The organism is Blautia wexlerae (genome assembly GCF_013300825.1).
Classification (GTDB): Bacteria; Bacillota; Clostridia; order Lachnospirales; family Lachnospiraceae; genus Blautia_A; species Blautia_A wexlerae_B.
This window is the reverse complement of the sequence record NZ_JAAIMY010000018.1, coordinates 1-57,671: the sequence shown is the minus strand read 5'-3', so window position 1 is coordinate 57,671 and position 57,671 is coordinate 1. Positions and strand designations below refer to the sequence as shown.

The window sequence follows — 57,671 nt, the reverse complement described above, 5'->3', positions numbered from 1 at the left end:
CAGGGCAACACCTACACCGATCGTGACAAGTGGAGTGACCAGAATATCAATTTTGGTTTCCTTAGATACTGCTTTTCCAATTTCGGAAGCGAAGATGGCTACAAATAATACAGCCAGCGGTCCGCCTGCACCGCCTAATGCGTTAGATGCAAAGCCAACAGTGATCAGTGAAAACAACACCAACGGCGGACAATGTAGCGCATAGCCGATGGCAACAGCCATGGCAGGACCACTCATTGCAGATGCCAGAGAGCCTACTGTATACTGGGTGTCGTTTACAGTTGCCACAGCAGTGGTCAGAAATGAAATATGAAACTGTGTTCCAAGTGTGTTGATGATCGTGCCGATCAGCAGGGAACAGAAAAGACCCTGCGCCATGGCACCAAGGGCATTGATTCCATAACGTTTTATGGAGATCTCGATGTCTTTGCGTCTGAGAAATGCTTTAAACTTTTCCATAGATTACTTTCTCCTGTTTTTATTATGTATAGAAGGGTGTATATACACCTATATACGTTTTTCTCATTATAGTCACATTCACGGAGTAAATCAAGTAGTTTTGTAACTGTTCACACACCACTATCCCGCGAGGTGTTTTGGCATGAATATGCCAAAATCACAAGACATACAAGCCAAAATTCCATTGCCGCAGGCAATCTGGAATGAATTTTGGCTACGTTACTGTGAACGGAGTGAACAGTAACGTAGTTTTAAAATATTGGGAAACAATTTACAGAAAGAATATTGTAAAGTATTTTACTGTCTGGTATGATAAAAAAAGTTAATTTTACGGAGGAAAAGAGATGAGTGAATGGATCAGAAAAATAAACTGGAAGTATGTGATCGTAATGCTGATTGGAAATGTGATCCTTGGTATGGGAATTGCAATATTTAAACTTTCCGGTCTTGGAAATGACCCTTTCAGCGGAATGGTCATGGCATTGTCTGACAGAATAGGAATTGATTATCCAATCTTTCTGATCATTGTCAACATGATCATATTTGTGGTGGAGATTATTTTCGGAAGAAAGATGATCGGTCTGGGAACATTTGTGAATGCCTTGCTTTTGGGATATGTTGTTTCCTTTTTTTATAATATTATTTTATGTATCGAACCGACTCAGATGCTTCAGAGAATTTTGACTGTCTGTGTGGGGGTCGTTGTAACAAGTCTGGGAGTATCCATGTACCAGTTATCCAGACAGGGTGTAGCTCCATATGACAGTATCTCGCTGATCATGACAGAAAGATGTCCAAAGATTTCTTATTTCTGGCATAGAATTTCCAATGATGCTTTATGTGCACTAATCTGCTGGCTGGCAGGAGGAATTGTAGGACTGGGAACACTGGTCAGTGCCTTTGGACTGGGACCGGTAGTTCAGTTTTTTGATACATACTTTACATCGAAATTACTGAAGAAGTTGGGAGAATGATCAGGAACATTGATAAACATTCCCATACTTTAATCGAATTACGGCAAACCTCTCGAATGCATTATTTACGAGGATTGCTATAGGTAAGCAGCGAAGCGGATTGTGAATATCCGCCTGACGTGGTGAAAATGTGAATGTGCGTTTTACATCAGGCTGACATTGAAATTCAACAGGATGTCAGCCTGACTGTGGATTATCTGCATATATGACATGCCTCACACGCAGACTGAGTGACAGCACATCCTCCCATTGCGGTTTCACGCAGTTCGGCAGGGATTTTTTTGCCGACTGTAAACATTGTCTGTATCATTTCATCCAGGGAGATAAGCTGTGGGATACCTGCGAGAGCCATCTCTGCGGCGATGAGTGCGTTAGCTACACCGGCGGCATTTCGGTTCTGACAGGGATATTCCACCAGACCACCTACCGGATCACATACCAGGCCCAGCATATTCATAAGTACAGTAGATGCTGCGAATGTACATTCTTTTGGGGTGCCACCCATCAGCTCTACAGCAGCAGAGGCAGCCATGGCAGAAGCAACGCCAACCTCAGCCTGACATCCGCCCACAGCACCTGCAACTGTGGCATTTCTCATTGCCAGATATCCGATGGCACTTGCATTAAATAATACCTGAATAATTTCTTCGTCAGAAAAATCATAATGTTCCTGCATTGCCAGCAGCAATCCCGGTACGATTCCGGCAGAACCGGCAGTAGGAGAGGCTACGATCAGTCCCATGGATGCGTTGGTTTCCAGAGTTGCCATGGCATAGGTGACCGCCTTTTGAAGCAGCTCACCGCAGAGCCCTCTTTTCTCCTGAGCGTGTAGACTCAGCTTTCTGGCTTCTCCGCCGATCAGACCGCCCATAGATTTTATCGGCTGTCTGATTGGCGAGAAAGCAGCATCTTTCATAATCTCCAGTACCCGTGTCATTTTTTTATTTACAATTTCAGAGGTTGTTTCGCCAAACTCAATCTCACGGATACGCATAATCTCTGAGACAGGAAGATTTTTTTCTTCACAGAGAGCTAAGAGTTCATTTGCATTTTTAAATTCCATGATAAAAATCCCCCTTTCTTTACATCTGTACAATCATAACTTCATGAATATTTGGGTTCTCACGGATTGCAGGAACGATATTCTCAGGAAGTTTACCGTCAGATTCTACGATTGTATAAGCAATATCCCCCTTGCCTTCACGGAACAGACGCATAAATGCAATATTGATATTACGGTCACTCAGGCATTTGGTAATATAGGCTACAACGCCGGGAGTGTCCTGGTGAATCACGATCACTGCGCTGTATTCGCCTGTAAAGTCTACCTGTACGTGATTGATTTTCACAATGCGGACCTTGCCGCCTCCAAGGGATTCGCCGCGGACGGTCATTTTCTGGCCTTTTTCATTTTCCATGCAGATATCTACGGTGTTCGGATGAATATCTGTTTCCTGCTCATTTGGAGTGAAGGAGAATTTCAGATCTTTTTCATGAGCAATATCAAAAGAATTTCGGATGCGCATATCATCGGTAGAGAATCCCATAATACCGCCCAGCAGAGCTCGGTCAGTACCGTGACCATGGTAAGTTTTTGCAAAGGAGCCGTACAGGATAAAGTCGGCTCTCTTTAACGGACCTTCAATCATTTTCTGGGCAAGATAGGAAATACGCGCCGCACCTGCGGTATGTGAACTGGAAGGGCCGATCATGTTAGGCCCCATTACATCAAAAGCACTGATAAATGACATATGAAATATTCTCCTGTAGATATAAAATATTGATGATTGTTATAGTATGTGCAAATTACTGAATATATTGTAACATCTGTCTGTAAAAGAAGCAAATGTATCGTTACTGTTTACCGGTAATATTCCGCGAAGTGTGTTGCTGGGAACGGCGTTAACAGTAATAATCTATCATTTCGTTAATATTAACAAAAATTAATGTAAAAAATACTAAAACAGGGTTGCTTTTTGTCCGGGTGGCGGTTACAATAACAGTGCATTTGGGAAGTGCTTCCGAAATGTGCAGAATATCTGAATTAAAAATATAAAAAAGGCAGGTGGAACAGAATGGATAATTGCGATTCTCATGGGCGAAGTAGTAGCACAGGATCTGAATTAAAAAGAGTATATGAGTATAGCAGCCGTTTTTGTTCTGCTGTAGTCATATATTTTCAGGATTTTCCATGTATGCATATAAAATAGAAGTTTTTTACTGTCTGTGATCTGACAGTTTCTGTATGTGGAAGATCGGATGTCTTTTTCATTTCTTATCCTGTATTTATGAAATTCCCCCGAATCATGCAATTACATATTGAGCAGTAATGATCCGGCGAAGATGCCGGACAGTTACGGACAGCGGATGAATAGCAGGTTATGGTTTGATACCCTGCGGTTTATTGTGCTGGAAAAAGCATGGAAGAAATGGCAGTAAAATGTAATAAATAACAGACTGCTTTCTTTTGGTGTGCTTTTATGCAAAAAAACGGAGGATGAAAGAATGGAGAAAAGAGTACAGGATTATTCCAAAGAAATTCTGAAGATCATCCGCAGCAACACCTCTCCGGCCGTTATGGGAGGAAGGCTGCAGGATTATCATGAGAATGATCTGGCAGATGTAATGCCGAAACTGACTGTACAGGAGCGGTGCAAGCTGTACCGTATCCTGGATACAGATATGCTCTCTGATATTTTTGAATATACAGATGAGGAGAATGCAGCAGAGTATCTGAATGAAATGGATGTGAAAAAAGCAGCAGCCATTTTATCCAAAATGGAGACAGATGCTCTTGCAGATGTATTAAATAAAGTTGAAAAAACAAAGAAAAAAATACTGATCGATCTGCTTGAACCTGAGGTTCGACGTGATGTGGAGATGATCGCATCCTTTGATGAGGATGAGATCGGAAGCCGCATGACAACAAATTATATTGTGATCACAGATAAACTGACAGTTAAGCAGGCAATGAGCAGTCTGATCGAACAGGCTGCAAAAAATGACAATATCTCCACTATTTTTGTAGTGACAGAGCAGCAGAAATTTTATGGGGCCATTAATCTGAAAGAACTGATCATTGCCAGACGGGATGATCTGCTTGAGAATCTGGTGGTGACTTCCTATCCATATGTATATGCGGAAGAGAATATTGATGACTGTATCGAAGAACTGAAAGATTATTCTGAGGATTCTATTCCGGTTCTTGACAACGATAATCAGCTTCTGGGTGTCATCACATCTGCCAGTATCATTGACCTGGTTGATGATGAGATGGGTGATGACTATGCGAAGCTGGCCGGTCTGACAGCAGAAGAGGATTTAAAGGAGCCACTGAAAGAAAGTATGAAGAAACGTCTGCCCTGGCTGATCATTCTTCTGGGACTTGGCATGGTAGTTTCCTCAGTGGTAGGAATTTTTGAGAAGGTGGTGACTGCACTTCCAATCATTATGTGCTTCCAGTCTTTGATCCTTGATATGGCAGGTAATGTGGGTACCCAGTCTCTGGCTGTGACGATTCGTGTGCTGATGGATGAATCTCTGACAGGTAAGCAGAAACTGGAACTTGTGTGGAAGGAAATGAGAATTGGTCTGTGTAATGGCGGACTTCTTGGAATTCTGTCTTTTGTGCTGATTGGATTGTATATTTATCTGTTTAAAGGAAAAACACTTTTGTTTTCCTATGCAGTATCCGGATGTATCGGTGTGGCACTGTTGCTGGCTATGTTGATCTCCAGTGCAGTAGGCACCTGTATTCCATTGTTCTTTAAGAAGATCAATATTGACCCGGCAGTAGCATCAGGTCCGCTGATCACAACAGTGAATGACCTTGTTGCAGTAATTACCTATTATGGCCTGAGCTGGCTGTTCTTATTAAAAATGCTGAATCTTGCAGGCTGAATTTCAGATAATAAAAACAGGTCCTGTATCTTTGATTATAAGATATTGGATCTGTTTTTGTATGGAGTTATTATAGTTGGTCGTTATCCCGTAAAATACGGACCTGTCTTAATATTTCAGAGGATTAATTATGACAAATGTAATGTATGTCGTTTGCAATCTGGAATAAATTCTGTGAAATAAGGAAAATAGCAGTTGACATTATTCCGGGGATATGCAAATAATATATTGCAATTAGTGTTTACCTGATCTGACGATTGAAAGAGGCAAGTCGTTATTTGGATTTACAAAGCATATAAATGTTACTGAGAACGGAGTAAACAGTAACAAATAAACATCGGTGCAGGAAATATTAATGGTAAACAGTAATAAGAGATTGAAAATATAATATATATAATGTATCTGTGAATCAACTTGTTGGCACACCAGGCAACACAGATACAGTATCGGCAAAACAGTCGAAAGGCTGCGGCGCAAAGCTAAAGGGCCTGTAAAATGGCAGCCAGTTGCATTTATACAGAGAGTAATGTCTTGTTGTATTGTAGCGGGCATTATTCTCTTTTATTTTAAAGAAAGGTTGAGAATATCATGTCAGAGCATAGGTGTATGCTTAACAAAATGAATAAGATTGAAATATATGTCGCAAATGAAGATACGGATATTAATCCTTCAGTTCAGGAAGCTATTGAATATGTACTGAAACAGAATGATCCGGTGGGAACAGTCGCCGGTTATTACGATGAGAAGCTGACAATCTGGAGTGTAAGTAACTATTTTCTGCAGCTTTTGGGGTGGGATGACCTTGATGAATTTATGAAAGCATCAGATGGTTCTATGCTCAGTGTGGTCTGTAATGAGCAAAAGCATATATTTTCACCGGAAAGACTTCATGATTTACAGGGTTCTCACATCTTGTATCTGACAGACAGTAAAGGTTTATCAATATCGGTAAGGATTGTGAAGGCAGATGCCAGGGATAATAAAGGACGGCCAATCTGGGTATTATCTGTCAGATCTGATCACTTTACCCGGAATCAGGAAGCAAGGGAAGCTGCTTTTCACCGGGCTTTTACAGATATGAATCTGTGTGAATATTATGTGGATCTTCAGGAAAATACATTTGAATCTATGAAAGTAAAGGGCTCGCTTCAGGAAATTTTCAACAAAAGCCGGACATGGGATGAACTGATACAGATGTTTCTTGATAATTATGTCTGTCCTGAGAGTAAAGAGGCGGTTGCGCAGATTTACAACCGGGAATATATTATGAAGGAACTCAGAAAAATTACGGGGGAATTCAGTCAGGAATGCAAAGCAGTGTTTGACGGAGAGCAGCGTATTATCCGGAATGTAGTGATGGAGGGGGATACAGATGAGAACGGAGAGGTCAGACACGCCATGATTTTTCTTCGTGATGTGACGGATTCGAAAAATGCGGAAAAAGAATGCAGAGCGATGTTAAAGCAGAACATCGCCATGGACCAGCTTATTCAGGGAGTAACCAGGATTGTAGAGCGTTTTGCAGTTTGTGATCTGGACAGCGGGATATACGAATATTATGAGATGAACAATGAGTCTTATTATAATCCTACAGGTGATTACAGGGAGCTTCTTCAGCGTATGTCCGGAGAGTATGTGGTACTTACGGAAAAGATAAATATACAGATGGATGATCTGCTTTCACCGGAACATCTGAGAAAAGTTATTATGTCTGAGGATGATCTGTGTACCTTTGAATATTGTACTCTTGACAGATCTTCTTATAAAGTAATGTCAGTGATACCTGTGGAATGGAAAGGCAGTATACTGTCCAAAGTAATGCTGATCGCTCAGGATATCGGGCAGAAGCATGAACTTGAGAAGCTGGCAAATACGGATGCACTGACAGGACTTTATAATGAACGTTATCTTTCTGAAAGATTAAAAAGAAATGGAAAGTTACGCAAAAAATTTGCCATGTTCTATCTGGATCTGGACAGGTTTAAGCCTGTTAATGACACTTATGGACATGACATGGGGGACAGATTGCTGAAGGCGGTTTCCCGGAGATTGTGTAAATGTATCAGGAAGACAGACTATGCTTTCCGCATCGGTGGAGATGAGTTTTCCCTGATCATTGAGGAGGGCAATATTAATGATGAATTCTGTGAGATGATGGTCAGAAGAATAAAAAGTGCCATTGACCGGCCTTTTGATATAGAGGGGCGCCTGCTGAGCGTAGATACAAGCTGTGGCTATGCCATTTATCCGGAACACAGCCAGAAGATCGATGAAATCCGAATTATGGCAGATCACAGAATGTATGAAGATAAAACTCAAAACAGAAAATGTGGAAGGGTATATAACCAGGATTCAGAGAGAACTCCATATTGCTGACAGTCAGACAGACATTCCTGTATCTGCTGCGATTGGCTATGCATGGACTTCTGAAAAAGAAAAGAATCTGGAAAAACTGCTTCATGAGGCTGATGAAGCAATGTATGAAAATAAAAAGGAACTGAAGAAAGAGAGATAAAATCTTTATGGATTTAAAACAATTACAGTATTTCGTAGTATGTGCGCAGACTGGTTCATTCAGTGATGCTGCGAAAAATCTGTATTCTACACAGCCCAGTGTCAGCAAGGTAATCAAGGGACTGGAAGATACGCTGGGAATGCAGCTTTTTGAACGGCTGCCAAGAGGAATCAGACTGACAGTACAGGGACACAAGATTTATGAATATGCGTCGAAAATTATAAATGAAGTAAATGTTCTGGAAAATATGGCTTCCAGCGGAATGACAAAATGGATCCGGATATCTTTAAATCCCAGCTCCTGGTTTGCCAATCAATTTGTAGACTTTTATAATGAAACCTATGAAAAAAAATATCATTTCCAGGTAACAACAGCAGGTGTACAAAGCGTAATGGAAAGAGTCCGGGATTATATGGATGATATTGGTTTTGTATATATCCTCAGTCAGCAGAAGGAAAATTTCCTATATGAACTGTCAAAAAACAAAATGCGTTTCGAACCCATCTATGAAACAGATGTAATGCTGTATCCGGGAGGGCTGACAGAACTTTACAATTCCGGCAAAGAGAGGGCAGAACTGGAAGACCTGGAGGGCATCCGTTTTATACAGAATTATCAGGATGAATTTTTTGACATCGGTGCTGTAAAAGAAGATGCATTCCAATGGAAGGACATTGACATTTCCGTGCTGACCAACAGTGATTATATTATGGAAAAAATGCTGAAGAACAGTAAGGTGGCAAATATAAGCGGAAGTTACCTGTCAGAAAACAAAGAAGGAACTACACCGGGAATCCCTCTGGATCTTGGAGACAGTAAAGTGATTTTTGGTTTTATACTCCACAAAGGAGAAGAAATGGATGAGAGTGTGGCAGAGCTTGTGGAGTTTTTAAAGAGCAGACTGCCGAAGCATTAAATGATTATAGGTATTCCAAAAACAAAGATAGATATTCAAATTAAGAATAGCTTATAACCCCCAGGGTGGGTTGTGGGCTATTTTTGCTTTTGTTAAACTGAATGATGGCAAATTAGGAGTACAATTTTGAAAAATTATAAAATGGAGATAATCAAATGAGAAAATATGCATTCAGACGACTGCTCCAGTTGATTCCCATTTTGTTTGCGATTACTTTTCTCTCCTATGGCATGATGCGGATTGCGGGAAGTGATGTAGTAACACAAAAAATGGAAAATACAGGACAGATCCTGTCAGAAGATAAGTTAAATGCAGCCAGAGAACAGCTGGGACTGGACAAACCATTTCTGACCCAGTATTTTGTGTGGCTTGGAAAACTGCTTCATGGAGATATGGGAAACAGCTATGTATCCAGTCTTCCGGTTTTTGACACGTTCATATCAAAGCTTCCGGCAACCCTGCTTCTTACAGTGACCTCTATTTTGCTGACTATCATTATATCGATCCCTCTGGGAATCCTGTCAGCAGTGAAACAGAATACGATCATGGATTATCTGATCCGTTTATGCAGCTTTATAGGAAACAGTCTTCCTAATTTTTTTGTATCATTGCTGTTGATGTATTTTCTTGCCATCAGGCTACGGATTTTTCCTGTTATAGCCAAAGAAGTAAGCTTGAAGAGTGTGGCAATGCCGGCAATCACTCTGGCGATCGCCATGTCAGCCAAGTATCTGCGACAGGTCCGTGCAACTGTGTTGGATGAATTAAGCAAAGACTATGTGGCAGGAGCGAAAGCAAGAGGAGTAAAATTTTCTGTCACTCTTTGGAAAAGTATTATGAAGGCTTCGTTGGTAACTATCATTACCTTGCTGATGCTGTCAGTGGGAAATCTGCTGGGAGGAACTGCGATCGTAGAATCCATCTTTATGTGGGATGGAGTTGGAAAGATGGCAGTAGATGCCATCTCCATGCGTGATTATCCTATTATTCAGGCATATGTTATGTGGATGGCGATCATCTATGTTGTGGTAAATCTGCTTACAGATCTGTCATACCGGTTCCTGGATCCGAGAATCCGTCTGGGAGGTGTGAAACAATGAGTGAAAAGCAGAATAAAAATGTGACAGTGCGTGTACAGAAGATTAAGAAAAACCATATAAAACAAAAGCTGGCCTTTTTTCTTATTCTGGCAATAGGGCTTGTGGTACTTGCTGTTTTTTCAGAGCATCTCTGTCCATATGACCCTTATGCACAGGATCTGGCAAGTGCGCTTCAGCCTCCAAGTCTTCAGCATCCTATGGGAACAGATACATATGGAAGGGATATGCTGTCCAGAGTTATAAGTGGCGCAAGAGCCAGTATTTTCTCTACCTTTATTCTGGTTGCGGTGATTTCTGTGCTGGGAACAGCTGTGGGTGTATGCTGCGGATATTTTGGCGGAGCTGCAGATGCTGTTATGATGAGGATTTCAGATGTATGTCTTGCTTTCCCCGGGCTTGTATTTGCCATGGCGATTGCAGCTATTCTTGGGGGAGGCATTCAGAATGCTGTTATAGCACTGGCAGTAGTAAGCTGGCCGAAATATTCACGTATTGCCAGAGGGCAGACTCTGGCATTAAAAGAGGAACCCTATATTCATGCTGCCATACTGGCAGGTGACAGCTCAGGTCAGATTATGCTCAGACATATTCTTCCAAATATGCTGGGCCCTGTTCTGGTAACAGCCATGCTTGATATCGGTACCATGATGATGGAACTTGCAGGTCTGTCATTTCTTGGACTGGGAGCACAGATTCCCATGGCTGAATGGGGAAGTATGATGAGCAGCGGACGAAGTATGATCCAAACATATCCATGGGTAGTATTATCACCTGGAATTGCAATTTTTATATCTGTGGCAATTTTCAATCTGTTAGGTGATACAGTTCGTGACTATCTGGATCCTAAGAACAGCCGTTCATGATAAGTAATATGAAAACAAACGAGGAGGAAAGAAAATGAGAGCAAAGAAATTTCTGGCAATGGCAATTGCCCTGGGGCTGGCGGTAGGAGCGACAGCTATGCCAACACTGGCAGCAGAAAAAAAGACATTGGTATTTGGTGATACCACCTTTAATGCGGAAAATGAAGAGGCAGATATTAATCCACAAAATACATATGCAGGATGGGCGTGTATCCGTTATGGAGTAGGGGAAACTCTTTTCCGTTATTCCGATACCATGGAGATAGAGCCATGGATCGCAAAAGAGTATGAAAATATTGACGAGCTGACCTGGAAGATCACACTGAATGATGGAGTTGTGTTCTCCAATGGACGTGCCTGTGACGGAGAGGCAGTAAAGGAAAGCCTGGAGGCTCTGGTTGCCAATCATGAGCGTGCAGCAGGAGATCTCTGCATTGATACTATCGAGGCTGACGGAAATACTGTTACCATAAAGACTACAGAACCGAAGCCTGCACTGATCAATTATCTCAGTGATCCTTATGGATGCATTATTGATATGCAGGCAGGTGTCAGTGATGATGGGATTGTGATCGGTACAGGTCCTTATGTGGCAACTGAACTGGTGACAGATGATCATGTTAATCTTGTAAAGAATGAAAACTACTGGAACGGAGATGTAAATGTGGATGAGATCACTGTCCGCACAATCTCTGACGGTGATACACTGGCAATGGCTCTTCAGGCAGGGGAGATCAATGCTGCCTACGGTATGGCATATGCAAGCTATCCCTTATTTGAAAATGATGATTTTACATTTACCAGTACAGCTACAAGCCGTGCATTCTATGCATGGATGAACTTTGAAAGTCCTGTAACATCTGACCCTGCAGTGCGCAAAGCAATTGCCATGGGTATTGATAAGGACAGCTTTGTGTCTGTGCTTCTGAATGGATATGGATATCCTGCAGTGGGTGCTTTCCCGGATACTTTCTCTTTTGGCGGACAGAATCTGACAACAGAGAGCTATGATCCTGATGGGGCAAAGAAGGTTCTGGAGGAAGCTGGATGGGTGGATTCCGATGGTGACGGTATCCGTGAAAAAGACGGACAGAAACTGGAAATCCGCTGGCTTACTTATCCCAGCCGTCAGGAGCTTCCGCTTCTTGCAGAGTCTGCACAGGCAACTTTGAAAGAAATCGGCATGGATGTTCAGATAAATTGTACCTCTGATAATAATACTATCCGTAAAGACCCTACATTATGGGATGTATATGCAAGTGCCATGGTAACTGCACCTACAGGAGATCCGGAGTATTTCTTCACTTCCTGTACACTGGATGAATCTGCAAGCAATAACGGACACTATCACAGTGATCAACTGGAAGATCTGGAAAAACAGATGAAGCAAGAATTTGATGCAGACAAGCGTTCAGATCTGGCGATTCAGATGCAGCAGACAATCCTGGATGATAATGCCTATGTATTCTGTTCTCACCTGAGAATGAGTATGATCATGCAGTCTAATGTAACAGGACTGACTGCACATCCATGTGACTATTATGAACTGACTGCAGATCTGGATATCAACTAAACTGTAACAATAAATGAAGAACATTTGAACGATGATATTTCAGGGGCAAAAACTATTTTGCCCCTGATTTGGTAAGGATTAACAAGGATGGTTTACAGATGGATAGAAAAATACTGACCTACGATTCCGTAGAGATATCATTTGGCGGGAAAGCGGTGGTTCATAATGTGAGCTTCTCCCTTGAACATGGAGAAATACTTGGTCTTGTGGGGGAATCAGGCAGTGGAAAAAGCACTCTGATCAAAGCTGCAATGGGACTTCTGGGATCGGATGGTCTTGTGACAAGAGGAGATATCCGATATATGGATCAGAATATCCTGGATATACCGGAGAAAGAAAAAAGAAAGATCAGAGGTGCAAAAATCGGAATGATCTTTCAGGACGCAGGTGCCTCTCTGTGTCCGATCCGCACCATTGGAGAGCAAATTTACGAAAGTATGTGTGCGCATACAAAGATAACAAGAAGTGAGGCCAAAATCAGGGCAATGGATCTGTTTGACAAACTGAATTTTAAGGATAGCCAGCGCGTGTGGGACAGTTATCCATTTGAACTGTCTGGCGGAATGAATCAGAGAGCAGGTATTGCAATCGCCATGCTTATGAATCCGCCTATCTTATTTGCAGATGAGCCGACCAGTGCTCTGGATGTGTCTGTACAGCGTCAGGTTGTAAAGGAAATGCTTAAGTTAAGAGAGTTGTTTGGAACTGCAATCGTGATCGTGACACATGATATCGGAGTAGTCCGGGCAATGGCAGATACTGTGTTGGTTTTGAAAAATGGCAAAACAGTAGAATATGGCACAGCAGACCGTGTACTGGATCATCCCCGGGATCCTTATACCAGGAAATTGCTGGAGGCTGTACCAAAGCTGCAAAGGAAGGTCAGAGTATGAGCATACTTTTAGAGGCAGAACATTTAACAAAAATATTTACCCAGAGAGGAAAAAATCCTTTTAAAGCAGTAAATGATGTAAGCTTTACACTAAAAAAAGGAGAAACGCTGGGAATCGTAGGAGAATCCGGCAGTGGGAAAAGTACAATAGCAAAGCTGCTCACCCGGCTGACTGATATCACAGAGGGTACATTGAAATTTGAAGGAAAAGATATTACAAGACTGAAACAAAGTCAGCTGAAAGAGGTATATGGAGATATACAGATGGTTTTTCAGAATCCGGTGGGTTCTTTTGATCCCAGAAGGACACTGGGTGACGGAATTGGTGAGAGTCTTAGAAACCGTGGAATGAAAAAGGCTGATGTGGAGAAAAGAGTAGCAGAATTGCTTGAGCAGTGCGGCCTTGAGAAGGAATATGCAAAAAGATATCCTCATGAGGTAAGTGGCGGACAGTGTCAGCGGGCTGCGATCGCAAGAGCCCTGGCAGTGGAACCAAAAGTTCTGATCTGTGATGAGGCAACCAGTGCTCTGGATGTAACCATACAGAAACAGATCATGGAGCTTCTGAAAGACCTGAAAGAGAAGAAGGGGCTGTCTTTTATCTTTATCTGCCATAATCTGGCTCTTGTCCAGATGTTCTGCGACAGGGTCCTGGTACTGTATGAGGGAAAAGTAGTGGAAAGCGGAATTCCCGATGATATCATTAATGAACCAAAGGAAGAATATACGCGAAGACTGGTGGATGCGGTACTTTCGTGAATGTGATTTTTTTTGGAAGTGCGATAGTGGTATGAAAAATACAGGCAAAACTATGCCGGATAAGAATATATAGATATCCCCTTGGGTGGGTTGTTGACGCTTTAATGTGGTGCTACAATACAGTTGTTTGTAAGGTGCGCGCCAGATAAAAATAATATTTTCACAGGAAAGGAAGTATATTTATGCATATACCTGAAAATTATTTAAGCCCGTCAACATGTGCTGTAATGACAGCAGCCATGCTTCCGGTGTGGGGATATTCTATTCATAAAATAAAAACAGAGATACCGAAATCAAAGATGCCGCTTCTTGGTATTGGGGCAGCCTTTTCATTTCTGGGAATGATGTTTAATGTTCCGCTTCCGGGCGGTACAACAGGACATGCAGTAGGGGGAACTCTTATTGCCATACTGACAGGAAGTCCTGCAGCCGGGTGCATAGCGGTTTCTATTGCTCTGCTGATACAGGCACTTCTTTTTGGAGATGGCGGAATCCTTGCATTTGGGGCAAACTGTTTTAATATGGCATTTATATTGCCATATCTGGGCTTTTTCCTGTATAAACTTCTTTTGAAGAAAACAGGTATGCGCAAACTTAGCGCGGCAATTGGTTCATATATAGGTATTAATGCTGCGGCCTTTTGTGCAGCTGTTGAATTTGGTATTCAGCCACTGCTGTTCAAAAATGCAGAAGGCCAGGCTCTTTATTGTCCGTATCCGCTAAGTGTATCAATACCTGCAATGATGATCGGACATATTACATTATTTGGTCTCGCAGAGATTATTCTGACAGTAGTGGTACTTACCTTTGTTGAAAAAGTTACACCAAAAGCATTGGATGCTGTTCCGGATAAGACAGCATTTAAACCACTGTATATACTGATGGCTGTTCTCATCGTACTGACTCCTCTGGGACTTCTGGCAACCGGTACTGCCTGGGGTGAATGGGGTGCTGATGAAATCGCTGGTCTGGTAAGTGGCGGAAGCCAGCTTGGATACACTCCGTCAGGAATGACCAATGGATTTGAACTGTCAACTTTGTTTCCTGATTATTCTATGTCCGGGTTACCTGAGTGGACAGGATATATTCTTTCGGCTATTGTAGGCGTGGCACTTCTGGTGATCATTTTTAAGATTATTTCTTCCATGATGAAAGAGAAAGTTGATTTTAAAAAGAAGGCTGCATAACAGATGAATGATCATAAAAAAGAAGAAACTATGCTTCCAGACTGGATGTGTTCCGGAGAAACTTATGTTCCGTCTAAAGATAAAGAAGCATTTTTAACAAAAAGTACGAAATCAGTTTTATCTGTGCTTGCAAAAATGCGGTTTTATGAAGGGAAGGATGGCAAATTTTCTGCCACTCCTTCTCTGAAACTGTTTTATACACTTCTATATATTGTTCTTACTGCATGTTCGGGAAATTATCTGTTTACTCTGATCATGTGTGCAGCAGTGACAGTCAGACTGGCGTTTTTTTCGGCAAAAGCTATCCGTCAGATCCTGAGAGGAACAGCAGGTGCGGTTCTGTTTTCTATATTGATCCTTCTCCCATCTGTATTTATGGGAACTCCTCAGACTTTAATGAATATTACTTCAAGAGTATATGTATCTGTAACTCTGGTTGGTATTTTGTCATCAGGGACATCCTGGAATAAACTGACAGGAAGTATGAGAACTTTTCGGCTGCCATCCATATTTATTTTTACGCTGGATATTACTTTGAAATATATTTCGGTGCTTGGAGAGATATGTGCAGCTATTCTTACGTCTGTCCGGTTAAGGTCAGTGGGAAAGAATCCTCAGAAAGAAAAAGCTTTGTCAGGTGTGTTGGGAATCTCATTTCTGAAATCTGGTGAAATGGCAGAAGAAATGCATGCAGCAATGTGTTGTCGTGGATTTACAGGAGAGTATAAGAAAAAGCAGAAATACACGTTATGTGCAGCGGATATTTTCAGCACTTTTATTATGGCTGGATGTATTGTATTGTTCTGGTATCTGAACAGAAAGATATGATAATTGACAGGAAAAGACAGAAGAGGGCAGTTATGATCAGACTTGAGAATGTATGTTTTGCATATGAAAAAGAGATTGCTCTGAGATATGTGGATCTTCACGTAAACAGAGGAGATTCTATAGTTATCCAGGGACCTAACGGATGTGGAAAATCAACACTGATTAAACTATTGAATGGAATTATTTTTCCATCGGAAGGAAAATATTTTTATCAGGGACATGAAATTAATGAAAAAGCGTTAAAAAACAGCCAGTTTGCAAAATGGTTTCATCAGCAGATGGGATATGTGTTTCAGAATGCAGATACCCAGCTTTTTTGTGGAAGTGTGGAAGAGGAGATTGCATTTGGACCGGTCCAGATGGGGCTTTCGGAAGAGGAGATTAAAAAAAGAACAGAAGACTGCCTGCACTTATTTGGATTGGAAAAACTAAGAGAGAGACCACCCTATCATCTGAGTGGAGGGGAGAAAAGAAAGGTTTCACTGGCATGTATTCTTTCGTTGAATCCTGAGGTTCTGATTTTGGATGAACCTCTTGCAGGACTTGATGAAAAAACACAGGATATGCTGGTGGAGTTTTTGCAGAGTTTTCATAATGCAGGAAAAACGTTGATTACGATCACACATAACAGACAGCTGGCTGAAACTATTGGTACAAGATTTGCCTGTATGAATGAAGAACATGAATTGAAGATGCTATCATAATATTGATAATTATCTTTTCGTTAAAAAAAGTACTTCCTGCGGACGAAGTATTTTTTTTAATGAGTTTTTAGATGCGCATTGCGCGGAGGTCTGTGCACCTTTATTTGTTGTTTGACACAAATCTTTGTGCGGATACACGGATCATTAAGTACCTTGCTGACTGATATTTAATGATCTCTGTATTGATTATATTTTAACAAAATTATGGGAAAGAACAAGCCTCCCAGGGGGATTTCAGACCATGAAAAAAGTAGTATGAACTATGCGATATATGAATAGGTAAATATCCCCCGGGGGCGCTTGACAATTGTTTACGACCTGAATTTTACTTAGTTACTGTAGCCAGAAGTACTTTAATATCTTCAAGATTATTGACAAAATAAATTCCTTCCTGCCGTCTGGAGGAGGACAGCCCCATCTTGATCATATGGTCAAGAAGCTGCTTCAGGCTGTCATAATATCCATTCAGATTATACAGAATACAGGGGGCATCCAGGTGTTTGAGGGAAACCATGGACATAACTTCTGCGATTTCCTCCAGAGTACCGGTGCCTCCCGGAAATGCAATAAATACATCACCAAGTTCAATCATTTTTGCTTTTCTTTCAGCCATATCTTTTGTGACGATCAGTTCTGTGATCTCATCATACTGCAGTTCAGAATCTATAAAAAACTGTGGTTCCACGCCTGTTACTTTTCCCCCGGCATTCAGCACACTTTCTGCTATCTGTCCCATAAGACCGGACTTTGAACCTCCATATACCAGAGAATTTCCGCTTTCTCCAATCCATGTACCAAGTTCCCGGACAGCATCTCCAAGTGCCGGATCATTTCCCTCCAAAGCTCCAAGATAAACGGTAATATTCATTGTAATTTCCTTTCTTTTTTCATGTACAGGTAATTGTTTTATATAACTGCCTCAAATAACATTACCATCAGCGGCATTGTAATAATTGAGAACAGTGTAGTCATGACATTGATGGCACTGGCATAACGTGAATCATTTCCGTATACCTGGCACATCTGGGTTATTGTGGAAGCAGACGGTGTGATGATCGCCAGAAAGACAATAAGCATGATTTTATTTCCGTCTGCAGAGAACATAGCCAGATGGCTGATCTTAATCATTACAAGTGCAAGCAAAGGCACTGCAATCAGACGAAGAAATGATACAAAATATACTCTTTTGTCAGCAAAAATCTGTTTCAGATTCATTCCTGCAAACAGCATACCGGTTACGATCATACTGGCCGGTCCTATCATGCTGCCCACTGAGCCAAGAGTATTATTGATGATCTCCGGCAAATGGATTTTTGCGAAAAAAAGTACAACACCGATAAAAATAGAAATCATGTTAATATTTAACACAATCTTTTTCCAGTCGTAGGAAGATTCCCGGCTGATAATCTTTTTGCAGTGTGTCCACAGAAAGATAAGCTGCACACTCATAAAAACACATCCATATAAAACCCAGTCCTGTCCAAGAATAAAGGTTACAATGGGTACGATCAAATTTCCTGAATTAGAATAATAAACAGAAGCAATTTCCACTTCATTCAGATGCAAAAGCTTTCCGGCTATGGAGATAATGATCAGGAGAAGAACCTGAGTCATGACAGATGCAGCCAGGGCAAGCAGCAATCCCTTTACAGTATCCATCGTGTAATCTACCTGAAAAGCATTGATGATTACACAGGGAATGATCAGATAGAGAATAATTTTGGATAAAACCTTGCTGTCTTCATCTTTTACAAGTCCAACTTTCACGATCAAATATCCCATGAAGATCATAAGAAACAATTGAATGATCTGTTCCATGAGCAGTATGCTGATATTCATAAATATCCACCTCGTATTCTTAAAAAAGTCCGTCATCGGAAATATTGTATTTATCCGATTTCTGATGTCGGAACTCATTATAGAACTTTCCAGATTACGGTTCAATAGTAATTTTGGTGGTTGACAAATTTCAGAATTTCCATATAATTATCAGCGATAATTAACAAGGATAATTATATAGAAGCTTACAATATGACAACTGAAAAAATCAAGCGAATGCTGGATGCATGCTATCAGGCGAAGCGGATACGGGAATTGCTTCCGCCGCTGCCGCAGGGAGTTACCCCGTCTTACATTCAGCATATGGTGCAGTTGACCTTCTGTTTGTGGGAAGATTTGGTTCCACTGCCGGACTTTCTGCAGTTTCTACAGGCAGTCAGGTTTTAAACCTGGTTACGTTTGTGGTTGTACAATTTGCAATGGGCAGGTGTGAAGAAAATATTGAAAAAAGCTTGAAAATTATTCAATAATTTTATATAATATTTCGGAAATAGGGAGCTCAAATAGATGGGCTGAGAGTAGACTTGATTAGTCTTGACCTGGAACCTGATTTGGATAATGCCAACGTAGGGAAATACATGTCGTGAATGGATAGACTTGTGTGTGTCGTTGCTCTCTGTTTTTGTGTGAACTGGGGGCACCACTTTTCACAGAATATTTCAGGCGCCGGACAACGGGAAAAGTATGTTGTCCGGTGCCTTTTTGCATAGTTTCAGGGTGTTAGAAAGGAGGATATCCATGGTGAAGATTAACGGTGAGGCAAAAGAAATTGCCGGAAAAAATCTGCTGGAGTATCTGAAAGAAAACGGATTTAATCCGGAACATCTGGTAGTAGAGCGTAATTATGAAATTATCCCAAAAGAGCAGTTCGCCAGCGTGACGATTCAGGATGAAGATGTGATCGAAGTTCTGCGATTTGTCGGAGGAGGTTGAAAAAGGCGACAGAAATGCAAATATGACTGAAAAAGAGGAAAGCATAGAGGAGAACGCAATGGAAGATAAATTTGTATTAGGCGGAAAAGAATTTAAGAGTCGATTTATTCTCGGATCAGGAAAATATAACCTGAATCTGATCAGGGCAGCAGTTGAGCAGGGAGGAGCTGAAATTATTACCCTTGCTCTCAGACGTGCCAATACCCAGGAGAAAGACAATATCCTGGATTTTATTCCGAAAGGAGTAACACTTCTTCCAAACACATCCGGTGCGAGAAACGCCGAAGAAGCTGTCAGAATCGCAAGGCTGAGCAGAGCCATGGGATGCGGAGATTTTGTAAAAATAGAAATCATGCGTGATGCGAAATATCTTTTTCCGGATAATTATGAGACAGTTAAAGCAACAGAAATCCTGGCAAAGGAAGGATTCGTTGTTTTGCCATATATGAATCCGGATCTGAATGTGGCAAGGGATCTTCAGAATGCCGGGGCAGCAGCGGTTATGCCATTAGCAGCACCGATCGGAAGTAATAAGGGGCTGGCAACAAAAGCCATGATCCAGGTACTGATCGATGAGATCGACCTGCCGGTTATTGTAGATGCAGGAATCGGAAAACCATCTCAGGCATGTGAAGCTATGGAAATGGGAGCTGCGGCAATTATGGCAAATACAGCAATCGCCACAGCAGGAGATGTACCGGAGATGGCTGCTGCATTTAAACTGGCCATTGAAGCCGGCAGAAAAGCCTACCTTACCGGAATGGGAAGAGTACTTGCAAGAGGTGGAAGCGCATCTGACCCATTAACAGGATTCTTACGCTAAGGAGGAAGCTGAGATCATGAATGAAGAAAATCAGGTATATTTTGTAGACAGTGATAAACTTCCGCCGGCTGCACTGGAGAGAAAGCACCGTCTGGAACAGGATCCGTCTTTTCGTACCAATCATATGGAGTATATGGAGGGAATGCAGGTTATCCAGTCAGATATAAAGGATAAAGTACTCCAGGCAATGGCTGAGTATGATTATGATAAATACACAGCTAATGATGTAGAACGTGCACTTTCCCATGAATCCTGTTCAATCGAGGATTTTAAAGCACTTTTGTCTCCGGCAGCAGCACCGTATCTTGAGCAGATGGCACGAAAGGCAGAGGAGATTACCAGAAACCATTTTGGAAACACAGTTTATATTTTTACTCCGCTGTATATTGCAAACTATTGTCAGAATTATTGCATTTACTGTGGTTTTAACTGCTATAATAATATCCGCAGGAAAAAGCTGACATTTGAAGAAATCGAGCATGAAATGCAGGTTATCGCCAGAACCGGAATGGAAGAAATCCTGATACTGACCGGTGAGAGCCGTGCATATTCTGATGTGAAATATATCGGTGAAGCTGTCAAAATTGCAAAAAAATATTTTAAAAATATAGGAATTGAAATCTATCCTGTAAATGTGGATGAATACCGATATCTTCATGAGTGCGGAGTGGATTATGTAACAGTTTTTCAGGAAACTTATCATACAGATAAATACGAGACTCTTCATCTTATGGGACATAAACGTGTCTGGCCATATCGCTTTGATTCACAGGAACGCGCATTAATGGGAGGCATGAGAGGGGCAGGATTTTCGGCACTTCTGGGACTTGATGATTTCAGGAAAGATGCGCTGGCTACCGCACTTCACGTGTATTATATAAACCGTAAATATCCCCATGCAGAGTTATCTTTAAGCTGTCCGCGATTACGGCCAATCGTGAATAATGACAAGATCAATCCGCGTGATGTAGGAGAGAAAGAACTGTGTCAGGTGTTATGTGCATACCGTATATTCCTGCCGTTTGCGGGAATCACTGTGTCCAGTCGTGAGAGTGCTGATTTTCGAAATGGAATCACAAAAATCTGTGCAACCAAGGTTTCAGCAGGTGTTTCCACAGGAATCGGTGATCATGAAGAAAAATACGAAGGCAAAGAAGATGCAGATGTGGGGGATGAACAGTTTGAGATCAACGATGACCGTTCTTTCAGTAAAATGTATGATGATATGGAGCAGGGCGGTCTGCAGCCGGTTCTGAATGATTATATTTATGTGTAGACAATATGAACATGCCATAGCGATCACGAATCGTACATTGGTGAAGGGAGATTTTCTTAAGCAGATGCAGAAGGTGATTCATCTGCGTCCGCATGCGGTGATTCTGAGAGAGAAAGATCTGTCAGATGAAGAGTATGAAATGCTTGCAGAAAAAATTCTGGAAATATGCAGAGAAAGCGGTGTACACTGCTTCCTGCATTCCAGAATTTCTGTAGCTCACAGATTAGGATGCAGAAGAATCCATATATCTGTTCCGTTACTTCTGGCTATGAGCGAAGAGGAGCGCCTTCAGTTGAGATCGGATTTTCAGGAGATCAGTGTTTCCTGTCATAGTATGGAAGATATGAACATTGCCGTGAAAAACGGAGCCACACAGATCATTCTCGGGACAATTTTTGAAACAGAATGCAAAAAAGGATTGAAAGGAAAAGGTCTGGGATTTGTTACAGAAATCTGCAAAGCCTGTCCTGTGCCAGTGTATGCAATTGGCGGTATTAACATGGAACGCCTGCCGCAAGTAATGAAAGCGGGTGCTGCTGGCGGGTGTATGATGTCAGGTTTTATGCGATTAGCATAAATTCTGTGCATCGCGAAGCGTGTTGCTGTGAACGGAATGAACAGTAACATCTTTCTCCTGTTGTTTTTCCTTTTGGCGGTAAAAAAAGACACTATCGCATAGATTTTGTGATAAAATAAGAAAAAACAGGTCAAAACGAATAGCAGATGGAGGTAGATAGATATGTGGCTGTTATTTGCGTTTGGTTCTGCTCTGTTTGCAGGCTTGACTGCCATACTGGCAAAATGCGGAATCAGAAACACAGATTCTAATGTTGCAACAGCATTAAGAACCGGCGTAGTGTTAGTCTTTTCATGGCTTATGGTATTTGTGGTCGGGGCGCAAAGTGAAATCAGAGATATTTCAGCAAAAGTCCTGATCTTTCTGATTTTGTCAGGACTGTCAACGGGGATATCCTGGCTATGCTATTTCAAAGCACTGCAGATTGGAGATATCAATAAAGTAACACCAATTGATAAATCGAGTACAGTGATAACGATGCTGCTGGCTTTTATTTTTCTCAGGGAAGAAGTAACGTGGCTGAAATTTGTTTCAATGATTCTTATCGGTATCGGTACTTATCTGATGATACAGAAAAAGGAAACAAAGGAGAAAGCAGAAGATAAGAAGTGGCTGCTTTATGCAGTCGGTTCCGCTGTTTTTGCCAGTCTTACCTCTATTTTGGGAAAGATTGGAATTCAGGATGTCAATTCAAATCTTGGAACTGCAATCCGGACGGTTGTTGTATTGGTCATGGCGTGGATCGTAGTATTTGTGACCGGAAAGCAGGATACGGTTAAGAATATTGACAGAAAAAGCTGGCGGTTCCTTATTCTTTCCGGGTTTGCAACAGGCGGTTCCTGGTTATGTTATTACAGAGCACTTCAGACGGGTCCGGCCAGTGTGGTAGTTCCGATTGATAAACTGAGTATTCTTGTGACCATTGCATTCTCATATATTGTATTCCATGAAAAACTGTCATTGAAATCAGGGACAGGACTGCTTCTTATTGTTGTCGGAACGTTAGCTTTGCTGATATAACTATTATAAAAAGAAAAACTGTCTGGAAAAGTATAATTGCGGAAACTGGCTTTTTCAGGTGGGAGAGAGATATTTTATGGATTTGAAACAATTGCAGTATTTTGTGGTATGTGCGCAGACGGGGATCGTTCAGTGATGCTGCGAAAGTTCTGTATTCTACACAGCCGAGTGTAAGCAAGGTAATAAAATCTCTGGAGGATACTCTTGGAATGCAGTTTTTTGAGAGGCTTCCCAAAAGTTAAATAAGACTTCTATTCCACTTGGAATTCTTTCAGCAGTAAAACATAACCGTCTGATCGATTCTGCGTTATAAGTAATTGTATATTTATTCATAAAAAAGTACTTCCTGTGGAGAGAAGTACTTTTTTATTGTAAAAAATATAAGTTTATCATTTCTTATTTGGTATAAGTTGATATAATATAAAAAGCAGTAAATGCGAAATACAAAAGATAAAATAATAATGCAACAGGGAAAGGGAAAACAGACATGGAAATTTTGGAGATTATTCTGCCGGTGCTTGTTATGGTTGCACTGGGAATAGTGTGTAGAAAAAAGAAATTATTGAATCAGAACGGCATTGACAATATGAAGATTTTGGTAACAAATATTATGTTGCCGACAGCAATCTTTCATGCACTGGCAACGGCAGAGTACAGTAGAAAGACAGGAATTCTTGTTCTGATTATGTTTGTAATGCTGGTTATTTCTTTTGGAATTGGATTTCTGCTGAAACCTTTGATGGAAGAGACGTATAGAAAATATCTTCCGTTCATGGTCTGTGTTTATGAAGGAGGCATGATGGGGTATCCTTTATATACCAGTCTGTGTGGCAGTGAAAATCTGTCTCAGATTGCAGTACTGGATATTGCAGGATTACTTTTTGGATTCAGCGTTTATATGGGGCTTTTGGGTCAGACGGAAAATGGAGAGAAGTTTAACATAAAAGCTTTGTTTGTCAGCGCATTAAAAACACCGGCGTTTATGGCAAGCGTTCTCGGGATTATTGCCGGGTTATCCGGAGTTATCAACAGGCTGATTGCAGGACCGGCCGGAGGAACTTATCTGAGTGTGGAAAATATTTTGACAGTGTCTGTTTCTTCCATTATTCTTCTTACTGTGGGATATAGTATAGAACTGACACCGGGTCTGATCAAACCATGTATCAGGACTATTGTAATGAGAATATGTCTGCAGGCAGTAATGATGGCAGGCGTTCTGTTTGCAGTGAAATGCTTTGTGGGAAGTTACAGACTTTTGAATCTGGCAGTTGTTATGTATATGTCGTCACCGGCCACTTTCAGTCTACAGACGTTTTTGAAGAAAAAAGAGAGCAGTGCATATGCATCGACTACTAATTCACTTTACTGTATTGTCTCTATAGTGGTTTATATGGTAATGGCAGTGTTGATGTTTCCTTAAATAACTATGCTGTACTTTGTTGTAAAGACAAAAATATGATCTGACCGGTCTGTTTTAGCTTTGCTCTGAAGGGCAATCGAGCAGGAAGCTCCCATTTCAAAATCTGTAAGATTTAAGTGGCGAGAGCATATCATGGGATGGAAGCATTTCACATAATGATAGTTACTTTGCACATTTTGTGTTATAATTGAGATTAACAGGAAATGATAAATATCTGCAAAATGAATGTTTATCAGGAACTTACCGGAGGACATTTTAGTTAAGGCATAATAAATTTCGGACTTTGTAAAATGCAAAAGGGAGATCAATGATATGAGAAAAAAAACAGTTCAAAAAAGCAGTACCAAAGGCAATGCAAAAAGTAGCACAAAGAGCAATGCAAGAAACAGCGTAAAAAGCAGTGTAAAAAGCAATGCAAAAAACAGTCCTCAAAAAGCTGTTAAGACTGTTGCTTCAACAGTAGAGAATGTTTCTGTTAAGCAAGCCGCAATTATTCAGGAGCCATCTGTTGAACAGAATGAACAGAACATTCCAACGAGACAGCCTGATCTGGGACCGCGAAGAAGTGTAGCCTTCATTGGATCAGAATGTTATCCATTTGTTAAGACCGGCGGATTGGGAGATGTAATGTCTGCCTTGCCAAAGAGTCTGGCAAAATTAAACATTGATGTTAAGGTCATTATTCCAAGATACAAATGTATTCCTCAGAAATTTCAGGAAAAGATGGAATACAGGGGTTCCTTTGATATGAATCTCTGCTCTGATGGAAAGCAGTATTATGTGGGAATTATGGAATATCAGGAGGATGGGGTTGTCTATGATTTTATAGATAATGATGAGTTCTTCTCCTGGGGAAATCCATATACGAATCTCATAGATGACATTCCGAAATTCTGTTATTTTGCAAAAGCTGCTCTTGCTGCCCTTAATTATCTGAATTGGAATCCTGATGTAGTACATTGTCATGACTGGCAGGCAGCTTTAGTACCGCTTTATCTGAGAACCTGTTTCCAGGATACAGATGTAGGACGTGCAATTTCAGTACTTACAATACATAATCTGAAGTTCCAGGGTATTTATGACAGAAAAATGATTCAATACTGGTCAGGACTTCCTGATTATGTATTTAATAAGGACTGCATGATTCAGAACTGGCTGGATGCCAATATGTTAAAGGGTGGCATCACTTACAGCAATAAAGTTACAACTGTAAGTAATACTTATGCATGGGAAATTCAGACAGAGGAATATGGAGAGGGACTTGCAGAGCATTTAAGATATCACAACAATAAGATTCTGGGAATTGTGAATGGTATTGATACGGATATCTGGAATCCTGCAACTGATAAGCTGCTAGCAGCTGATTACGATGAGAAGTCAGCAATAAAGAATAAAAAGGTTAATAAAAAAGCTCTCCAGGAATCTCTGGGGCTGGATGTAGATGAGCATAAGATGGTAATCGGACTTATTTCACGTCTCACCAACCAGAAAGGTCTTGATCTTGTAAATGACGTAATCCCGGGAATTATGGATGAACATACGCAGGTGGTTGTTCTTGGTACTGGTGATTCTCAGTATGAAAATACATTCCGCTATTATGAAAACAAATATAAAGGCAATTTCTGTGCATATATTGCTTACAATGAAAATGTGGCTCACAATATTTATGCAGGATGTGATGCACTTCTGGTTCCATCAAGATTTGAACCATGTGGACTTACACAGCTTATAGCCATGAGATATGGTGCAGTTCCGATTGTAAGAGAGACCGGAGGACTCAAAGATACGGTTCAGCCTTATAATATGTTTGAAAATACAGGAAACGGTTTTACATTTGACAGATATGAAAGCGGGCTGCTTTACGACGCGATCAACAGAGCAAAGACGCTCTATTTCGAGAACAGAAAATCCTGGGATGATATGGTGATCCGCGATATGAATAAAGATGTTTCCTGGGAAAAGAGTGCAAAACAGTACAAAGATATGTATGTAGGTTTAACGCCAAGAGATTAGAGCAGAGAATGTGCTCTGGTGTATATTTCGAAAACGATCTACTGGTCTTTCCAAATGGCTACGCAGTGCGTAGCAAATTGAGACAAAACCTGGTTGATAAACCAGATAAAAGTGATATACTGAACACAGAAGAAAAGAAACCGTGTGGAATTACAGTTTTGTTTCACACGGTTTTTTAGAAAATTAAGGTTAGATAAAACTAACATATATGATAGCGATTTACTGGACAATGTAAAGAGGACGGATTTCTATGAAAATATTGGTTTATGGTGCAGGTGTGATTGGAGGAAAACAACATGAAAAACGAAGAATACAAAAAACTGTCAATTGCTGAATTTACAAAAGCAGCAGGAAGATATGAAAGTAACCATGCGGGTATTTACGAAATGTGTAAGAAGGACTATCCGGATATTTTGGAAGAATTAGAGAAAGAGCCATTTAGAGATTTATTGGACGCTGGATGTGGACCGGCTCCGATGATTTCTTTATTAGCAGAAAAATATCCAGACCGACATTATACAGGTCTGGATTTGACTCCGGCCATGATTGAACAGGCAAAAAAGAAAAACATTTCAAATGCAACGTTTGTTGTAGGAGACTGTGAGAACTTTCCTTTTGAAAATGATTCATTTGATGCAATTATTTGTTCTATGAGCTTTCATCATTATCCGGATCCACAGGCATTTTTTGACAGTGTAAAAAGATGTCTTCGCCCAAATGGAAGATTGATCCTGCGGGATGTGACCAGTGACAATAAAGTATTGGTATGGTTGATGAATACATTGGAAATGCCTCTGGCAAATATATGCGGACATGGAGATGTTCGGGTTCCAACAAGAGATGTGGTCATGAAATGTTGCAGAAAAGTAGGATTAAAAGTAGAAAAATTTGAAATCCGCAAAGGTATGAGGATGCATTGTGTTGTCAGAAAAGCCTGAAGGAGACTAGCTATGAAATTTTATGAAAGTGGAGACAATCGTAAACCTGTGATATTTTTATTTCCCGGTACCTGTTGCCTGTATAGTAGCTTTGATCATGTACTGGATGGGTTACATTCTTATTTTTATACGGTAGCAGTTTCTTATGATGGATTTGATCCAAACGAGAAAACAGAATTTTATTCGATGGAAGATGAATGTGAAAAAATTGAGCAGGAAATCAGAACAAAGTATGGTGGGAGAATTAAAGCAGCGTATGGATGTTCCCTTGGAGGAAGTTTTGTATCCCTTCTGATTCAGCGGAAAAGAATCCATATAGATCATGGCATCATTGGGAGCAGTGATATGGATGAAGCAGGTAATCTTGTGGCAAAAATTCAGGCATCCATGGTAGTGCCTTTCATGTATAAAATGGTACATACAGGTGCTCTTCCGAAATTTATGCAGAAAAAGCTTAACAAGACAGACGGGGCTAAGAAAGAATTATATAATGGATTTTTAAATATGTTTGGAATCGGTAAAGGAGGAAGTCCGTGGATTACAAAACAGAGTATTTATAATCAGTTCTATTCGGATCTGGTTACAAAAGTCCAGCATGGAATTGATGTGCCGGGAACAACAATCCACGTGTTTTACGCAACAAAAATGGGAAAAAAATACGAAAAGAGATATTGTACTTATTTCAAAAATCCGGACATTCAAAGACACAACATGCAGCATGAAGAATTGTTTTGCTGTCATAGTGCAGAGTGGGTGGAAGAAGTAAGAAAGGCAGTGGAAGGCGACAAACAATGAAAGAAAAAGTGAATGTGACAGGTGTACCGGAAACGATGGTACAGACCCTGTATGCAAGAGCAAAAGAAACAAAAAAACACAATGCAAAGATCAAGGATGAAATTGCCGTAGAACTTGTGGAAAGGCTTGATTATGACTTTTCCAGAGCAGATAAAGATAGTGCCATGACTTATGGTGTGATTGCAAGGACAATTGTATTAGACCGGATGGTCAGAAAATATTTGGAGAAGCATGAAAATACAGTTGTCGTAAATATTGCATGCGGACTGGATACCAGATGCTACCGGATGAAGGGAAAATATATGCGTTGGTATAATGTAGACCTTCCGGAAACAATGAAAATAAGGAGCCAGTTCCTTACCGAAACTGATCCGGTGTATCAGATTGCAAAGTCTGCAATGGATGATTCCTACATAGATGATATCGATTATCACGGTAAGAATATTCTGGTAATAATCGAAGGACTTACCATGTATTTGTGTGAGAAAGATATCAGGAAGATGTTTTCTATTATTGAAAAATCATTTCAGAAAGTTACAGTAATGGTCGAAACCATGTCACCTTTTGTTGTAAAACATGTGAAAGAAAAATCCATAGAGGGAAGCAATGCAAAATTCACATGGGGAGTTAAGAACAGAAAGGAGCTGCAAAGAATCATACCGGCATTTTCTGTTCGGCAGGAAGTCAGTCTTGTTGAAGGAATGAAAGAGCTTATGCCTGTTTATTATGTAATAGGTAAGATTCCGGCTGTTCGGAATATCTCAAATAAAATAATAGTTTTGGAGAAACATAGCTGATATTAAGGGAGGAGATGATACAGATGAAGAAAAGGCATTTTGATGTGGAATCAGATGGATTTTATGGTGCATACTGGAAATGTAAAACAGGCTCAGACTGTGCAATGATTGCGATGATCGGGGATGATCCGGAGGATTATCTGGCGCGTACATCCGTGAAATGGTTACATAAACTCGGTGTGAACGTGATGACGATGTCGCCGGCAAAAAAGGATTATGGACATCATAATTATCCGCTGGAACGTATAGAGAAAGCAATCAGTTGGTTAAAAATACATGGTAATCAGAAGATAGGAATTGTCGGGGCATCTACTACAGGAACACTTGCATTGACTGCCGCTTCTTATTTTAAGGATATCACATTGACGATAGGTCTGACACCGAGTGACTTTATCTGGCAGGGATTTATGCAGGGTAAAAGAGATGGTTGTAAGGAATGGCCAATGGAGGGAGAATCTCTTTTTTCGTATAAAGGAGAACCACTTCCATACATGCCGTTTTGTTACAAACATCCGGATTACTGGCATGTGATTGAGAAAGAAACAAAACGGACCGGTGATATGATCAATTCAAGAAAACTATTTGATGATTCTGAAAAGGCTCACCCAATCACAGAAGACGAGATGATCAAGATTGAAAAAATCCATGGAACAGTATTGTTAATTGGTGCTGAAGATGATGTGTTGTGGGATACTGCAAAATATATCCGCCGTATGAAGCAGCGTATGAAAGAACATTCACACACATGCAGATTGGATTATGTCATTTATGAGCATGGAACCCATTTCGTTTTTCCGGAGAGCATGCTAAAGACAATGCTCCCGGTTGGATCCGGACTCTTTGTAAAACTGGCATTTCAGGCAGCAAGAAAACATCCGAAAGAATGTCGCAGAGCACGTCTGGATATTGACTGGCGGGTAAGAAATGCTGTTGCAAAATGGAAGAGAGTAGATAGATAAAAAATAGACAGAAGGTGGAAGTGTGGTATTTAAAACAACAGGAAATAAATCAAATCCAGTCATTCTGTTTTTCCATGCAATGGGAGTAACTGGGGAAAGCAGTATGCCGGTTGCAGAGAAAATGGCAGAAAAATATTATTGCATTATGCCAACATCGACTGTGTATTGCTCCGGACAGAGGTATCAAAGCAAAAGAGATGAGATACAACAGATTGTACGATTTTTGGGGAACCATGGAATCAAAGAAATAGAACTTATAGTTGCATCTTCGATTGGAGCAGATCTCGCCATGGCATTCCTGACAGAGATAAAAATACCGGTAAAGCATGTTTTTTTTGATGGCGGGCAGTTTGCACAGATTGGAAAGGCAACACGCAGAATCATGGTTCCGCTCTTATATATAGCAATGAAAAGTTTATATTGGTCAAAAGGAAAAACACTAAAGAGAATCATGTGGTGTGACGATGATAAAATTAAACCTTATTTTATAGAGGCAGGAAAGAACTTGACGTATGGAAATCTGAGGAGACAGCTGACAGACAGTTTGGAAGATAAGCCATTTTCAGAACTGTCAGAAGAATTGCAGAAACATACATTCTGGGAATTTGGAAGTATAGAAGAACATTTTAAATACAGAAATGCAGTGATGCAGACTTATATATACGGTAACTTTCCGGTTTTTGAGGGATTCAACCATATGCAGTATCAAATTCAAAATCCGGAGGGATTTGCCAGAATGCTCGAAACAATTATTGAGACTGACCGATTACCGGAATTGGCATTTGCGATGTGGTATAGAGGAAAATAGTTATGAAAAATGCTTATGAGCTTGCTGAAAATATATTGAAGTCCAAACCTGATAAGAATATAGAATTAAAATCATCAGATTCTTTTGCCAGTATTGAGTTATATGGTACATCAGCTTGCAAAAAGGTACAGGATACGGAATTCTGTGAATGTTTTCATTTGGAAAATGAGAGCGGTACAGGAATGATTACATTGTATCATGTGTTTCCAGGAATTGATCTGGTTTATAATGATATGCATATGGAGTATTGCAACAAGGAGCAAAAGCCGGCTTCCAGTGTGATGGAAATAAACTATTGCATGGAAGGCCGTTGCGAATGCGTGTTTGAACAAAATGAATATGGTTATATAGCGGCAGGAGACTTGTCATTTTGTTCTTTGAAAAAAACTGGGCATGTGTCAGAGTTTCCAACATCGCGTTATCATGGAATTACCATTACGCTTGACTTTTCCATGATTACAGACGAAATGAAAAGGATACTGCAATTATTGTCTGTAAATCTGGAAAAGATTAGTAACATTTCAAAAACACATAGTTTTACTATTATACGGGCAAATCAGTCAATAGAACATATCTTTTTGGAATTGTATAAAGTTCCTGAAGAAATCAGATATGGTTACATTCGTGTGAAAATTCTGGAACTATTATTAGTATTAACTGGATTTGATTTAAAGAAAAATAATTCTGAGCATGTATATTTTTCGGATGTACAGATTGATGCAATAAAGCAGGTTCATGCGTTTCTAAAGGGGCACTATAGGGGGCATTATACGATTGAAGAATTGTCAGTGCGTTTTAAAATGTCACCAACTGTTTTGAAAAAATGCTTTAAGGGTGTATACGGAAATTCTGTGTACGCTTATATGAAAAAGTACAGGCTGCAGATGGCGGAACGCCTTTTAAAAGAAAATAAACTTACGATCGGGGAGATAGCATTACAAATTGGCTATCAGAATCCGAACAAATTTACATCTGCATTTCGTACAGAATACGGTATGACACCAACGGAATACCGTAAGAAAAAGACACAGGAAAGTCTGAATGGATAGAAAAAGAGTCTGTTTAGTAATTGAGATTCTATATGGAAATCTATAAAATATGCGTTGTAGTTAGAAAAATCTAACTGCAACGATTTTTAATTTAAGGAGGCATCTCATGAAGCAGAAAAAACTTTTAACATTATTTTTAACAGTTGCAACGTCATTTTCAATGTTAGTTGCTTGTAGTAACGCTACATTTGCAGAAAGTACAGGTACGGCAACTGTTACAGAAAGTACAAATACGACGGACAAGAAACAGAAAGCAGATGAAAATCAGGATGCTGCAAAACAACTTTTGGTTGATTTGACGGGTTCATATCAGGAACTATGGCCGGTAATTCTTGATGAAAAATATCAGCAGATCTGGATTGATGATTGTACAGAGTTGGTTGGTGAGGAAAATGCGGAGGCAGCATATGATAAGTTAGCATCCATGGTTTCAGGAACAATTTATGGAGAAGAAGCAGTAGAAGCATACAAAGATGGCGATGGTGTTTATGACTGCTCTTTTAAAGAAGGTGTAAATAAGCTGGAATTTGATGGTTCTGATTCAGTGATCAAGGGATATGATTCAGAAGGAAAAGAAATCTTTTCCCATACATATCATTATGTTGGAATAGAAGAAGTACGTGGGTTATACGAATTTAAAAGTGACGATGCAGACTCAGGCGAATTTACTTATTTCTGCATAGCACCAGATACAAATGATACAACCTATCATATTGAATTGCGCTACGGCAGCGATTTGGAGGCACTTGGAAAATATGATGAAGGAGACTATGCATACTGGCTTGGCTCAGGTATTTCAACAGACTATGATCAGACAATGGTTGAGAACTGTATAGAACTTTTCTGCAAAGAAAATCTGTCTGAATAGAACAGACTTGTAAAACTGCAGAAAGCATCTGCGGAGTGGAAACTGAATACACGAGGAAAATAAAAAATTGAAACACCAAGACTTGACAAATTCCTGTAATGAGTTAAAATATAACAGTGCTATATAGCACTGTTATATTTTTGAAAAGAAGTTTAGAGGATACGAAAAGAATGTCGACGAAAGCAGAAGATACACAGAAAAACATATTAGATACAGCCAGAAAACATTTCCTGAAAGATGGTTTGACAGGAGCATCTTTAAGAAATATTGTAAAAGATGCAGGGCTTACTACTGGAGCATTTTACAAATATTATCCGACGAAAGAGGCACTTTTTGATGCACTGACGGATCCTTATATGGAACATATTTATCAGATTTATGACCAGATCGTTGAGGAGTTTGAAAAGCTTTCTGCCAGTGATCAGACAAGGAATATGTCGGATACATCCAGCGATGGGATGGAGCAAATGGTTGATTATATCTATGATCATTATGATAATTTCAGATTATTGTTGAAATGCGGAGACAGTGGAAAATTTGAATTATTCATACACAATATGGTGGAGCGGGAAATGAAGTCCAGCCTGAAATATATGGAAAAAATGAAGGAAGCCGGTGTAAAAATACCGGTTGTAGAGGAAAGCCTTATGCATATGATCTATACGGGATTTTTTTCATCAGTATTTCAGATCATTGAGCATGATATAGACAGGGAGACTGCAAAGAAAAATGTACATCAACTGAAAGAATTTAATACAGGTGGCTGGGAACGATTGTGGAATATTGAATTTCCAGTATAACTGATGCAGGAATTCCGAATAGGTTATGTGTGTTGCAGGTTCTGGATTTCTGAATAAAGTTCAGACAGGATAATAATATCAGGTGGTTGATGCCAGTAAACCACCTATTTTATTATATGTTGGTTAGCGCGAACTAACAGAAGGTAAAACAATAAAACGAAACAATAAAACGAACGTAAGGAGTGAACAGATGTGAAAGAAAAAAAGAAGTCGGCAGTCAGCTGGATCCTGACGTGGGCCGGACAAAAAAGAATTGCCTATGTGTGGAGTGTGTTACTTGCAATAGGAAATGTGATTTTTAAGATTTTGCCGTATTTTATTATTGCAGATGTAGTAAAGCTGTTTTTAAATGGTGAAAAGGAGTTTGAAATATATCTTGCAAAAGCGGTTCTGATTGCATTATCGTTTATCATTGCAGAACTGCTTCATTCACTTTCGACAGCATTGTCACATAAAGCAACGTTTGCAGTACTTGCAAATATAAGAAAATCCTGCTGTGATAAGCTGGCGCGGGTACCTCTTGGCTATGTGAAAGACACACCTTCCGGTACATTTAAAAATATTATGGTGGAAAGAATCGACAGTATCGAAACAACACTGGCGCATATTGTCCCGGAATTCACGTCCAATCTGCTGGCACCGATTGTGATTTTGATCTATTTCTTCCTGACAGACTGGAGACTGGCACTCTGGTCATTGGTGCCGGTTATAGTGGGATTTCTTTCCTATTTTGGAATGATGCTGGATTATAAACCAAGCTTCGAGAGAACGGTTCAGACAACAAAAGATCTGAATGATGCGGCAGTGGAATATATTGACGGAATCGAAGTGATCAAGGCATTTGGAAAGACAGAAAGTTCTTATGCAAAATTTACAAAGGCGGCTATGGCTTATGCAGATTCCTTTATTTCCTGGATGAAACGGTGCTCGATCTTTCATGGACTGATGATGGTGGTCACACCTTATACGCTTCTTACGGTATTGCCGTTTGGGGCACATTATGTAGCCAATGGAACACTTGCTATTTCAGATTTTGTCATCTGCATTATTTTATCACTTGGAATCGTTGGACCGTTGATCACAGTGGGTTCCTATACAGATGATCTTGGCAAGATCGGAGTGATTGTTGGTGAAGTGGCAGGAATTCTGGAACAGCCGGAGCTTGAACGTCCAGAGAAAAGTAAAAGTGTTTCAAAAGATAACTCCGTTACTCTTGAAGATGTCAGATTTGGTTATCACGACAAAGAAATCCTGCACGGAGTAACTATGGAGCTGAAAGCAGGAACGGTAAATGCAATCGTAGGACCTTCCGGAAGCGGAAAGTCGACCATCGCAAAGCTGATTGCGTCCCTGTGGGATGTGGATTCCGGAAGCATCAAAATCGGTGGAGTTGATGTCAAAGAACTGACATTTGCAGATTTTAACCGGAAAATTGCATATGTTGCACAGGACAATTATCTGTTTAATGAAACAGTCCGTGAAAATATCAGACAGGGAAATCCGGATGCTACAGATGAACAAATCATCGAGGTGACAAAGAAAAGTGGATGCTATGAATTTATCATGCAGTTGGAGAATGGATTTGATACGGTTGTAGGAGGTGCAGGAGGACATCTGTCAGGTGGCGAGAGGCAGCGTATCTCCATTGCAAGAGCAATGTTAAAGGATGCTCCGATCGTGATCCTTGATGAGGCAACTGCCTACACAGATCCGGAAAATGAGGCAATTCTGCAGAATTCTATCGCAAAACTGGTAGCAGGGAAGACCCTGATCGTAATAGCACACAGACTTTCTACTGTTAAGGACAGTGACCAGATCTTTGTTGTAAATGATGGAAATGTAACAGCACATGGCACACATGAGGAACTTCTGGTGTCATGCCCGCTTTATAAGGAAATGTGGAATGCCCATATTTCTGTAAAAGATACTGTGAAGGAGGGAGAATGATATGTTTGGGATTCTGGAAAAATTCTTTCGTTTTTCAGGCAGGGAAAATGGCAATAAATTTAAACTGTCGATAGTGATCGGACTCATAGAGGCTCTTGCCTCAGCAATGAAGATTCCGGCTATTATGTACATACTGATTGGTCTGCTGAGTGGGAAACCGACAGGAAAATATATTGGAGGCTCCGTTGCGATTATGGTTCTTGCAATTGTAGTCGACGTAATCTGCAAGAGATACTCTACAGTGCTTCAGACAGAGGGAGGATATAATGCAAGTGCTTTTATGAGAATCAAGATTGCAGAACATCTGCGATATCTGCCGATGGGGTATTTCAATTCCAATAGTATCGGGGAAATTTCTTCCATTACAACCAATACAATGGAAATACTTGGCGATGTGGCTGCGAGAGTGGTTATGCTGACAATGCAGGGAATTCTGGAAACATCAATGATCATTCTTATGCTGTTTATTTTTGACTGGAGAATCGGACTGATAGCTGCAGCAGGAGTACTTATTTTCTTTGGGGTCAATTCTGTGATGCAGAATGCGGGTAAAAAAGATTCAGAGCAAAAAGTGGTATGCGATACGGAGCTTGTAAACCAGATCATGGAGTATCTGCAGGGAATATCAGAGGTGAAGTCATACAACCTGCTTGGAAAACAGGCAAAAAGATTAAACGATGCAAATGAAGCATGCGAAAAGGTCAATACAAAGATGGAAATGCTGTTTGTGCCCTATCATTTTCTGCAAAGTGTGATAACCAAAATTACAGGTGCTGTGATCGTAGCAGGCAGCGCATATTTTTATATCAATGGAACCATGAGCGCGGTCTATGCGATCGGTATGACAACCTCGGTATTTATGCTTTATTCCAGCCTGGAATGCGCAGGAAATTATTCATCCCTTTTACATGTGGTAAGTGTATGTGTAGATAAAGCAAATGCAATACTGGAGCTGGACACCATGGATATTGACGGCAAAGAGATTCAGCCGGAAAATTACGACATCAGACTATCTAATGTTTCGTTTTCCTATGACAAACGGAAGATCATTGACGATATATCGCTCTCTGTCCCACAGAAAACAACGACAGCAATCGTTGGACCATCTGGTGGAGGAAAATCAACACTTTGCAATCTGATCGCCAGGTTCTGGGATGTGGATTCCGGGGAAGTGACGCTTGGAGGCGTGAATGTAAAGGACTACAGCATGAACAGTCTGATGAGTAATTTTTCATTTGTATTTCAGTCTGTGTATTTGTTTGCAGATACCATTGAAAATAATATAAAATTCGGATGTCAGGATGCAAGCCATGAGGAAGTGGTGGAAGCGGCGAAGAAAGCATGCTGTCATGATTTCATCAGCAAACTTCCTGATGGATATGATACAGTGATTGGAGAGGGAGGAGCTACACTTTCCGGTGGCGAGAAGCAGCGTATTTCCATAGCCAGAGCGATCATGAAGGATGCGCCAATCGTTATATTAGATGAGGCAACGGCCAATGTTGATCCGGAGAATGAAAAGGAGCTGATGGATGCAGTAGATGCACTTACAAGGGAAAAAACGATTATTATGATTGCCCACAGATTAAAAACGGTCAGACATGCAGACCAGATTGTGGTTGTTGACAAAGGAAAAATTGTGCAGCAGGGAACACATGAGCAGCTAATGAAGCAGGAAGGTATCTATAAGAGATTTGTGGATGCAAGGCAGCAGGCGGTAAGCTGGAAACTGGCGCGCTGAGAAATAATACACAGTTGGGGAATATCCAAAAGCACTGAAAACCGTTGGATTATTGGTTTTACAGTGCTTTTTCAGCACAAACTAATTATCCACTTACGTCTTTTAAAGACAATTAACGATACAGCAAGCCTGAATAATTCCTCCGTGGTAAGCAATGTATACACACCAACAATTCCCCACTTGAATACATATGCTGCAAGCAGACACAGTGGAATTCCGATACACCATGTGCCAACAATATCAATGATCATAATGATTTTGGTGTTACCGCCACTTCTTATAATGCCTCCGCCAAGTATCATATTTTCCACTTTGACCGGAGCATACAAGGCAAATACGATAAGCAGTGTCTTTCCAAGATCTTTTACGCTGTCATCAACACGATATAATTCGGTATATACTCCGGCCAAAAGAATGAGTAAAGCCGATACCGTTACCGCACCAATCACCACTGAAAAATCAGTGAAAAATTACCGCATAATCCAACTGCTGATATATTTGTCTCCCCTAACTGTCCAATCATGATCTGGTCAACAATTGAAAATGATGCCTGTAGCATACTTTGCAATGTGACAGGAATTGCTATTTTACACAATGATTTCATAAACTTTGACATTATAATTTCCTCGTACTTTCCCTTTGTATTAAATCAACCGGTAACACGATTTCTGTCTTATATTCTGCTCCATCGCGCATTGCCTCCAAACATTCAATTGCCGCTTTCGCCCTTAAGTTTGCTTCCTGATGAATCGTTGTGAGGGAAGGATTACTTTCCCTGCTTGCCATGTTATCATCAAAGCCGATGATCTGGATATCCTCTGGAATCTGAATGTTCTTTCCCTGTAAAAAGCTCATAAACTCAAGTGCATAAAAATCGGACACTGCAAAAACAGCGGTAACATTGCTTTTTAACAATTGCATATAGTTATCCTCATAAAAGCGCATTCTTTCTTTTTCTGCGATATTATGATTATATGGTACATTATAAATGTGGAATTTACAAAGGTTAAGCGCATAACCTGTTACAAAATTTGCATTCGATTTTTGTGAATTTTTACTATTATATTACACATTTTCAGCAATCTGAATACACATGAAAGAGTACTTATGGACATAAAAATGACAGGGAATTTTTTTACCGTGAAGTAAAGATTCAATTATGGGTTAATCATTAAGGGCATTCTTATCTTAATATACAAGACAAAAAGTAAAATATAATTGACATTATGGAAAAGAAATGTTACTTTATAAATGGAGGTGAACATAAAGTGGCAAAAAATATTGCGATAAAAGTGGCAAGGGCTGAAAAAGATATGACGCAAAAGGTCTTAGCAGAAGCTGCTGGTGTTTCAAGGCAAACTATAAATGCTATCGAAAAGGGAGAATATAATCCCACAATAAAACTGTGTTGTAAAATTTGTCGCGTATTAGATAAACGTTTAGATGATTTATTCTGGGAGGATGAAGAGGATGAAAATTAGGAAGATGAAAAGTAATTTAGATGAACGTCAGGAACTAAAACTTCTTAAAATCGAACATAATGGATGTTGGATTGCTTTTTGGGGATTGCTGATTGTAATGGCAATACAAATGATAGTGGGGAATGACAGTATTAAGAATCTTGCCGGAGAAGGGGCTGTACTTATGAGTCTTGCCTTTTATCTTTTGGTTGCATGTATCCGAAATGGAATCTGGGACAGGAGATTGAAACCGAATTTCAAGACGAATGTCATAGTCAGTAGTATTGCGGCAGTGTTGACAGGAATTATATGGTTTAGTGTTTCCTATCGGAATTACCATAAACTTATTGGTTCAATTGCAAGGTTCTTCCGCAATTGTCCGTCTTATTCTTTTAGCAATATAAGCTTAGCGGTCAATAACTCCTTGCCACAACGGCCATACATGGTACGTTTTATCATTTTCAATTTACTGTTTGTACCCTCGACAAAACCATTCGATAGAGGGCTGGCTACAGCATTTTCTACGGCAGATAAATCTTTTTCCAGTCCGGATGCAAAACGGGAAAGTTCTTTCAAATCGCTGTTTTTGTATTTTTCAATAAAAAGATATAAGTACGGCATGTTTTTCTTTTGAAATATCTCCCGAAATTCCTGAATGCAGGACTTCAGCATCCTAAGCTGCGGATAAGTATCCATCAGATATGATTTATGACAATCCGTTATCTCGTGGTTCATCCATAAGAAACGGAAGATGCTGTTTCTTGATATGTGGTCATATTTCTGAAGTTTTTTCTTCTTCTGAATAGCGTCCGTTGAAGAACTCCTGTAGACCGCTATATCAATATGAAAACGCTCTATAATCTTATTCATGTAATCATAAGCTGCTGTCTGGCCGCCTTTGTAACCTTTTTGAATGAGACTTCGGAAAACATCTTTTCTGCTCACTCCAGAAGATAACTCTTTGATGATATAATCATAAAATTGATCCATTCCGCTGTAAAAGTTTTTGCGGCATAAAGAATCATAGTCTCCTTCAAGATATTTTGTTACTGTATTTCTGCTACAATGAAGTATTTTAGCTATCGCGCGTTTGCTGTATCCGGCTTCTGAGTATTCATGGATCGCATGATACAACTGTACACTTTTTACGTTGTAATTCAGAAGTTTATCCACATCACAATGAATTTTTTTTACAAAGCTCCCCGGCAACTGTAGCAGTTTCACTTGTTCCATAATCTACAGGAATCCGGACATCTACAGGAATCACAGAATTTACTGTGCTCTTAACAGCTTCCAGAAGATTTTGATGAAGATGGAATCGATCTGCTATCTGCATGGCATCCGGCAGTATTTCCTGGATAGCAGACGAATACGCACTTGCCCTGTCCCGTGTGACGGTTTTAACGTGTTTATTATTTTTAAGCCACTCCTTAAGTGTCATTCCATCACGTCCATCAAGAATTGCAACCGGTCTATGGGTAGCTTCATCGACAATGATTGTTCCATAAGTATGACGCTTTTTAAATGCAAAATCATCAACACCAATGGCACTTCCACATTTTGCGACTGGGTGTAGGCGATAACGTTTGGTTAAAAGACGAATCACGCTGTCTCCGCTGATTTGAAGTTTCATTGCACGACAGATACGAGCACATCCTTCACAACTGGTTTCCATGGCCAGCATACAAACAAAGTCTGCACATCGTTCTGTCATACGTCCATAATAGCTGAGAAATCCGTCAAAATCTTCAACAAATGTAACTTTTGAACATGATCTATTATTACAAACATACTCGTGAGCTGTTATATGAAGTCGTGCAGTTTTTCCCAGTATCGGTAGATCCTGAACTTTGCGTAAATATGTCCCATGATAAGTTTCGGTTTCCTGACCACACTCTGGACATTTGCAAGAATGTGTCTTAGATTGCATTTTAATATGAATAGAACTGTCATCATAGTCAACAGAAGTAATTGACAACAACTCACTTGGGAAAAACATATTCAACTTCAATGAATCATTCATTATCATTTACCGCCTTTAATTGATACCAATATTTTATCACAGAAATAAACCCATTGGAAGCAAAAGACGGACAATTGCGGAAGAACCAATTGCAACCGGAATTATTATGTTTGTGCAGGTGGAAATCTTATGTTTATTAGCATTAATGATATCTTCTAAAATATATAAAAGAAGAGTACAGAAACTTGAGGAAGATGAGTGATATATGAAGTAGAAGATATTAATGATATCTGGAAATGATTTATGGAAAGGGGGCGAAAAATGACAGAAAACAGTTACAAGACGCCCTGTGGCTGCATCCATTATTTTGTAAATATAATAGATAAACAGAGAATTACGTTAGTGTTCTTACCGGGTCTTACGGCAGACCATAGGCTTTTTGAGAAGCAGACAGAATATTTTGAGAATAAACAGAATGTGTTTGTATGGGATGCACCATCACATGCATTATCCAGACCATTTACGAATAATTACAGCCTGTCTGATATGGCAGAATGGCTTTATGAAATTTTAGCAAAAGAAGAAATTTATAATCCAATCATTATCGGTCAGTCTATGGGTGGATATCTGGCCCAAATGTATATGGAATTATATCCGGATAAGATAACGGGGTTTATCTCCATTGATTCTGCACCGCTTCAAAAGTCTTATATGACTGCAATGGAAATATGGCTTCTTGAAAGAGTAGAGCCATTATACAGAATATATCCATGGAAAGCTCTTCTTAGGGCTGGTTCAAGAGGGTGCTCTGAGACGGACTATGGTCAGAATCTTATGCGAAAGATGATGATGGCCTATGACTCAGAGCATAAAGAATATGCAAGGCTCGCTGGCTTCGGGTACAGAATGCCTGCTGAGGCAATTAAAGCAGATTTGCCATATCATATCAGTTGTCCGGCATTACTTATCTGTGGAGAAAAGGATAAAGCGGGGTCTGCAAAAAGTTATAATAAGAAATGGCATCAGAGGGAAGGTTTATCGCTTAAATGGATAAAGAATGCCGGTCATAATTCCAATACTGACCAGCCGGATGAAGTAAACAGACTGATAGAAAAATTTATCAGCGAGGTAGAGAGGAGAGAAATTGAAAAAAATTAGCACTCACCTCTTGACAGTGCTAACAACATGTGTTATATTACATGCAGAACAAAGAAAACAACATATTTCTCCCGTGGGAGAGATATTTCTCATATAAGAGGAGGGTTAGCCTATGAATATCAGTAAATTTACACAGAAATCCGTACAGGCTGTCCAGGATCTGGAGAAGGTTGCTTATCAGTTTGGCAACCAGGAGATTGAAGAGGAGCATCTTTTATATGCTCTGCTGGAACAGGAAGACAGCCTGATTCTTAAACTGATTGAGAAGATGGAGATAGATAAGGACTATTTCAGAAATTCTCTGAATCAGGCACTGGATGCTAAGGTTAAGGTATCCGGTGGTGAGCTCCGTTTCGGACAGTATCTGAACAAGGCTCTGGTCAGTGCAGAGGATGAAGCCAAGGCAATGGGTGATGAATATGTCTCTGTAGAGCATCTCTTCCTTGCTTTATTAAGATATCCAAGTCCAAGCATGAAGAAACTGTTTCAGGAATTTGGCATTACTAAGGAGCGTTTCCTGCAGGCACTTTCTACAGTACGAGGCAATCAGCGTGTAGTCAGTGACAATCCAGAAGCTACTTATGATACTTTGAATAAATATGGCGAGGATTTAGTCGAAAAGGCACGTAACCAGAAGCTGGATCCTGTGATCGGACGTGATGAAGAAATCCGTAATATCATCAGAATCCTTTCACGTAAGACCAAGAACAATCCTGTGCTTATCGGTGAGCCTGGTGTAGGAAAAACAGCAGCAATCGAGGGTCTTGCACAGCGAATCGTGGCAGAGGATGTGCCGGAAGGTCTGAAGGATAAGAAGATTTTTGCCCTGGACATGGGTGCTCTGGTAGCAGGTGCCAAATACAGAGGTGAGTTTGAGGAACGTCTGAAAGCAGTCCTTGAAGAAGTAAAGAAGAGTGAAGGAAACATCATTCTTTTCATTGATGAGTTACATCTGATCGTTGGTGCAGGTAAGACTGACGGAGCCATGGATGCCAGTAATATGCTGAAACCTATGCTTGCCAGAGGTGAGCTTCACTGTATCGGTGCTACAACTCTGGATGAGTATCGTCAGTATATTGAGAAAGATGCAGCTCTGGAACGTCGTTTCCAGCCTGTTATGGTAGATGAACCCACAGTGGAGGATACCATTTCCATCCTTCGTGGTCTGAAGGAGAGATATGAGGTCTTCCATGGTGTTAAGATCACAGACAGTGCGCTGGTTGCAGCAGCTACACTTTCACATAGATATATCACAGACCGTTTTCTTCCTGATAAGGCCATTGACCTGGTGGATGAGGCCTGTGCCCTGATCAAGACAGAGCTGGATTCTATGCCTTCAGAGCTGGATGAACAGCGCCGTAAGATCATGCAGCTGGAGATTGAGGAATCTGCACTGAAGAAAGAGACAGATAACCTGAGTAAGGAACGTCTGGAAGCACTTCAGAAGGAACTGGCAGAGCTTCGAGATACCTTTAATACACAGAAAGCACAGTGGGACAATGAGAAGCATTCTGTAGAGAAATTACAGAAGCTTCGTGAGCAGATTGAGGATGTGAATAAGCAGATCCAGAAAGCAAAACAGAACTATGATCTGGAGAAGGCTGCACAGTTACAGTACGGCGAACTTCCGAAATTACAGCAGCAGCTGGAAATCGAAGAGAAGAGTGTCAAAGAAAGTGACAGAAGTCTGGTTCATGAGGCAGTTACTGATGATGAGATCGCAAGGATCATTTCCAGATGGACCGGTATTCCTGTAACAAGACTGACAGAAGGCGAGAGAGCCAAACTCCTCACTCTGGAAGATCAGCTTCACAAGAGAGTTGTAGGCCAGGATGAAGGTGTGAAGAGGGTTACAGATGCAATCCTTCGTTCCAAAGCCGGCATCAAGGATCCGACCAAACCTATCGGTTCCTTCCTGTTTCTTGGTCCTACAGGTGTAGGTAAGACAGAGCTTGCCAAAACTCTGGCAGAGAATCTGTTTGATGATGAACAGAATATGGTCAGAATTGATATGAGTGAATACATGGAGAAGTATTCTGTATCCAGACTGATCGGAGCGCCTCCGGGATATGTAGGATATGAGGAGGGCGGCCAGCTTACTGAGGCAGTCCGCCGTAAACCATACAGTGTTGTACTTTTCGATGAGATTGAGAAGGCACATCCGGATGTGTTTAACGTACTGCTGCAGGTACTGGATGATGGCCGTATCACAGATTCTCAGGGACGTACAGTTGACTTTAAGAATACAATTCTTATCATGACTTCCAACATCGGTTCTCCGTATCTGCTGGATGGTATTGATGAGAATGGTGAGATCAAACCTGAGGCTCAGAGTCAGGTTATGGATGACCTGAGAGGCCATTTCCGTCCGGAATTCCTGAACCGTCTGGATGAAATAATTATGTTCAAGCCCTTGACAAAATCCAATATTGGTAAGATAGTAGACTTGATGGTCGGCGAGCTTGACAAACGTCTTGCAGACCAGGAGCTTTCCCTGGAACTGACAGATGCAGCCAAGGATCAGGTTATCGAGAATGGCTATGACCCGGTATATGGTGCACGTCCGTTGAAGCGCTATCTGCAGAAATATGTAGAGACTCTTGCGGCGAGAAAGATTTTGTCCGGAGATGTTCACGCAGGTGATACTCTGGTGCTGGATGTTCAGAATGGGGAATTCATTGTTACGGTAAAGGACGGAAACTAAATGATACCCAAAGATCCAATGATTCTGCTGAGTTATGTGAATACTCAGCTCAGGGATTACTATGATTCCCTGGAAGCACTCTGCACATGCAGAGGATTGAAGAAAGACGAACTGGTGGCGAAGATGCATTCCATCGATTATGAGTATGATGAGGCAACCAATCAGTTCATATAAGAAATATGTGAAATGCTCTCTGACAGCGGGAATTGCTGTCGGGGAGCATTTTTCGTATTGCATATAAGAAAGATCCCTGCTTTAATTGCCCAAAAGTGATAAACTGCGGAGCAGTTATTGGGTCATGTGTTTCAAAATCAGTACAATTTTAAAAAATAGATAAGGCAGTACAAAAAAATGTCAGTAATAAAGATTAAATCGTTAAAATATAAACGAAAATAATCAGGGAATATGTAAAAAATGTATAAAAAAACAGGAAATAAAGTATAAATATTCACTATCCACACAATTGATTTTTGTATGCTGTATGATATAATTGCATCTGTAAAAAACAAGCGCATATTAAATAGGAAGAAACACGTATATGAAAAAAATCTCCTGAATGATAATCGCGCTGTACGAAAATACAATATGGAGGTGGCAGTTTTGAAAAAGTTGGTGACCGTACTGGGTGCTTTTTTTGCAGTTCTTCTGGCTTGCCCGTTGAGTGTATTTGCGGCAGAAGGCAGTAAAGCACCATCTACAGTACCTGTATGGCTTTGCATTCCCTTTGCAGGGCTTTTGTTATGTATTGCAGTGATGCCTCTGGTAAAAGCGGAGTGGTGGGAGTCTCATCAGCCACTGGTTGTTGCCTTATGGATCATTCTGATGGTGGTTCCATTTGCTTTCGTTTATGGAGCCGGAAAGACTGCAGAGACAGTTCTGGACTGTATTGTGAATGATTATCTTACATTCATCATTCTGTTATTCGGCCTGTTCTGCGTATCTGGTAATATTACCATGGAGGGTGATTTCGCAGGTTCCCCCCGTGTTAATGTAGGTCTGCTTGCACTGGGAACTCTTCTGTCAAGCTGTATCGGTACCACCGGTGCCAGTATGCTGATGGTACGTCCGGTAATTAAAATGAATTCATGGAGAAAGAGAAAAGGACATATTATGATCTTCTTTATCTTCATGGTTTCCAATATGGGTGGATGTCTTACACCAATCGGAGATCCGCCGCTGTTAATGGGATTTATGCGAGGCGTTCCTTTCTTCTGGAGCCTGCATCTGTTCCCTGTACTGATCTTTAATATGGTCATTCTGCTGTTTGTATTTTATCAGATTGATAAACGTTCCTACAGAAAAGATATTGCAAATGGCCGTAAACCGGATATCCGTAAACCGGGTACTCAGTTTCGTCTGGATGGACTGCACAATATCATCTTCCTTGTGATGATCGTTGGCGCGGTAATCTTAAGCGGTGTACTTCCGGGAATGTCCGCATTTCAGGATGCCGCAGGCAATGTAAGAGGCATTCATCTTTTTGGAGAAGTAACCCTGACATTCCCGGCACTGATCGAAATTGTGATCATTCTGCTTGCAGCCTTTCTTTCCTTTAAGACAACAGATAAGCAGATCCGTATCAGAAACCATTTTACCTGGGGTGCGATCCAGGAGGTTGCGGTTTTATTCATCGGTATTTTTATCACCATGCAGCCTGCATTGATGCTTCTGAAAGCGGTAGGACCGAATCTGGGAGTTACTGAACCGGCAGAGATGTTCTGGGCAACCGGTGCGCTTTCCAGTTTCCTGGATAATACACCGACGTATCTGGTATTCCTTACAACAGCAGGAACGCTGGCATTTACCAATGGAATTACAACCACACTGGGAACTGTACCTACCAAGATTCTGTCTGCGATTTCCTGTGGTGCGGTATTCATGGGTGCCAACACTTATATCGGAAATGCCCCAAACTTTATGGTAAAGGCAATCTCTGATGAGAATGGTGTGAAGATGCCGTCATTCTTCGGATATATGCTGTGGTCTGTGGCATTTCTGATTCCGGTGTTTATTATCGATATGTTTGTATTCTTTTTATAAGGAGGGAGGATCATTATGCAGGATAATCAGGAAAAATGTAAAGAACTTGCAATACGCATTTATAACCTGGACGAAGAAGTTTATAAATGTGTGGGTTCCTCTCTGGGACGTACATTTACAGGACAAAAAGAAACAACTCTCCGTCATCTGGCAGCACTGATGTATACCAAGCCGGACGGACATCTGCTCAGAAGTGAACTGGCGCTGATCAGTAACATGGCCCGTACCATCAGGGATAAGAGCGAGAGAAGACGTCTTATGATAGAGTATGACAGTATTCTGAAAGAGATTGAAAGTCTTCCGGATACATTTGGACAGACAGATATTGTAGATAAAGAACGTATCAGTCTGAATAATCTGATTGCAAGACGCCAGAATGAGATTTCGGAGAACGACCATCTGATCATTTGTATCAGCCGTACACAGGGAAGCGGCGGTAATGATATCGGCTTTGAACTGGCAGATCAGCTTCAGATCAACTATTATGATGCAGAGATTTTTGATCAGGTTATGAAGCGTCTGCAGGCAGATAAAAATGCAGTGGGTGATGCCGGCAGTTTTGAGGGATTTGATAAATACAGAAAGAAAAAACATACAGATCTGAAAACCTGGTTCAGGGAATTTAACCGTTATCACGGACTTCCGAAGCAGGATGCCGTATTTTTCAATATGAGTGATCTGATCTGTGAACTGGCAAAGAGTGAAGACTGTGTGATCATGGGACGCTGCGCAGACACGATTCTTAAGAATAATCACATTCCGCATATCAGCCTGTTTATCAGTGCTCCTTTTCAGGTTCGTATACAGCATGTTATGGATATCCGTAATATGAATCTGAAGCAGGCAGTACGTTTTCTGAAGCAGATGGATAAGCAGCATAAGAAATATTATGAATTTTATACCGGTGAGAAATGGGGAAAACCGGAGAATTATGATTTGTGCATCAACAGTGCCAACTATGGACTGAAGGATACAATTGAGCTGATCCGGAGAATGCTGGATCAGAAAGTTCACTGATCAGAGGGAGATTTATCTGTCTGATTTAACCGAATCAAGTAAATAGCGGAGCGGATTGCGAATATCCGCCTGACAAAGAAAATAAGCTCTGTGGATAAAAGAAAAATCCACGGAGCTTATTTTTTTGCCAAGTCCAGGCAGATATTTGTAAGCAGCAAAGCAATCTGGGAATGCCTGGCGCTTGCTGTAAACGACTTTGATTTTAACGCCAGTTGAATGTACTCATACCATAAACATAGATAAAGGCAATCATAATCGGAAGTACAAACCGGAAGAGTGGTTTCATCCACTTCTGTACCTTTAAGCCCTTACCTGTATTGGCCTCTCTGATAAAGTTATCCCATCCCCAGCCGAACTTATTACAGCAGAAGAGTGCAAGGATGAGAGAGCCAAGGGGTAAAATATTGTTGGAAACAATAAAATCCCAGAAATCAAGCCAGGTAGTTCCTTCGGCAAATGGCTGGAAGTGGAAAACGCTGAAACCAAGGGCTGTGGTAAGTGCCAGAAGAAAGACACCTGTGCCGCAGACCACGCTGCCTTTTGGACGAGACCAGCCGGTAAGCTCACGTATCATTGCCAGGATGTTTTCGCACACTCCCAGAACTGTTGACATAGCTGCAAATACCATGAACAGGAAGAATAAGGAACCCCAGATGCGACCTCCGGACATGTTGTTAAAAACTGCTGCCATTGTATCAAACAGAAGGCTCGGACCTGCATTTACTTCCAGATTAAAGGTAAAGCATGCAGGGAAAATAATAACTCCTGCCAGAAAAGCAACCAGTGTGTCCAGTGTGATCACATGAATAGCTTCCCCCATTAGAGAATGCTCTTTGCCAATATAGCTGCCAAAGATAGCCATGCCACCCATACCTGTAGATAAAGTAAAGAATGCCTGGTTCATTGCCCCTACGATCACCGAACCATCAATCTTTGAGAAATCCGGTTTCAGATAAAAGGTCATTCCCTCACCTGCGCCTTTCAGAAAAAGACTATGCACAGCGAGAGCAAGCATTAGCACCAGCAGTGCAGACATCATATATTTTGTCACACGCTCCAGTCCTCCCTGAAGATTGAAGGAAAGGATGAAAAATGCAATGACTACAGTGACCAGTAAGAAGAATACATTCACAGAGGGAGAGGAGATCATGGCTGAAAATCCCAGTGAACCATTTTTACCTCTGAGAAACTGTACAAAATAATAAATGATCCAGCCGCAGACAACAGTGTAAAATGCCATCAGGGCAATGTTGCCAAGCAGACAGAACCAGCCGAAAATCCCCCATTTCTGTTCTGGCTTTTCCAGCTTACGGTACATGAAAAGGGGACTTGTCTGAGCCGCTCTTCCGATGGAAAATTCCAACACAAGAGCCGGGATTCCCAGGATGACCAGACACAGAAGATAAATCAGCATAAAGCTGCCGCCGCCATTTTGCCCGCACATCCACGGGAATTTCCATACATTTCCGCAGCCAATGGCGCAGCCGGCGGAAAGCATAATGAAGCCAAGCCGGCTTCCAAGCTGTTCACGTTTCATAAGATAACGCTCCCTTCAGAAGTTCATATAAGGGATATTATAAGATAAAAAACAATATTTGTAAAATTGATTGTTTTGTTGTATATTATTGAAAATATCGTTTATAAAAAATAACGATTCAATGTTTCAATGGAAAAATACTGGAAAGTTATGGGAAGGAATGAACTATGGATACAAATGTGTTAAAAACTTTTATTGCAGTATGTGAATATTCCGGATTTTCGGCTGCTGCAAAGGAACTGGGATATACGCAGTCTACAGTTTCTTCACAGATTAAACAATTGGAAAAGGAACTTGATGTCAGGCTGTTTGACCGTTATTATCATAAAATCAATCTTACGGAAAAGGGAGTTTTAGTTTTGCAGCAGGCTCGAAATATTCTGAAGGCACAGGCAAAAATGCTCGATTCGCTGAATTCGGCTGAAAGCATTGAAGGCGAGATCCGGTTGTCTATGTCCAGTTCTGTCTGCAGCAGATATTTTAAAAATGATTTTCTGCGTTTTCATCATCAGTATCCGGAAATAAAAGTGGAGATAACAGAAAACGGTACAGAGCAGATGTTTGATAAATTGCGGAAGAACGAAACAGATCTGGTTTTTACTCTGGACAGGCATATTTATGATTCGGATTTTATTATTTGTGCGGAACAGGAAGAACAGGTACATTTTATTGCAGCGGCTGATAATCCTGTTGCAGGCTGTTCATGGAAATTAAGTGAAATTTCTCAGAATGAGTTTGTGTTAACAGAACAAGCCATGAGCTACAGAAAAATACTGAATGAAACCCTTGCGTCCCAATCACTGGAAATTCGTCCGGTTCTTGAAATCGGAAATCCGCTTCAGATATGTGAACTGGTAAAAAACAGCAGCCTGCTTTCCTTTCTTCCGGATTTTATTTCGGAGAAATATGTGAAAGACGGACAGATTAAAAGACTGGATGTTGCCGGCTGCCCGGTAACTGTATGGACACAGTTGCTGCTCCACAAAAATAAATGGCGGTCTCCGGCAATTAATGTGTTTGTAGAATTTTATAAAGAAGTCATGCAGAGATAGAACTTGAAGAATACTGGAAATTTTATTCGACCTGAGATGAAAAAATTAGCCGGGCAAAATAAAATTGAATATTTACAAATTGGAAATATCAAAGCTAAATCTAAAATAATTATAAACTGCACAAAAAACACTTGCATTTTTTGTCTAAAAGTATATTATATATGATTAGTCAGGCTAATTAAAGAATAATATCAGACCTGAAAGAGGACAGAGGCCGGAAAGGAGTGAAGCTATGTGGTGCCCGGAAGAGGAGAAGAATGAGAAAGAGAAACGAGAAGAGAAAAGCATGCCTGCGCTTTTTATGGAGATCAACCGCCAATATGGTATGAGATGTATGCAGCGTATACGGGAAATCGGTATCCAGCAGGGACAGATGCCGATTATTATGATCGTATACAGACATAACGGCTGCAGCCAGAAGGAGATTGCAGAGTGGATGTGTGTAACACCGCCCACTGTTAATGTAAGTATCCAGCGTCTGGAGAAAGCAGACATTGTCTGCAGGAGACGTGATGATAAAGACCAACGCATTATGCGTGTATATCTGACAGAAAACGGAAAAAAAATCGTGGAGGAGATTCAGCAGGAAAGCAAAGCTGTGGAAAAAGTGATGTTCAGCAATTTCAGCGAAGCAGAGCTATGTCTTTTACGAAGGTTTTTTGGGCAGATTCTGGATAATATGTCGGAGATACCTGTCAACAGGTAGAAACTGAAAAATACATGGTGGAGCAGATTGAGAAAACTGTATCAGCATGTTCAGATAAAAATAATATTGTCTGTGAAAGAACTGACACGTGAGTTTAAACAGACATACATATTAAAAATAGGAAAAGAGGGAATCAAGCAATGATTAAACTGATGAAGTATCTGAAGAAATCAGCGGGATACATTGTCCTGATCATAGCACTTCTGTTTCTGCAGGCGTACTGTGATCTTTCCCTGCCGGATTATACCTCCAAGATCATTAATGTAGGTATCCAGCAGAAAGGTATTGAAGACAGTGTGCCGGATAAGCTTCGGGATTCAACCTTGCAGAATCTTCAGATTTTTATGGATGAGGATCAAAAAAAGGAAGTTTCACAGAATTATACACAGGAAGATGATACCTGGGTATTAAACGATGATATTTCCAAAGAAACCAAAGAGAATTTAAATGAGGATTTCTCCAAGGCAATGATGATGGTATCTGCCTTTTCCGAAGACAGTGAACAGGGGCGGGCAATGGTTGCACAGATGGGCCTTCCGGAGGGAACAGACCCACTGACAGCGCTGGCGCAGATGCCGGAAGAAGCAGTACAGCAGATTATGAGTCAGATGGATGAGAAGCTGAAAGATATGCCGGAGTCTATTGTGACACAGGCTGGTGTTTCCTTTGTTGCTTCAGAATATGAAGCACTGGGGAAAGATGTGGATGCCATTCAGATGCATTACATCCTGATGTCAGGTATCAGAATGCTTGCCATGGCACTGGTGATCATGCTGGCAGCAATCAGCGTCACATTTATTTCGGCCAGAGTGGCAGGCAGACTTGGTCATGACCTGAGAAACAGTATTTACCGTAAGGTTATGAGCTTCTCCAGCAGAGAATATCATAAATTCTCCACAGCATCCCTGATTACCCGAAGCACCAATGATGTGCAGCAGGTACAGCAGGTTATGGCAATGATGTTCCGTATTGTTCTGTACGCGCCGATCCTTGGTATTGGTGGCGTGATCAAGGTATTGAATACAGATTCTTCTATGACATGGATCCTTGGGGTGGCAGTTGCACTGATCCTGGTTGTGATCTTTGTGCTGTTCCAGGTGGCAATGCCCAAATTCACTATCCTGCAGACCCTGATCGACAGACTGAATCTGGTATCCCGTGAGATCCTTACAGGTATTCCTGTTATCCGTGCATTCAGCCGTGAGAAACATGAAGAAGAGCGCTTCGAGAAGGCAAACCTGGATTTGACAAAAACAAACCTGTTTGTCAACAGATGTATGACTTTTATGATGCCCCTTATGATGCTGATCATGAACGGAGTATCTGTACTCATTATTTACAGTGGTGCCCATGCAGTAGACAACGGAACCATGCAGGTTGGTAATGTTATGGCATTTATCCAGTATGCAATGCAGATCATTATGTCCTTCCTGATGATCACTGCAATGTCCATTATGCTTCCGAGAGCAAATGTTGCAGCACTTCGTATTGATGAGGTTCTGAAAACAGAGGTTTCCATTCAGGATCCGGAAACTCCGGTACATCCGTCAGAAAGTGTGAAAGGTGAGATTGAATTTGATCATGTATCCTTCGCTTACCCGGAAGCAGGTGAGAATGTACTGACAGACATTTCCTTTAAAGCAAAGAAAGGTCAGACGATCGCAGTGATCGGAAGTACTGGAAGCGGTAAGAGTACCCTGATCAACCTGATCCCAAGATACTATGATGTGACAAAGGGTTCTGTTAAAGTAGATGGTGTGGATGTCCGCGACATGACTCAGAAAGAACTTCGTGATAAGCTGGGATATGTGCCGCAGAAGGGTGTACTTTTCTCGGGTACTATTGATTCCAATATCCGCTATGGTAAGCCGGAGATCACTGATGCACAGGTAAAAGAAGCAGCAGAGGTTGCACAGGCTACAGAATTTATTGATACCAAACCGAAGAAATATGAATCCCCTGTATCACAGGGAGGTACCAATGTTTCGGGCGGACAGAAACAGCGTCTGTCCATTGCCAGAGCCATTGCAAAGGAACCGGAAATCTTTATCTTTGATGACAGCTTCTCTGCCCTTGACTTTAAGACTGACAGCCAGTTGAGAAAGGCATTGAAGGAGTACACCAAGGACGCAACTACCGTAATCGTTGCCCAGAGGATCAGTACCATCCTTGGTGCGGATCAGATCATTGTACTGGACGATGGACATATGGCAGGCATTGGAACTCATAAGGAACTGATGGCAAATTGTGAGGTATATCAGCAGATTGCAAGATCTCAGTTATCAGAGGAGGAACTGGCATGAGCGAACAGAGAAGAAGAGGTCCTATGGGAGGACATGGACGTATGATGTCCGGCGAAAAGGCGAAAGACTTCAAGGGCTCCATGGCTAAGCTTTTCCGCTATATGGGACGATATAAATTCCGCTTTATACTGATGTTTATTTTTGCAGTAGCGGGAACTGTGTTTAGTATTGTAGGGCCTAAGATTTTAGGTAAGGCGACCACAGAGCTGTTTAACGGCCTGGTTGCCAAGGTAAACGGAACCGGTGAAATTGACTTCGGAAAGATCGGGATGATCCTGTTATGGACACTTGGATTATATGTGTTAAGTGCATGCTTTTCCTTTGTACAGGGATTCGTAATGTCAGGGATTTCCAATGATGTTACCTATAATCTGAGAAAAGATATTTCAAAGAAAATCAACAGACTGCCTCTGAATTATTATGAGAGCAGAACAAACGGAGAGATCCTCTCCCGTATCACCAATGATGTGGACACTCTGCAGATGAGTCTGAACCAGAGTCTGACGCAGCTGATCACATCAGTGACAACTCTGATCGGTGTATTTATTATGATGCTTTCCATTAACGTGTGGATGACTTTGGCAGCACTTCTGATCCTGCCGGTTTCCATGTTCATCATCCAGACTGTCATGAAGCATTCCCAGAAATACTTCCAGGATCAGCAGAGCTATCTGGGTAAAGTAAACGGTCAGATCGAAGAGAACTTCGGCGGTCATAATGTGGTCCGGGTTTTCAACAAAGAGAATGATGTAGTAGAAGAATTTGAAAAAGACAATCAGAAGCTTTATGAATCTGCATGGAAATCTCAGTTCTTCTCAGGAATGATGATGCCCATCATGCAGTTTGTAGGTAACCTTGGATATGTAATGGTAGCTCTCTTAGGCGGCGTGTTTGTAATTAAAAAAAGTATTGAGGTGGGTGATATCCAGTCCTTCTTCCAGTACATCCGTAACTTTACACAGCCAATCCAGCAGATCGCACAGATTACAAACCTGTTACAGTCTTCAGCAGCAGCTTCCGAACGAGTATTTGAATTCCTGGAGGAGCCGGAAGAGAGTCAGAATGAGAAGAACCCTGTAGATATTAATACTCTTACAGGAGATGTACAGTTTGAACACGTAAAATTCGGTTATAATCCGGATAAGATCATTATCAATGACTTCTCAGCAGATGTGAAGGATGGCCAGAAGATTGCCATTGTAGGTCCCACAGGTGCAGGAAAGACAACTATGGTGAAACTGCTTATGAGATTTTATGATCTCAATGGCGGAAGTATTAAGGTAGATGGTTATGACATCAAAGACTTTAACAGAAGCAGTCTGAGAGAGATGTTTGGAATGGTGCTCCAGGATACCTGGCTGTTCTCAGGAACCATTATGGAAAATATCCGTTACGGACGTCTGGATGCAACAGATGAAGAGGTGATCGCAGCAGCAAAGGCAGCTCATGTGCACAACTTTATCATGCAGCAGCCGGGCGGCTATGACATGGTTCTGGATGAAGAAACCAGTAATATTTCCCAGGGACAGAAACAGCTTCTCACTATTGCCAGGGCAATTCTTGCCAATAATAAGATCCTGATCCTGGATGAGGCAACCTCCTCTGTAGATACCAGAACCGAAGTGCGTATCCAGAAAGCCATGGACAATCTGATGAAGGGCAGAACCAGCTTTGTGATCGCACACAGACTTTCTACCATCAAGGATGCAGATCTGATCCTGGTTATGAAAGACGGTGACATTATCGAGCAGGGAAATCATGAAGAACTTCTGGCCAAGAAAGGCTTTTATGCTGATCTGTATAACAGCCAGTTTGAGAATAAGGCAACTGCTTAAAATATAAAGTTACAATCCCTCAGGGGTATTTGTGAAAGAGAATATGTCTGGCTTCAGGCTAATGCAGATATTTCCTTCGCCAGGAAGATATAGGATCACACAGATACCGGCTGAGGGATTTTTGCCGGATTTACGTCTTTTCTGTAAGAGGGGAATATGTTATAATTAAAAACCAATCTACGAAAATTGATATATTTTGTTACTGTTCACTGGTAATATCCCGCGAGGTGTTTTTTGTGAGCGAAGGTCACAGAAAACCCGAGACATACCGCGCGAATTTATGCGATTAGCATAAATTAAGTTTGCGAAGCAAACGATACTCCTTGGGCATTGCACAAGGAGGTTCATATTTCCTGCATCGCGAAGCGTGTTGCTGGGAACGGAGTGAACAGTAACTATATTTTATCATCATAATAACAAGAGAAAATGATAACAATAATAAGGAGTATTGTAGCTGTGAAGTTACTGAACAGTTGCAAATATTAGAGGATATCAACAATATGACAGATAAGAAAAACGGCAGAGAATATCTGGGCTATGTGCTGGAAAAATTAAAAGAACGTATCACAGAAATCAGCCTTTCTCTGGTGGAAGGCCAGAAAGAGATTGAGGGAATGCATGAGTATTACTGGGAAAATTATACAGAGATGGATCAGTATGGTTATGAGAATTATGATAATCAGCAGGCATTGTTCCGCCAGATTTCCGCAAATGAAGAGCAGCTGATCCTGAAACAGAGATTTCGCAGAATGGCAGATTCTCCATTTTTTGGAAGAGTGGATTTCATTTACGAAGGAGAGGACGAACCGGAGATCTTTTATATTGGAATTGGAAATTTTGCAGAGAAAGCAGGGCATATTCCATTAGTATACGACTGGCGTGCTCCGGTAAGCGGTCTGTTTTATGACTATGACAAAGGACCGGCTTCTTATGAGGCTCCCATGGGTGAAATCCATGGCGAGGTTGCTTCGAAATGGCAGTATAAGATCCGCAACGGAAAAATGATCTACGAATTTGAGAGTGATGTGAAGATTGATGATGAGATCCTGAAAGCAGAGCTGGGAAGTAACGGTGAGGTACAGCTTAAGAACATTATCCGTACCATTCAAAAGGAGCAGAATGCCATTATCCGAAATACCAAAGACAGGATCATGGTGATCCAGGGTGCAGCAGGAAGCGGGAAAACTTCCGTGGCACTTCACAGGATCGCCTATCTTCTCTACCATGACAGACAGAATCTGAAGTCTTCCAATATCCTGATCCTGTCACCAAATGGAGTGTTTTCCGATTATATCTCCCACATCCTTCCCGAACTGGGAGAAGAGAATATTAAGGAAATGAGCTTTGATCTTTTTGCTTATAAGCAGCTTCGGGATACGGTTTCTGACTGCGAAGACCGCTATGATGAGATTGAACGCAGAATCCGTTTTCCGCAGAAAGCTTCTTTGGCAGAGGAAAAGCAGTCCATGGAATTTATAAATCTTATGGAACGCTATCTGGTGGAACTGGAAGACCGGCTGATGAATTTTAAAGATGTGGAATATAAGGGATTTGTAAAGAAAGAATCAGAGATTATTGAATTGTTTTATTTCAAATTCCAGGATTTTCCACTGCTCTCAAGGATGGATGCAGTTGCAGATTATTTCATTGACGAGGTGGAAACTCTGCGGGACCGTGATCTGGCAGATGATGAGAAAGACCTGATCCGTGAGAAATTCATGAAGCTGTATGTGACCGGAGATCTTTATGTGATCTACAGTCAGTTTCTGAAAGAAAATGGATACAAAGGACTTCCGCGTGTTTCTTATGAGAAAAGAAAGCTGAAATATGAGGATGTTTATCCTGTTCTTTACCTGAAATATCGTTTGCAGAGCCAGCAGGGAAGAAGCAATATCAAGCATCTGGTGGTAGATGAGATGCAGGATTACTCAAGGCTTCAGTATGAAATTCTGCAGAGGATTTTCTCCTGCAGAATGACGATCCTGGGTGACCGGGCACAGACTATGGATGATAAACAGCAGGATGTGCTGAAATTTCTGCCGAAGATTTTCGGGAGGGATATCCACAAGATCATTATGAATAAGAGTTACCGTAACACCATAGAGATTGCGTCTTATGCAAATCAGCTTGCGGGTATTGAAGATATGGAACTCTTTGAACGTCATGGTGCTCCGGTGGAGGAGAAAATATTTGCAGATATGAGCCATGCTGCGGAAGAGATTGCAGAAACTCTGAAACTCGGCGAAGAAGAATATGAAACAGCAGCGGTTGTCCTGCGTACAGAGAAAGAAGCAGAACATATGTGGCTTCTTCTGAAAGAAATTCTGGGAGAAAAAGGATTTGATATAAAAGAACGTCTGTCTTATCTGGACAGAAACAGCACAAGCTTTAAGAAAGGTCTTACAGTTACGACATTCTATCTGGCAAAAGGTCTGGAATTTGATCAGGTATTTGCAGTATTTCCGCAGAAAGACCAGAACCCGCTTGTGCGTCAGGCGAGATATATCGCTGCAACAAGAGCCCTTCATGAACTGCATATGTATGAAGTGGAAAAATAAAAAAGGAATTGTTACTGTTCACTCCGTTCACAGTAACGTAGCCAAAATTCATTCCAGATTGCCTG

General features: G+C 40.9%; 54 protein-coding genes, 3 pseudogenes and 2 riboswitches (1 of these 59 running past the window's edge). Of the genes and pseudogenes, 46 read left to right on the top strand and 11 right to left on the bottom strand.

The genetic code is table 11. From position 1 onward, the window contains the following. On the bottom strand, positions 1-459 hold the 5' end (the start) of the coding sequence (locus G4417_RS10445; RefSeq protein WP_173683372.1) for a PTS transporter subunit IIC. It extends 633 nt beyond the left edge of the window; 459 of the gene's 1,092 nt are visible here — the first part of the coding sequence; its start codon is at positions 457-459; the stop codon falls past the left edge of the window. A gap of 344 nt (positions 460-803) precedes the next feature. Between G4417_RS10445 and G4417_RS10440 the strand changes: the two genes are divergently transcribed. After that, positions 804-1,433 carry a YczE/YyaS/YitT family protein gene (locus tag G4417_RS10440; protein ID WP_173683373.1) on the top strand — a complete coding sequence of 210 codons (630 nt, stop codon included), beginning with the start codon at positions 804-806 and terminating at the stop codon, positions 1,431-1,433. A gap of 193 nt (positions 1,434-1,626) precedes the next feature. Here the strand turns inward: G4417_RS10440 and sdaAA are convergent, their stop codons facing one another. Both sdaAA and sdaAB read right to left on the bottom strand, forming a co-directional pair. Further along, positions 1,627-2,496 (bottom strand): L-serine ammonia-lyase, iron-sulfur-dependent, subunit alpha, encoded by an 870-nt coding sequence (sdaAA, locus tag G4417_RS10435; RefSeq protein WP_173683374.1) that lies wholly within the window; start codon positions 2,494-2,496, stop codon positions 1,627-1,629. A 19-nt stretch (positions 2,497-2,515) separates the two neighbouring features. After that, complete coding sequence (gene sdaAB, locus G4417_RS10430; protein ID WP_173683375.1) at positions 2,516-3,184, bottom strand: L-serine ammonia-lyase, iron-sulfur-dependent subunit beta; 669 nt, start codon at positions 3,182-3,184, stop codon at positions 2,516-2,518. A gap of 754 nt (positions 3,185-3,938) precedes the next feature. On the opposite strand from sdaAB, the gene mgtE reads away from it, so the two are divergent. The 12 genes from mgtE to G4417_RS10370 all read left to right on the top strand — a co-directional run bounded on the left by mgtE (position 3,939) and on the right by G4417_RS10370 (position 16,670). Beyond that, complete coding sequence (mgtE, locus tag G4417_RS10425) at positions 3,939-5,333, top strand: magnesium transporter (protein WP_173683376.1); 1,395 nt, start codon at positions 3,939-3,941, stop codon at positions 5,331-5,333. A gap of 438 nt (positions 5,334-5,771) precedes the next feature. Further along, positions 5,772-5,847: riboswitch (cyclic di-GMP riboswitch) on the top strand. A 92-nt stretch (positions 5,848-5,939) separates the two neighbouring features. Next, positions 5,940-7,709: a sensor domain-containing diguanylate cyclase gene (locus G4417_RS10420; RefSeq protein ID WP_243872123.1), complete on the top strand. Its 1,770-nt coding sequence runs from the start codon at positions 5,940-5,942 to the stop codon at positions 7,707-7,709. Next, positions 7,663-7,848, top strand: a complete 186-nt coding sequence (locus G4417_RS10415) for a diguanylate cyclase domain-containing protein (protein WP_026649031.1) — start codon at positions 7,663-7,665, stop codon at positions 7,846-7,848. Before G4417_RS10420 ends, G4417_RS10415 begins: the two co-directional genes overlap by 47 nt. Positions 7,849-7,855: 7 nt before the next feature. After that, positions 7,856-8,764 carry a LysR family transcriptional regulator gene (locus G4417_RS10410; protein ID WP_173683378.1) on the top strand — a complete coding sequence of 303 codons (909 nt, stop codon included), beginning with the start codon at positions 7,856-7,858 and terminating at the stop codon, positions 8,762-8,764. A 155-nt stretch (positions 8,765-8,919) separates the two neighbouring features. Beyond that, positions 8,920-9,864 carry a nickel ABC transporter permease gene (nikB, locus tag G4417_RS10405; protein ID WP_173683379.1) on the top strand — a complete coding sequence of 315 codons (945 nt, stop codon included), beginning with the start codon at positions 8,920-8,922 and terminating at the stop codon, positions 9,862-9,864. Next, positions 9,861-10,727, top strand: coding sequence for a nickel transporter permease (gene nikC, locus G4417_RS10400; protein WP_173683380.1), 867 nt, complete (start codon positions 9,861-9,863; stop codon positions 10,725-10,727). The genes nikB and nikC overlap by 4 nt, the downstream gene beginning before the upstream one ends. 34 nt (positions 10,728-10,761) lie before the next feature. After that, on the top strand, positions 10,762-12,300 hold the full coding sequence (locus G4417_RS10395) for an ABC transporter substrate-binding protein (RefSeq protein ID WP_173683381.1): 1,539 nt from the start codon (positions 10,762-10,764) through the stop codon (positions 12,298-12,300). A 98-nt stretch (positions 12,301-12,398) separates the two neighbouring features. Continuing rightward, on the top strand, positions 12,399-13,193 hold the full coding sequence (locus G4417_RS10390) for an ABC transporter ATP-binding protein (protein WP_173683382.1): 795 nt from the start codon (positions 12,399-12,401) through the stop codon (positions 13,191-13,193). Next, complete coding sequence (locus G4417_RS10385) at positions 13,190-13,951, top strand: ABC transporter ATP-binding protein (protein WP_161276052.1); 762 nt, start codon at positions 13,190-13,192, stop codon at positions 13,949-13,951. The genes G4417_RS10390 and G4417_RS10385 overlap by 4 nt, the downstream gene beginning before the upstream one ends. Before the next feature lie 182 nt (positions 13,952-14,133). Further along, positions 14,134-15,138 carry a cobalt transporter CbiM gene (gene cbiM / locus G4417_RS10380; RefSeq protein ID WP_026649036.1) on the top strand — a complete coding sequence of 335 codons (1,005 nt, stop codon included), beginning with the start codon at positions 14,134-14,136 and terminating at the stop codon, positions 15,136-15,138. A gap of 3 nt (positions 15,139-15,141) precedes the next feature. Continuing rightward, on the top strand, positions 15,142-15,966 hold the full coding sequence (locus G4417_RS10375; protein WP_173683383.1) for an energy-coupling factor transporter transmembrane component T family protein: 825 nt from the start codon (positions 15,142-15,144) through the stop codon (positions 15,964-15,966). Between the two features lie 32 nt (positions 15,967-15,998). After that, on the top strand, positions 15,999-16,670 hold the full coding sequence (locus G4417_RS10370) for an energy-coupling factor ABC transporter ATP-binding protein (protein ID WP_173683384.1): 672 nt from the start codon (positions 15,999-16,001) through the stop codon (positions 16,668-16,670). Positions 16,671-16,995: 325 nt separating this feature from the next. On the opposite strand, the gene G4417_RS10365 is transcribed toward G4417_RS10370, so the two are convergent. Together G4417_RS10365 and G4417_RS10360 are read right to left on the bottom strand one after the other, a co-directional pair. Continuing rightward, entirely contained in the window at positions 16,996-17,538 is a 543-nt protein-coding gene (locus G4417_RS10365) for a TIGR00730 family Rossman fold protein (RefSeq protein ID WP_173683385.1), read from the bottom strand. A gap of 38 nt (positions 17,539-17,576) precedes the next feature. Then, on the bottom strand, positions 17,577-18,509 hold the full coding sequence (locus tag G4417_RS10360; protein WP_118566031.1) for an AEC family transporter: 933 nt from the start codon (positions 18,507-18,509) through the stop codon (positions 17,577-17,579). Positions 18,510-18,701: 192 nt separating this feature from the next. Between G4417_RS10360 and G4417_RS17740 the strand changes: the two are divergent. From G4417_RS17740 to G4417_RS10265, 20 genes and pseudogenes are all read left to right on the top strand, one after another. Next, a pseudogene (locus G4417_RS17740) lies at positions 18,702-18,815 on the top strand (MarR family transcriptional regulator); the annotation flags it as partial. Next, positions 18,797-18,934 (top strand): annotated as a pseudogene (locus G4417_RS17545) (MATE family efflux transporter); the annotation flags it as partial. The pseudogenes G4417_RS17740 and G4417_RS17545, both read left to right, overlap by 19 nt. A 56-nt stretch (positions 18,935-18,990) precedes the next feature. Then, positions 18,991-19,099, top strand: a riboswitch (TPP riboswitch). A gap of 148 nt (positions 19,100-19,247) precedes the next feature. After that, positions 19,248-19,442, top strand: coding sequence for a sulfur carrier protein ThiS (gene thiS, locus G4417_RS10350; RefSeq protein ID WP_173683386.1), 195 nt, complete (start codon positions 19,248-19,250; stop codon positions 19,440-19,442). A gap of 58 nt (positions 19,443-19,500) precedes the next feature. Next, the gene (locus G4417_RS10345; RefSeq protein ID WP_173683387.1) at positions 19,501-20,265 is read left to right on the top strand and encodes a thiazole synthase; all 765 of its coding nucleotides are present in this window, start codon (positions 19,501-19,503) and stop codon (positions 20,263-20,265) included. Between the two features lie 16 nt (positions 20,266-20,281). Continuing rightward, complete coding sequence (thiH, locus tag G4417_RS10340; protein WP_173683388.1) at positions 20,282-21,541, top strand: 2-iminoacetate synthase ThiH; 1,260 nt, start codon at positions 20,282-20,284, stop codon at positions 21,539-21,541. After that, positions 21,534-22,118, top strand: a complete 585-nt coding sequence (locus tag G4417_RS10335) for a thiamine phosphate synthase (RefSeq protein ID WP_243872122.1) — start codon at positions 21,534-21,536, stop codon at positions 22,116-22,118. Before thiH ends, G4417_RS10335 begins: the two co-directional genes overlap by 8 nt. 162 nt (positions 22,119-22,280) lie before the next feature. Then, entirely contained in the window at positions 22,281-23,138 is an 858-nt protein-coding gene (locus G4417_RS10330; protein WP_173683390.1) for an EamA family transporter, read from the top strand. Between the two features lie 110 nt (positions 23,139-23,248). Then, the gene (locus G4417_RS17540; RefSeq protein WP_334296878.1) at positions 23,249-23,380 is read left to right on the top strand and encodes a LysR family transcriptional regulator; all 132 of its coding nucleotides are present in this window, start codon (positions 23,249-23,251) and stop codon (positions 23,378-23,380) included. 245 nt (positions 23,381-23,625) lie between these two features. Beyond that, positions 23,626-24,558: an AEC family transporter gene (locus tag G4417_RS10320; protein ID WP_173683391.1), complete on the top strand. Its 933-nt coding sequence runs from the start codon at positions 23,626-23,628 to the stop codon at positions 24,556-24,558. A gap of 312 nt (positions 24,559-24,870) precedes the next feature. Then, complete coding sequence (locus tag G4417_RS10315; RefSeq protein WP_173683392.1) at positions 24,871-26,571, top strand: glycogen synthase; 1,701 nt, start codon at positions 24,871-24,873, stop codon at positions 26,569-26,571. Between the two features lie 296 nt (positions 26,572-26,867). Beyond that, positions 26,868-27,509: a class I SAM-dependent methyltransferase gene (locus G4417_RS10310; RefSeq protein ID WP_055060378.1), complete on the top strand. Its 642-nt coding sequence runs from the start codon at positions 26,868-26,870 to the stop codon at positions 27,507-27,509. Between the two features lie 12 nt (positions 27,510-27,521). Next, positions 27,522-28,304 carry a hypothetical protein gene (locus G4417_RS10305; protein ID WP_173683393.1) on the top strand — a complete coding sequence of 261 codons (783 nt, stop codon included), beginning with the start codon at positions 27,522-27,524 and terminating at the stop codon, positions 28,302-28,304. Further along, complete coding sequence (locus tag G4417_RS10300) at positions 28,301-29,101, top strand: class I SAM-dependent methyltransferase (RefSeq protein WP_173683394.1); 801 nt, start codon at positions 28,301-28,303, stop codon at positions 29,099-29,101. Before G4417_RS10305 ends, G4417_RS10300 begins: the two co-directional genes overlap by 4 nt. A 23-nt stretch (positions 29,102-29,124) precedes the next feature. Beyond that, entirely contained in the window at positions 29,125-30,060 is a 936-nt protein-coding gene (locus tag G4417_RS10295) for an acyl-CoA thioester hydrolase/BAAT C-terminal domain-containing protein (RefSeq protein ID WP_173683395.1), read from the top strand. A 22-nt stretch (positions 30,061-30,082) separates the two neighbouring features. Continuing rightward, positions 30,083-30,868, top strand: coding sequence for a hypothetical protein (locus G4417_RS10290; protein ID WP_173683396.1), 786 nt, complete (start codon positions 30,083-30,085; stop codon positions 30,866-30,868). Positions 30,869-30,870: 2 nt separating this feature from the next. Continuing rightward, on the top strand, positions 30,871-31,917 hold the full coding sequence (locus G4417_RS10285) for a helix-turn-helix domain-containing protein (protein WP_055058431.1): 1,047 nt from the start codon (positions 30,871-30,873) through the stop codon (positions 31,915-31,917). Between the two features lie 106 nt (positions 31,918-32,023). Further along, positions 32,024-32,785 (top strand): hypothetical protein, encoded by a 762-nt coding sequence (locus G4417_RS10280; RefSeq protein WP_243260036.1) that lies wholly within the window; start codon positions 32,024-32,026, stop codon positions 32,783-32,785. 170 nt (positions 32,786-32,955) lie between these two features. Further along, the gene (locus G4417_RS10275) at positions 32,956-33,585 is read left to right on the top strand and encodes a TetR/AcrR family transcriptional regulator (RefSeq protein WP_025579141.1); all 630 of its coding nucleotides are present in this window, start codon (positions 32,956-32,958) and stop codon (positions 33,583-33,585) included. Positions 33,586-33,777: 192 nt separating this feature from the next. After that, positions 33,778-35,532, top strand: a complete 1,755-nt coding sequence (locus G4417_RS10270) for an ABC transporter ATP-binding protein (protein ID WP_173683397.1) — start codon at positions 33,778-33,780, stop codon at positions 35,530-35,532. Position 35,533: 1 nt separating this feature from the next. Further along, a complete protein-coding gene (locus tag G4417_RS10265) occupies positions 35,534-37,273 on the top strand; it encodes an ABC transporter ATP-binding protein (RefSeq protein WP_173683398.1) in 1,740 nt (579 codons plus the stop codon). Positions 37,274-37,344: 71 nt separating this feature from the next. Here G4417_RS10265 and G4417_RS10260 read toward each other — a convergent pair whose 3' ends face one another. The 3 genes from G4417_RS10260 to G4417_RS10255 form a co-directional block, all read right to left on the bottom strand. After that, positions 37,345-37,683: a hypothetical protein gene (locus tag G4417_RS10260; RefSeq protein WP_274603788.1), complete on the bottom strand. Its 339-nt coding sequence runs from the start codon at positions 37,681-37,683 to the stop codon at positions 37,345-37,347. 35 nt (positions 37,684-37,718) lie between these two features. After that, the gene (locus tag G4417_RS17535) at positions 37,719-37,796 is read right to left on the bottom strand and encodes a hypothetical protein (RefSeq protein WP_274605762.1); all 78 of its coding nucleotides are present in this window, start codon (positions 37,794-37,796) and stop codon (positions 37,719-37,721) included. A gap of 92 nt (positions 37,797-37,888) precedes the next feature. Next, positions 37,889-38,194 (bottom strand): substrate-binding domain-containing protein, encoded by a 306-nt coding sequence (locus G4417_RS10255; RefSeq protein ID WP_243872120.1) that lies wholly within the window; start codon positions 38,192-38,194, stop codon positions 37,889-37,891. Between the two features lie 305 nt (positions 38,195-38,499). Here G4417_RS10255 and G4417_RS10250 point away from each other — a divergent pair, with 305 nt between their 5' ends. Both G4417_RS10250 and G4417_RS17530 read left to right on the top strand, forming a co-directional pair. Next, a complete protein-coding gene (locus G4417_RS10250; RefSeq protein ID WP_202048519.1) occupies positions 38,500-38,754 on the top strand; it encodes a helix-turn-helix transcriptional regulator in 255 nt (84 codons plus the stop codon). Further along, a pseudogene (locus G4417_RS17530) lies at positions 38,717-39,061 on the top strand (DUF6773 family protein); the annotation flags it as partial. The gene G4417_RS10250 and the pseudogene G4417_RS17530, both read left to right, overlap by 38 nt. 56 nt (positions 39,062-39,117) lie before the next feature. On the opposite strand, the gene G4417_RS10245 reads toward G4417_RS17530, so the two are convergent. Both G4417_RS10245 and G4417_RS10240 read right to left on the bottom strand, forming a co-directional pair. Continuing rightward, the gene (locus G4417_RS10245; protein WP_173717686.1) at positions 39,118-39,906 is read right to left on the bottom strand and encodes a transposase; all 789 of its coding nucleotides are present in this window, start codon (positions 39,904-39,906) and stop codon (positions 39,118-39,120) included. Position 39,907: 1 nt separating this feature from the next. Then, a complete protein-coding gene (locus tag G4417_RS10240) occupies positions 39,908-40,756 on the bottom strand; it encodes a transposase (protein ID WP_173683401.1) in 849 nt (282 codons plus the stop codon). Positions 40,757-41,017: 261 nt separating this feature from the next. Between G4417_RS10240 and G4417_RS10235 the strand changes: the two genes are divergently transcribed. The 6 genes from G4417_RS10235 (at position 41,018) to G4417_RS17190 (ending at position 47,831) form a co-directional block, all read left to right on the top strand. Further along, positions 41,018-41,854, top strand: a complete 837-nt coding sequence (locus tag G4417_RS10235; protein ID WP_173683402.1) for an alpha/beta fold hydrolase — start codon at positions 41,018-41,020, stop codon at positions 41,852-41,854. A gap of 112 nt (positions 41,855-41,966) precedes the next feature. Further along, positions 41,967-44,558, top strand: coding sequence for an ATP-dependent chaperone ClpB (clpB, locus tag G4417_RS10230; RefSeq protein ID WP_118572450.1), 2,592 nt, complete (start codon positions 41,967-41,969; stop codon positions 44,556-44,558). Then, a complete protein-coding gene (locus G4417_RS10225; RefSeq protein WP_008706656.1) occupies positions 44,559-44,732 on the top strand; it encodes a DUF4250 domain-containing protein in 174 nt (57 codons plus the stop codon). Between the two features lie 426 nt (positions 44,733-45,158). After that, on the top strand, positions 45,159-46,598 hold the full coding sequence (locus tag G4417_RS10220) for a sodium:proton antiporter (RefSeq protein ID WP_173683403.1): 1,440 nt from the start codon (positions 45,159-45,161) through the stop codon (positions 46,596-46,598). A gap of 15 nt (positions 46,599-46,613) precedes the next feature. Further along, positions 46,614-47,615: an AAA family ATPase gene (locus G4417_RS10215; protein ID WP_173683404.1), complete on the top strand. Its 1,002-nt coding sequence runs from the start codon at positions 46,614-46,616 to the stop codon at positions 47,613-47,615. Between the two features lie 90 nt (positions 47,616-47,705). Further along, positions 47,706-47,831, top strand: coding sequence for a hypothetical protein (locus G4417_RS17190; protein WP_274603787.1), 126 nt, complete (start codon positions 47,706-47,708; stop codon positions 47,829-47,831). Here the strand turns inward: G4417_RS17190 and G4417_RS10210 are convergent. Next, on the bottom strand, positions 47,818-49,152 hold the full coding sequence (locus G4417_RS10210) for a sodium-dependent transporter (RefSeq protein WP_173683405.1): 1,335 nt from the start codon (positions 49,150-49,152) through the stop codon (positions 47,818-47,820). The two genes, G4417_RS17190 and G4417_RS10210, sit on opposite strands and share 14 nt — an antisense overlap. 167 nt (positions 49,153-49,319) lie before the next feature. Between G4417_RS10210 and G4417_RS10205 the strand changes: the two genes are divergently transcribed. The 5 genes from G4417_RS10205 (at position 49,320) to G4417_RS10185 (ending at position 57,606) form a co-directional block, all read left to right on the top strand. After that, positions 49,320-50,204 carry a LysR family transcriptional regulator gene (locus G4417_RS10205; protein WP_118633832.1) on the top strand — a complete coding sequence of 295 codons (885 nt, stop codon included), beginning with the start codon at positions 49,320-49,322 and terminating at the stop codon, positions 50,202-50,204. 232 nt (positions 50,205-50,436) lie between these two features. Next, entirely contained in the window at positions 50,437-50,910 is a 474-nt protein-coding gene (locus G4417_RS10200; RefSeq protein WP_173683406.1) for a MarR family winged helix-turn-helix transcriptional regulator, read from the top strand. A 140-nt stretch (positions 50,911-51,050) separates the two neighbouring features. Continuing rightward, positions 51,051-53,213: an ABC transporter ATP-binding protein gene (locus G4417_RS10195; protein ID WP_173683407.1), complete on the top strand. Its 2,163-nt coding sequence runs from the start codon at positions 51,051-51,053 to the stop codon at positions 53,211-53,213. Further along, complete coding sequence (locus tag G4417_RS10190) at positions 53,210-55,048, top strand: ABC transporter ATP-binding protein (RefSeq protein WP_173683408.1); 1,839 nt, start codon at positions 53,210-53,212, stop codon at positions 55,046-55,048. Before G4417_RS10195 ends, G4417_RS10190 begins: the two co-directional genes overlap by 4 nt. Before the next feature lie 500 nt (positions 55,049-55,548). After that, positions 55,549-57,606 carry a HelD family protein gene (locus tag G4417_RS10185; RefSeq protein ID WP_173683409.1) on the top strand — a complete coding sequence of 686 codons (2,058 nt, stop codon included), beginning with the start codon at positions 55,549-55,551 and terminating at the stop codon, positions 57,604-57,606. The last annotated feature ends 65 nt before the right edge of the window (positions 57,607-57,671 follow it).

Excerpts from the sequence above, each read along its gene's own strand:
- G4417_RS10440 (WP_173683373.1), top strand. The coding sequence starts at position 804 with ATGAGTGAATGGATCAGAAAAATAAACTGGAAGTATGTGATCGTAATG.
- sdaAA (WP_173683374.1), bottom strand. The coding sequence starts at position 2,496 with ATGGAATTTAAAAATGCAAATGAACTCTTAGCTCTCTGTGAAGAAAAA.
- sdaAB (WP_173683375.1), bottom strand. The coding sequence starts at position 3,184 with ATGTCATTTATCAGTGCTTTTGATGTAATGGGGCCTAACATGATCGGC.
- mgtE (WP_173683376.1), top strand. The coding sequence starts at position 3,939 with ATGGAGAAAAGAGTACAGGATTATTCCAAAGAAATTCTGAAGATCATC.
- G4417_RS10420 (WP_243872123.1), top strand. The coding sequence starts at position 5,940 with ATGCTTAACAAAATGAATAAGATTGAAATATATGTCGCAAATGAAGAT.
- G4417_RS10410 (WP_173683378.1), top strand. The coding sequence starts at position 7,856 with ATGGATTTAAAACAATTACAGTATTTCGTAGTATGTGCGCAGACTGGT.
- nikB (WP_173683379.1), top strand. The coding sequence starts at position 8,920 with ATGAGAAAATATGCATTCAGACGACTGCTCCAGTTGATTCCCATTTTG.
- nikC (WP_173683380.1), top strand. The coding sequence starts at position 9,861 with ATGAGTGAAAAGCAGAATAAAAATGTGACAGTGCGTGTACAGAAGATT.
- G4417_RS10395 (WP_173683381.1), top strand. The coding sequence starts at position 10,762 with ATGAGAGCAAAGAAATTTCTGGCAATGGCAATTGCCCTGGGGCTGGCG.
- G4417_RS10390 (WP_173683382.1), top strand. The coding sequence starts at position 12,399 with ATGGATAGAAAAATACTGACCTACGATTCCGTAGAGATATCATTTGGC.
- G4417_RS10385 (WP_161276052.1), top strand. The coding sequence starts at position 13,190 with ATGAGCATACTTTTAGAGGCAGAACATTTAACAAAAATATTTACCCAG.
- cbiM (WP_026649036.1), top strand. The coding sequence starts at position 14,134 with ATGCATATACCTGAAAATTATTTAAGCCCGTCAACATGTGCTGTAATG.
- G4417_RS10375 (WP_173683383.1), top strand. The coding sequence starts at position 15,142 with ATGAATGATCATAAAAAAGAAGAAACTATGCTTCCAGACTGGATGTGT.
- G4417_RS10370 (WP_173683384.1), top strand. The coding sequence starts at position 15,999 with ATGATCAGACTTGAGAATGTATGTTTTGCATATGAAAAAGAGATTGCT.
- G4417_RS10365 (WP_173683385.1), bottom strand. The coding sequence starts at position 17,538 with ATGAATATTACCGTTTATCTTGGAGCTTTGGAGGGAAATGATCCGGCA.
- G4417_RS10360 (WP_118566031.1), bottom strand. The coding sequence starts at position 18,509 with ATGAATATCAGCATACTGCTCATGGAACAGATCATTCAATTGTTTCTT.
- thiS (WP_173683386.1), top strand. The coding sequence starts at position 19,248 with ATGGTGAAGATTAACGGTGAGGCAAAAGAAATTGCCGGAAAAAATCTG.
- G4417_RS10345 (WP_173683387.1), top strand. The coding sequence starts at position 19,501 with ATGGAAGATAAATTTGTATTAGGCGGAAAAGAATTTAAGAGTCGATTT.
- thiH (WP_173683388.1), top strand. The coding sequence starts at position 20,282 with ATGAATGAAGAAAATCAGGTATATTTTGTAGACAGTGATAAACTTCCG.
- G4417_RS10335 (WP_243872122.1), top strand. The coding sequence starts at position 21,534 with ATGTGTAGACAATATGAACATGCCATAGCGATCACGAATCGTACATTG.
- G4417_RS10330 (WP_173683390.1), top strand. The coding sequence starts at position 22,281 with ATGTGGCTGTTATTTGCGTTTGGTTCTGCTCTGTTTGCAGGCTTGACT.
- G4417_RS10320 (WP_173683391.1), top strand. The coding sequence starts at position 23,626 with ATGGAAATTTTGGAGATTATTCTGCCGGTGCTTGTTATGGTTGCACTG.
- G4417_RS10315 (WP_173683392.1), top strand. The coding sequence starts at position 24,871 with ATGAGAAAAAAAACAGTTCAAAAAAGCAGTACCAAAGGCAATGCAAAA.
- G4417_RS10310 (WP_055060378.1), top strand. The coding sequence starts at position 26,868 with ATGAAAAACGAAGAATACAAAAAACTGTCAATTGCTGAATTTACAAAA.
- G4417_RS10305 (WP_173683393.1), top strand. The coding sequence starts at position 27,522 with ATGAAATTTTATGAAAGTGGAGACAATCGTAAACCTGTGATATTTTTA.
- G4417_RS10300 (WP_173683394.1), top strand. The coding sequence starts at position 28,301 with ATGAAAGAAAAAGTGAATGTGACAGGTGTACCGGAAACGATGGTACAG.
- G4417_RS10295 (WP_173683395.1), top strand. The coding sequence starts at position 29,125 with ATGAAGAAAAGGCATTTTGATGTGGAATCAGATGGATTTTATGGTGCA.
- G4417_RS10285 (WP_055058431.1), top strand. The coding sequence starts at position 30,871 with ATGAAAAATGCTTATGAGCTTGCTGAAAATATATTGAAGTCCAAACCT.
- G4417_RS10280 (WP_243260036.1), top strand. The coding sequence starts at position 32,024 with ATGAAGCAGAAAAAACTTTTAACATTATTTTTAACAGTTGCAACGTCA.
- G4417_RS10275 (WP_025579141.1), top strand. The coding sequence starts at position 32,956 with ATGTCGACGAAAGCAGAAGATACACAGAAAAACATATTAGATACAGCC.
- G4417_RS10265 (WP_173683398.1), top strand. The coding sequence starts at position 35,534 with ATGTTTGGGATTCTGGAAAAATTCTTTCGTTTTTCAGGCAGGGAAAAT.
- G4417_RS17535 (WP_274605762.1), bottom strand. The coding sequence starts at position 37,796 with ATGATTGGACAGTTAGGGGAGACAAATATATCAGCAGTTGGATTATGC.
- G4417_RS10255 (WP_243872120.1), bottom strand. The coding sequence starts at position 38,194 with ATGCAATTGTTAAAAAGCAATGTTACCGCTGTTTTTGCAGTGTCCGAT.
- G4417_RS10250 (WP_202048519.1), top strand. The coding sequence starts at position 38,500 with ATGGAAAAGAAATGTTACTTTATAAATGGAGGTGAACATAAAGTGGCA.
- G4417_RS10240 (WP_173683401.1), bottom strand. The coding sequence starts at position 40,756 with ATGAATGATTCATTGAAGTTGAATATGTTTTTCCCAAGTGAGTTGTTG.
- G4417_RS10235 (WP_173683402.1), top strand. The coding sequence starts at position 41,018 with ATGACAGAAAACAGTTACAAGACGCCCTGTGGCTGCATCCATTATTTT.
- clpB (WP_118572450.1), top strand. The coding sequence starts at position 41,967 with ATGAATATCAGTAAATTTACACAGAAATCCGTACAGGCTGTCCAGGAT.
- G4417_RS10225 (WP_008706656.1), top strand. The coding sequence starts at position 44,559 with ATGATACCCAAAGATCCAATGATTCTGCTGAGTTATGTGAATACTCAG.
- G4417_RS10215 (WP_173683404.1), top strand. The coding sequence starts at position 46,614 with ATGCAGGATAATCAGGAAAAATGTAAAGAACTTGCAATACGCATTTAT.
- G4417_RS10210 (WP_173683405.1), bottom strand. The coding sequence starts at position 49,152 with ATGAAACGTGAACAGCTTGGAAGCCGGCTTGGCTTCATTATGCTTTCC.
- G4417_RS10205 (WP_118633832.1), top strand. The coding sequence starts at position 49,320 with ATGGATACAAATGTGTTAAAAACTTTTATTGCAGTATGTGAATATTCC.
- G4417_RS10200 (WP_173683406.1), top strand. The coding sequence starts at position 50,437 with ATGTGGTGCCCGGAAGAGGAGAAGAATGAGAAAGAGAAACGAGAAGAG.
- G4417_RS10195 (WP_173683407.1), top strand. The coding sequence starts at position 51,051 with ATGATTAAACTGATGAAGTATCTGAAGAAATCAGCGGGATACATTGTC.
- G4417_RS10190 (WP_173683408.1), top strand. The coding sequence starts at position 53,210 with ATGAGCGAACAGAGAAGAAGAGGTCCTATGGGAGGACATGGACGTATG.
- G4417_RS10185 (WP_173683409.1), top strand. The coding sequence starts at position 55,549 with ATGACAGATAAGAAAAACGGCAGAGAATATCTGGGCTATGTGCTGGAA.